Genomic DNA, 56,354 nt, shown 5'->3' with positions numbered 1-56,354 from the left:
CGTCGCCGGCGTGCCGTTCCGCGACGCCTACCGCGCTGCCGCGGAAACCGCCGCCTCGGCCGGTGAAGGTCGTTCGCCGGAATCCAGCCTCGCGGCACGCACCTCCCCAGGCGCCGGGCACGACCTGATGCTCGACACCCTCCGCGCGAGGCTCAACAAGATGTAAAACCCGCTCTTGTAGGAGCGCGCTTGCGCGCGATAGGTGCTCGCCGCAGCCCCGAATCGCGCGCAAGCGCGCTCCTACAAAGGCACAGCAGGAGGCACGATGGCGTCCGGCTTCACCGAACAAGCCTTACCGCACTGGCACCGCGCCGTTCTCAAGGTGGGCAGCAGCCTGCTGACCACGCCCGAGGGTGCGCTCACCGGCCAGCATGCCGAAGCACTCGCTGCCTTCGTCAGCGCCAGCCGCGCAGCGGGCAGGGAAGTGGTCATCGTCTCCTCAGGCGCCGTCGCCGCTGGCCGTGGTCTCGCCCCGGCACCGACTCGCAGCACGGGCCTCAGCGGCCGCCAGGCGCTCGCCGCGCTCGGCCAGACCCGCCTTGTGAGCATGTGGCAGACCTTCTTCGAAGCGCCGGTCGCTCAGGTGCTCCTCACCCATGACGACCTGCGCAACCGCCGTCGTTACCTTAATGCGCGCACGACCCTACGCGAGTTGCTGGCCCTCGGTGCCATCCCGGTTATCAACGAGAACGACACGGTGGCGGTCGATGAGCTGAAGCTCGGCGATAACGACAACCTTGCGGCCATCGTCGCAGCGCTGGTCGATGCCGATGTGCTCTTCATCGCTTCCGACATCGCCGGGCTGTATACGGCGAACCCACGTATCGACCCTTCCGCGGAACCCGTGCCCGAGGTGCTGGAACTCACGCCAGCACATCTGGATAGCGCTGGCGGGGCAGGGACGGCTGCTGGCACCGGCGGCATGCGGACGAAGCTGGAAGCCGCCATGAAGGCCGCAGCGGCCGGTATCGAGACCGTGCTGTTCGATGGGCGCGACGCGCGCTGCATCGTTCGGCTCACCGAAGGCACCCTCACCGGGACACGCCTGCGCGCACCGCAATCTCGCCTCGCCGCGCGTAAGTACTGGCTGCGCCATGCACCGGCCATGGGTCGGATCAGCGTGGATAGCGGCGCGCTGGATGCGCTGCGCAGACGCGGTGCCTCGTTGTTGCCGGGCGGCGTGGGCGACGCGACCGGCGAGTTCGCCCGGGGTGACGTGATCGAGATCGCGGCGGACGGTGTGCCCTTCGCCCGCGGGATTGCCCAATACGCCGCGACCGATGTACGCCGCATCGCGCGGCGCCACACGCGTGACATCGAAGCCGTGCTCGGCTACAGCTATGGGGAAACCATCGTCCACCGCGACGATCTTGTCGTCCTGCCCGAACCCGCGAGAACGCCATGACGCACCTGCGAGACCAGGCCCTGGCCTGCCGCGACGCCGCCCCTGCCATCGCAGGGCTCGATACGGCCGCGAAACAGCGCCTCCTGAACCGCATGGCCGATGCGCTGGCCGCCGATACCCATGCGGTGCTCGAAGCCAACGCACGCGACATGGAGGCCGCCCGCCACAACGGCACCAGCGCCGCCATGCTCGACCGCCTGCGCCTCGATGAAGGCCGCGTCGCTGGTGTCGTCACGGCGATCCGCCAGGTGGCTGAACTCCCCGATCCGGTGGGGCTCGTTACCCGCCGCGACGTGCGCCCAAATGGCATCTCCGTAGAACGTGTCCGCATTCCGCTGGGCGTCATCGCCATGATCTACGAGGCGCGCCCCAACGTCACCGCCGATGCCGCCGCGCTCTGCCTCATGGCCGGGAATGCAGCGATCCTGCGCGGCGGTTCCGATGCCATGCATTCGAACCTCGCTATCGCGGGCGCCTTGCGTCGTGCGTTACGCGAAGAGGGCCTGCCCGAAGCGGCCATCACGGTCATCGATGACCCCAGCCGCGATGCCATGGTCGAGCTGCTCCAGCTCACGGACATCGTGGACCTTGCGATCCCGCGCGGCGGGGAAGGCCTGATTCGCTTTGTCGCCGAGCACGCCCGCGTGCCAGTGATCAAGCACTACAAAGGCGTATGTCATCTGTACGTCGACAAAGACGCTGACGAGGCCCTTGCCATCGATCTCCTCATCGACGGTAAGACGAGCCGCCCGGGCGTGTGCAACTCGCTGGAGACGCTGTTGGTGCACCACGATGCGGCCGCCTCGTTCTTGCCGAAGGCGGTGGCAGCGTTGCACGCCCGTGGCGTCGAGGTGCGCGGCGACGAGATCACACGCATCCTGGCTCCCGAGGTTGGTATCGCCATCGACGAAGACTACGCCGCCGAGTTCCTCGACCTCGTGATCGCGGTGCGCGTTGTCGCCGATATCGACGACGCCATTGCACACATCCGCCGCTTTGGTTCCGACCATACCGAAGTCATCGCTACGCGCGACCTCGTCGCCGCCGATCGCTTCGTGAAGGCGCTGCGCTCGGCGGTGGTCATGGTGAATGCCTCTTCGCGCTTCAGCGATGGCGGCGAACTCGGTCTTGGGACGGAAATCGGTATCTCGACCACCCGACTGCATGCGTATGGGCCGATGGGTGCTGAATCACTCACGGTCGAGCGCTTTGTCGTCAGGGGGGAGGGCCAGACGCGCCATCCGGTTTGATCCTGCCGAACCGCCGCAAAGCCCCGCGGCGTTCGGGGGGCACAGTGTAGGCAGAGCCTTACGCCGATCAGCGGCGTAGGCTGATTCCCGAGATCCACGGTCGTCCTGATCATGCCGCCAGTGATCAAGGACGGAATGGATGACGGACATGCGAACGGGAACACTCGCGATAGCCATGGCGTGGGCCATCGTGCCGCGCCTGGCGTACGGCTACGACGCGTCAGGTGACCGCGCGTCCTACGCTTTGGATGATCCGGTTTTCGCTCAGGCTGTGCACGAACAGGCGGCGGCGAGGGAGGAGGTAGGGCAAGCGCTTGCGCAGCGTTTTCCGCGGGTGGACGCGCGCGTGTCGTTCACTCATAAGACGTCTGTGGTTGGCGCCGGGCTCCATCGCTGGGCTACCACCGATGTGTCCCGGGATGCGCAGAGCTTCGATCCCGGATTTACCCGGAAGCGGTCGCTGGCGTTGTCGCTCACGTTGCCTGTGATCGACATGCCCGCGCACTACGAGATCCAGGCGGCCAGGGCCAATGCACGGGTCGCCGAAGCGAGGATGGCAGCTGCACGTCGCGATCTCTTGTTCCGCCGGATGCTCGCGGAGGTCATGGTGTATCGAGATCGTGAGCGGCTTATGCTGGCAGAGGAGAGCGCGCGCGCGTGGTTGGCGCTAACTGATCTCGCTCGCCTTCGGCTCGAGGTAGGCCTCTCTCCTGTCACTGACGTGGCGGAAGCGATCTCCCAAAGCGCCGCCGCCACCACGGCCGTGATTGAGGCGAAGCGCCAATGGGAGGACTCTCTCGTCCAGTACCGCTTGCTGAGCGGTGGCCCGTCACCTCCCGACAAGTCGCACCCGTCGCTCATGACCGCACTGGTCAGGCCGCACCACCGGCCGGCGGCCGCGCTCATCGAGGATGCCCTGCGCCATCCGTTGTTGGTCGGTGCAGGGCATGAAGTACTCGCCTCTGGGTATCGCTTCTCCGCGGCGCGGGCAGCACACCTGCCTACCCTTCGGTTCGAGGCGAGTTACGGCGTGGCGACCGTATGGACGGATCGGGCAGGGCGTAGCGGCGCTGGTATTCGGCACAACGGCCGGCCCATTGTCTCGATGATGTTGACGTTGAACGTGCCCTTGATCGCAGGTACCGCCGTCATGTCACGCGTTCAGCAAGAGGCAGCGCGCCGCAGTGCGAAGGAAGACGCTCTGGAGACGGCGCGCCGTGACATGGTTCGAAAGGTTCGGACGGCTTCCCGAAAGGCGAATGATGGTTCCAGGCTGCTCGAATCCGCGCGGAGTGCCGTCCTTGCCGCCGAGGCCGCACGGGACGCGGTGGTGAGGGGCTTCTCCGCCGGAACACGTAGTTGGGCGGATCGCCTTGGCGCCGAGCGCCGGCTGATTGACGCACGCCTCGCTGATGCTCGTTCGCGCGCTGACTTGGCTGAGAACAATCTTAGGCTCGGAGCGATGGTGGGTGATCTGGACACCATCGCCATGGGTGAGATTTAGCTCAATGGGGCAGGGCCCGCAGGCGTTTTGCAGGGCTTTCTGCACTATCGCTTCGGAGCAAGCAGTCGTCAGGAGAGCCCAAAACCCGGAGTCGTGTAAGGTCCGAGTTCGATCCTCCGTTCCGGGCTCCGCCGCATGTCCTCCGCACGTACTTCTTCAGCGTCTTCCACCGACGCAAGCCTCTCCACCCGCCACCGCCTTAAGTCCATCATTGGCGGTTCTACCGGCAACCTGGTGGAATGGTTCGACTGGTACGTATATGCGGCTTTCACGCTTTACTTCGCGCCGCACTTCTTTCCCAAGGGCAACCAGACCGCACAGTTGCTGAGCGCCGCGGCCGTCTTCGCGGTGGGCTTCGTCATGCGGCCCATCGGGGCGTGGATCATGGGTGTCTACGCCGACCGGCGCGGGCGGAAGGCTGGCCTGACCTTGTCGGTGACCCTGATGTGTGCCGGCTCGCTGATCATCGCCTGCACGCCAGGCTACGAGAGTATCGGCATCGCCGCACCGGCTTTGCTCGTTATCGCCCGCATGATGCAGGGCCTTTCGGTGGGCGGCGAATATGGTGCAAGCGCCACGTACCTGTCTGAGATGGCAGGCAAAGACCGTCGTGGGTTCTATTCCGCCTTCCAGTACGTCACGCTGATTTCTGGCCAGTTGCTCGCGATCCTGCTGCTCCTCGTGCTGCAGTCCTTCATGGCGAAGGATACGCTGGATGCCTGGGGCTGGCGCATTCCGTTCGCTATCGGCGCGGTACTGGCTATCGTGGTCTTTCGCATCCGCCGCGGGCTGGCGGAGACCGAGAGCTTCAAGAACGTGAAGGCAAGCGATGCGCCGAGATCCGGCTTCCTTGCCCTGTTCAAGCACCACCCGAAGGAAACGCTTCTGGTCATGCTGCTGACCGCCGGTGGCACCCTTGCGTTTTACGCCTACTCGATCTACATGCAGAAGTTCCTGGTGAACACCAGTGGTTTCACCCGCGAGGCCGCCAGCCAGATCAACGCGGTGACACTGTTCGTCTTCATGCTGCTCCAGCCGGTGGCCGGCGCGCTAAGCGACCGTACCGGCCGCAAGCCGCTCATGGTGGCGTTTGGTGTACTCGGCGTGGTCTTCACCTACCCGATCTTCAGCACGCTGGAGACGACACGCGATCCGGTCATCGCAGGGCTTCTCGTGATGGCCGCGCTGGTCATCGTTACGGGCTACACCTCGATCAATGCCGTGGTGAAAGCGGAACTATTCCCCGCACACATCCGCGCACTTGGCGTGGCGTTGCCGTACGCCCTGGCAAACACCGTCTTCGGCGGCACCGCCGAGTATGTCGCGCTTAGCCTCAAGGGCGCGGGATGGGAACAGGGGTTCTACTGGTACGTGACCGCCATGATCGGCCTGTCGCTGGTGGTGTACCTGCGGATGCGGGATACGCGGCGGGATAGCCTCATTCTTGAGGACTGAAGTCCGCACTCACAGCCTCCATGATCGGGCTGGGGCGCTCGACGCGCCGCAGCCCGATGCGGTCGGAGAGAATTAAGTCGTCTGTGCTCGGCACGTGCCGTAGGCGGTTGCGCGGAACATGCTCCCCGTTCGGGCGACGTCCACTCGAGGTTGGCCGACAAGGTCGCCACGGTATCGGTCTCTGCAAGTTCCGCGTACCTGAGCTACCGCGAAACTGCGCGCGAGGCTCGCGGAAGCAGCGATGGCGGAACCATGAACGCCGACAGTATGGCCCTGGTGTACGGCGTTCATATGCGGGGTAGAAATCAGAAGTGCAGCAAGCGAGAAGCTCGACGCTAGGCTCATAGATACTCCTTTAAAAGGGGGGTAAGCGCTCCCCGTTTTCAGGCGAACGACGACATGCCGCCGACCAGTGCCTATCCTGGCGGAGCGAAGAACTCGATCCTGTAGGCTGTGGAGGAGATCGACGCAGCACCAAGTCGCGTCGTTTCGTAGGGATTCGCTGACAACGTCGTTCTTTGAATGGGCCCTGGTCACACGTCGAATCGCGTGAGCGTTCAAAGACGCAAAGGTGACCGCTAGCTCCCAATTGAGGCCGGCTCAAGTGCGGTGTGCGTGGCTTCTCTTTGTATGCCTTCGGACCACAACAAAGTGTGTGGCTGGGCAACGCAACGCCTTTGACGGATTGCGCCTACAAAGATCTCGTCCATCGCCCACGTGGCGTAGGGGCAACGTCCGGCGTCTTTAAAAAGGGCGACGACGTAGCATTTCTCGTGCGCCATCCCGGCGCCCATCGAGAGAAACAACATGAACGACGAAGTGTGCATCCCTGATCTGCCGTACCAAGCGTCAATCGTCGGCCAGATCGCAGAATTTGGTGTCGATAAGCCTCCGCTGTGGATTGAGATCGTCCAGGAAGTTCAGCGCTGGTCCTGATAGGGACGATGGCGGGGCCTCAAGTGTGAGGCTCCGCACTTATGGAAGAGGTTTCCGTGATTAATCACATGAGTTACGCAGTCGCGCGTGTGCCCGAGTTGGTGAATTTCCTGCGCACGGTGGACGAGAGGCTGGTCAAGCACAACGAGTCGTCGTTCTGGCCGGCAGTGGAAGGATTCGAGAGCATCATACAAAGGGATATATGGGACCAGGTGTTCTCCCGTGCCGCGGGTAAGCTGGTATCTGATCCGCTATACAACGGTGGACGAGACTGGGGGGTTCAGGGATTCCTCCTGTGCGAGTCTGATGCCTTCCACTTCTCTGTCAGATCGACAAAGCGAAAGGAACTTGGGAGAAATGTCGTGGATCCAGTCGACGAGCGAATGACGGCCATTTCGTCCACGATGGCGGCACCTTCCGTCATCTTTGCTGTTGGCCCGGAGAAGGTCGGCTTCCATGTCTTTTCAATGCCATCTTCGGCAGACCTGGATGTATTCGATCCGACGGCTCGGATCGAAAGCCGAGGCGGTAGAGAATTTCTACCATGGACACGAATCGACATTGACGCGCCGCGAGAGACGCTCGAACTGAACAGTGATTCGGCGGAGCATTGCTGCATCGTCGAGCTGGCTATGAAGCCATCGCGTTCACAAAGGTGGGAATTTGATCGTAACACTGGCGCGCCTCTCGGCGCCGTTATGCTTTCCCGTGAAAGTGTCGTAATTAAGTCCATGCTTGGCGAGATCGAGAGATTCAGGTACGTGCCTGCAATTTCGCAGGTGGCCGACCTTATCGATCACCCTGATTTCAATGTTCGGTGGGCGTGCATGAAGTGCGCTTTTTCTCTTGATTCCACAGTTGGCCGGAAACTGTTGGACCGTCTCACCACGGACTCGAATCCATACGTTAGGAATTCGGCGCTAGGGATAATCAAGTCAATGCGAGGGAGTGCTAACCATGCCTGTTGAAGTGAGTGCATTCACGGATGAAATCATTGGTCTGAGCGAATTCCGGAGGCGGGTTGTCGCTAAGGTCGATCCGCAGGATGAGGCGACGCTAAGAAATATCAGCCTCGATCTTGTGGCGCTCGCCAATAATGAAGAAATTCTTCTTTCGCAGATGGCCAAAGACATAGGTCTCTGGAGAGAGCCTGATTTCGCGATGTATTCGGCACAAAGCTGCATCCTTGATCGGTTTGGTCCATTTACAGTGCGCGCCAACATTTGGCCTTCGGTCGCCGTGACTCGTGGTGAGAAATCTGCGCTCTCATACAATGCATACCACGATCATAATTTTTCATTCGCGACGACAAATATCTACGGTCCTGGCTACGTCACCGACCTATTCGAGGTGCCGGCAAGCGAGAGGCAATTGAATGTGGCGGATACTGTCGATATCAGGTCTGTCGGGGAGTGGCAGCTTCGTAAAGGGCGTGTAGTCATCTATTCAAAAGGATCTGACGTGCATGCACAGCTGCCTCCATTGGAGCCGTCTGCATCGCTGAATCTCATCGTTAGTGGGGAAGACGTGCTTTACGGGGATCAGTTCTATTTTGATCCGAAGAGAAAGATGATCATAGGAATGGTCGAGAACGTGGTTGCGAAGCGCATGTCCTTGCTTGAGCTTGGTCGCTACCTGGCGGGTCCTCGCTCAGTTGCCTGTTTGCGTGAGATCTCGGAGTCTTGTAAATGCGTCAGGTCTGCAGCGATCGCGGCCGAGCTCCTTCAAGGGGTGGGTCGTGGCTAGAAGGCAGGTATTTGAGCAGCGTTCTGGTGCGAGTGATGGCGAAGATCGGGGGATCTCGGACTACCGATGGATCTTAAGTTATGCATCGCCATATTGGTTCCACTGCGTCGTCGCGATTGTGTTCATGCTTGTCGATGCAGGTGCGGCAGCCGGGTTTGCGAGATTGGTGCAACCCATGATCGACGATACCTTCTCCGCATCGCCTTCCGTGTCCGTGTGGCGCGTAGCATCCATGGTGGTATGCGTTCTTGCCTTGCGGAGTGTTGCCGGCTTCGTGGGTGATGTAGGTATGGCCTACGTTGGTAGACTCACGGTGCGTGATGTGAGAGATGAGGTCTTTTCTGCGCAACTTACATCGTCGGAAGCGACCGAGTCTTCAGACACGGTTGGCGATAGGGTGGCGAGCGTGGCGTATGCTGTCGAGCAGCTTGCTTTCTCGGTGACGGACGCCCTGAAGATTGCAATTCTCGATGGGTTTACCTCGGTCTTTTGTCTTTGTGTGATGTTCTATCTCAGTCCGGTCTTGGCCGCGACGATGATTGGAATGATCCCGGTATTGGTGCTTGTTGCGATTTGTTCCGGGAGGTTCATAAGGAGCCTCAGCTCCGCTTATCAACAAAAGGTTTCGGAGGCAAATACGGTTGTCGTCGAAGCGTGGTCGAGCTCAAGGTATATAAGGATTTTTGGTGCATTTTCCGTTGTTCGATCGAGGTTTTCGACCTGCTCGTCGTCGCTTGCAGAAGTCGGAATGCGCCTTTCCCGGGTGTCGTCCGCGGCGAGCGCTCTAACGCAGTTGGCCGGAGGGATTTCGTTAGCGCTTGTCATCGTTGTGGCCTCGGGCGCGGAGGTTCCTGGCGGTGCTCGCGTCAGCGCGGGAACTTTCTTTTCTGTCATCACTGCTATGGGGATTGCACTACCATCCATGCGGAGGCTGTCGGGGGTGTATGCCAGCCTCCAGCGCGCTTTTGTCTCAGCGGGTATGATTCGCGATGCGCTTGCTCGGTCTGGTGGTGATTCCTCTCAGGGTGCTCACCTGAATGCGGGGCGTGTTGACATTGAGTTCGATAGCGTGTCGTTGCGATATGAGGGCGCAGAGGCGTTGGCCGATGTTTCATTTCGATGTTCTGCGGGCACCTTGACGCTATTGGTCGGAGAGTCCGGTAGTGGAAAGTCGTCGCTGCTGTCCCTTATTTCTGGCTTCCGGTCTCCTTCAGAGGGCGTCGTACGCCTCAATGGCTTGCCATTTTCTGATTACTCGACTGAGTCCGTCTTCGGCGCGACGACATGGGTCGGATCAGATACGGTCCTGATGAGCGGTACAGTTCGCGAGAACATCGCATTCGGCGAACTTAGCGACGCTTGCCTGGACGACGTGATCTTGTCGGCGCGAATGGCGTCCGCATGGGATTTCATCTCATGCCTTCCTGACGGGATTGACACCGCGCTCGGTGCCGGAGGGCGTGAGTTGTCGGAAGGACAGAAGCAGCGAATCTTGATAGCCAGAGCAATGATGAAGACGACGGCCAGCATCGTGCTGTTGGATGAAGCAACTAGTGCGCTGGATAGACCCACTGAACGGGCCGTTGGTCAGGGGCTTCTGAGTGTTTTTCGGGGCAGGACGATTCTCATGGCTAGCCATCGCCTTGACCTTGCTGAGCAGGCGGATCAAATTCTGGTGATGGAGCGCGGTCGAATCGTGGAAGCCGGCAAGCATCACGAGCTGCTTGCGCGACGTTCCTCATATTGGAAGCTCGTAGAACAAGCACCGCGAGGTGCTACAGCCTCGGCACACAGTTAGCGCTCATCGCGGCTCCGTGAGCTCGTGGAGGCCGTGGCGCAGCTTCTCGGCGACCCGAGTCATTGCCTTCCAGCATCGCTCCAGTGCTCCCAGTAGCTCGCCACGATCCACCGCGATCGTCTCCTGCCTCCCACCTTCCTCCGGCGCAAACTCCACCAGTAACCGCTCCCCATCAATCCACGACTGCGCACCAGCGAAGAAATCCGGCGTGTCGTACTTCGACGAACCCACGCCGCGCGGCATGGCGAAGGCCGTGCGGCCCTGGCGGGGGGCGTGGGTGAGGAGGTCGCGGGCGACTTCGTAGGAGCCATCGTCGGTGTCGAGTTCCAGCGGAACGCGGTCGAATTCGGGGCCGAGGAAGAGCTCGATGCTGCCGTTCACGGCGGCGTGTTTCGCGAAGCCTTCCAGGCGCGCTGCCTTGCTGCCGACGATGGGCCGCAGGTTGGCGAGGTAGCGGTCGGTGGCCTCGGGATGCTCGCTTAGCCAGTGGCTGCTCACATCGAGCAGGGCGAAGCGGTGGCCGTTGTCGACCGCTTCGATGCCGTAGTGGCGTACGCCATCGGGCAGGTCGGGGATTTCCACGCGGAGGCCGCCGGCTTTCAGGCCGAACAGCGTCCGGCCCGGCACCATGCGCAGCCAGTGGGTCGTGGCCTGCATGGCGAAGCCGTTGCCGCGCTCCACATGGGGGGCGGCATAAAGATCACCGAGGCTCATGCGTGGCTCGCGCGCCAGGCCTCGATGGCCTCGACCGCGCCGAGGCAATCGGCGAAACGGTTGTACAACGGCGTCGGCGAGAGGCGGATCACATCCGGCTCGCGCCAGTCGCCGATGACGCCGTGCTTTTCCAGGTATTCGAACAAGGCGCGGCCAGCGTCGCGTCCGGCGCGTACGCGGATCGAGAGCTGTGCACCGCGGTGGGCCGGATCGTTGGGCGTGACAATACCCAGCGTGTCGTCGAGGCGCGTGCGGATCAGCCAGTCGAGGTACGCGGTAAGCCGGCGGCTCTTTTCCACCAGCCGCGGCATGCCCGCGCGCGTGAAAACATCCAGCGACGCGCGCAGCGGTGCCAGCGCGAGGATCGGCGGGTTGGAGAGCTGCCAGCCATCGGCGCCCGGCGTCGGGACGAACTGTGGGCCCATCTGGAAGCGCGTGCTCTTGTCGTGACCCCACCAGCCTGCGAAGCGGGGCACATCGGCATGCGCATGGCGTTCGTGCACGAACGCGGCGGCGACCGCGCCCGGGCCAGCGTTCATGTACTTGTAGGTGCACCACACGGCGAAGTCGGGGCCGGTCTCGTGCAGGGTCAGTGGCAGGTTGCCCGCGGCGTGGGCCAGATCGAAGCCGACCATGCAGCCGGCGGCGTGGCCCAGCGCCACGATCCGGTTCAGGTCGAACACCTGGCCGGTACGGTACTGGATACCGGGTAGCAGGATCAGCGCGAGGCGGTGGCCGTGTTCGGCGATCGCAGCCTCGATGGCATCCATGGACAGCGTGCCGCCGGCGCCATCGGCCTTGAGTTCGATCAGGTCCGTGGCGGGGTCGAAGCCATGGAAGCGCACCTGCGATTCCAGCGCATAACGATCGGTCGGGAACGCGCCGGCTTCCATCAGGATGGCCGGGCGCTCCGGCGTGGGCCGGTAGAAGCTCACCATCATCAGGTGAAGGTTCACGCCGAGCGTGTTCATCGCGACGACTTCGTGCGGCTTCGCGCCAACCACGTCGGCCATCGCGTCGCGCACATACTCGTGATAGTGCATCCACGGCGAGCGGCCACGGAAATGGGCCTCTACCGCGAGCTCGGACCAATCGTGCAGTTCGGCTTCGAGGGCGGCACGCACGCCTTTCGGCTGGAGCCCGAGTGAATTGCCGCAGAAGTAGAGCGTATCGCCGCCATCGTGCGGCGGGATGTGGAACTCGTCGCGGAAGCGGCGCAGTGGGTCGGCGGCGTCCTGGGCGTCGGCCCAGGCACGCGTGGCTTCAAAACCGTTCATGGCGGAAAAACCTGGAGCATTTAATGGGGCAGCGAGTTGGCGACGTCCGTGCAGCCCTTGTCGAACATGGCGCTGAATTTCGCGTCGCCATCCGGGCGTACGCAACGGAGCTGGATCGCGAAGCCATTGGCGAAGAAGTAACGCTCGACGTAGTCGAGCTTGGTCGTGCCTTCCTTCGCCGAATACACGTTTTCTGTCGGGGCCTTGGGCGTACCCGGCGCATAGTCCTTCAGGTTGGTGGCGCGGCTGCGCATTTCGCCGGAAAACACCTGGAACGCGCGGAGGTCGGATGCCTTCTTCAGCGTGATCGTCACGCGCGAGAGGGTGGCATCGGCATGGCTGGAGCCCGGCACCTGGAACACCTGCGTTTCGGTCTCGCCGCTGGACTGCATGATCATCGACCAGCTATCCGGCACATTGAAGTGGATAACCCCATCGCCCATGGCCACGTCAGCGGCGGAGACAGCCGGCACGCCCAGTACGAGGGCGAGCGGAAGGGCGCGCAGCAATTTGCGAAGCATTGGTCGATTTCCCCCTGGAAGTGCTGCCATTTTGGCATATCGATCGCAGGAGGACCGGCAAAGCGATGTGCGCCGCGTCACGCCACGGCGGCTACGGGCTGGAACCGGGCCAGGGGGACGCCCAGCCATTCCAGCGCGGTGCCGTGGAAGAGGCGGGCGCGGTCGGCGTCGTCGAGGCCGAGCGCCTCGATGCCGCTGCCGGGTTCCTGTTCGCCCAGGGGGAAGGGGTAGTCGGTGCCCAGCATGACGCGGTTCGTGCCGACGGTGCCTAACAGGTAGCGCAGCGCGGCGTCATCGTGCACGCAGGAGTCGAAGAACAGCCGCTGGAAATATTCGCGCGGGTTGCGGGCATTGTCGGTCGCCACGAGGTCCGGGCGCATGCGGAAGCCGTGCTCGATGCGGCCAATGGTGTAGGGGAAGCTGCCGCCCCCGTGGGCCAGCATGATTTTCAGGTCGGGCAGGCGCTCGAGCACGCCGCCAAAAATCAGGGCGCATGCGGCGCGCGTTTGCTCGGCCGGCATGCCGACGAGCCAGGGCATCCAGTACTTGGGCATGGTGTCCGTGCCCATCATGTCCCACGGGTGCACGAGCACGGCCGCGCCGAGGTCGGCAGCCGCTTCGAAGAAAGGAAACAGCTCGGGCGCGTCGAGATTCCAGTCGTTGCAATGCGAGCCGATCTGCACGCCCTGCAGCCCGAGTTCACCGATGCAGCGCTCCATTTCGCGGATGGCGAGGTCGGGCGATTGCAACGGCACGGTGCCGATGCCTGCGTAGTGGCGCGGGCGCGCCTCGCACACGGCGGCCATGCTGTCGTTGAGGTGTGTGTGCAGCTCCAGGGCCTGGTGGCCCTTTGCCCAGTACGAGAACATCACGGGCACCGTGGACACCACCTGCACGCCGACGCCGAAGCGGGCGTAATCCTGGATGCGGTGGTCCATGTCAAAGGCGGATTCCCACACCTCGCGGAAGAATTTGCCGCACCGGTAGATCCGGTGGTGGCCACCGCTATGGGTCATCACCGGGAACCGGTCATCGCCGAAACGGCTCGCCAGATCGGGCCAGTCCCGGGGCAGGATGTGCGCGTGGGTGTCGATCTTGAGCATGGCCCGAGTGTAGGCCTGTGCCGGGGCGGGCGCCTCTGGCGGTGCAACATGGGCGCTTGCCGCGCGATCAGGCCGGAGCGCTGCTCCGCCGGTTAACAACGTGCGCAATCGTGTCCACGTTATCGGTAAGCCGATCAGTAAGCCGCCCAATGGCCTCGGCCAAGGCCCGATCCGGCGTGCGCGACAACGCCTCCACCAGCGTGCGCTGGTGCTCGCGCAAGCCAGGAGGAATGTCGACCGGGTCGGCACGGACCAGCGCCAGGCCAAACCGGCGCAGTTCGCTTGAGGCTTCCTTGATGAAGGGCCCCACGTGTTCCCATTCGGCGGGTACCTCGCCGGCTTCGATCAGCGCTTCCAGCGTCATGCCGGTACGCGCGACGCGGTTGCCGTTGGCGTAGAGCGTCTCGGCCAGCTCCTGGAGCAGGGCGGGCGTGCCGGGTTCGGCGCGCATGCGGTCGACCGAGGCCTGTGCGTTGGTACGTGCGGTGCGAGTGGCGCTGCGTACTTCGTGGCGCTTGCGCGCGTCGGCAGGCACGACCAGCGCGTCAAGATAATCGGCGTACGCGCAAAGCATTTCCGATAGCGCCGTGCGTGCGCGGTTGCGCTCCCACGAGGGCCACAGCACGTACGCAAGCAGCGCCAGTGCGCTACCTAGTGCGGTGTTGAGCACGCGATCGGACATGGCGTTGAATGGATCCACGCCTTCAAACGAAAGCAGCACCACGACGGTACCGGTCAGTGCCGCGACGGCAATGCCGTAATGCGCACCGGCCAGGTAACGGAACGCCACGCAGAGGGCGGCCATCACGGTGATGTGCGCCCACGGATCATCCGGGGTCAGGCGAAGGAGGAAGGTCGTGAGCAGCAGGCCCAGGATGGTGCCGACCACGCGCAGCAAGCCAAAATTGAGCGTGGCGGCGAAATCGGGGCGCAGGACGATGGCGGCGGTCATCGGCAGCCAATAGCCATGCGGCAGGGCGAAGTAGCGCGAGAGCACGAAGGCCAGCGTGAGCACCACGGCGCAGCGCACGGCGTGGCGGAACGCGACCGAATGAGGGGTCAGGTTGGCGCGGATCGTGGCCCAGGGCGAGGTACTGCGCAGGGTTTCCGGCAACGTGGTTTCCTCACGTTGGGCGCGTTCTTCACCGCGGCTGCCCGCCCAGTTGGTGTTACGCACCACGGCGGCCAGCTGGCCGGACAGCGCCTGGATATGGGCCGTGAGGCCCATGCCCGTGGCGCCGGCCGAGAGCAGGGCCCGCTCGCTGGCCTGCAGCGTGGCGAGCGCGCGCTGCGCGCGTTCGGGGGGCTCGGCGGCATCGAGTGCCGCCGCGGTCGCGCTGAGCACGCGCGCGGCGTCGGTGCGGAACATTTCGCCCATGCCATCGCGGCGCGTTTCCAGCTCCGCCATGGCCACGAGTTCCAGGCGGATACGTTCGGCCAGTTCAAGCAAGACGCGGAAGGCTTCCATGGCACGGCCTCGCGCGTGGTGCCGGCCGAGCAGGGTGGTTTGCAGGTCGTTCATTGCCTCGGTGAGGCCTGGCGCATCGCCATCGCGCAAGGGCTGGCGGGCCAGGTCGGCAAGTCCGCGGAAGACGCCCGCCAGCGCACGGCGCTCGGGCAGGTAACGCTGCAGCGGCCACGCGGCCACCGAAAAAGCGGCGAGCAGCATGCCGCCCGCAAAGATGAGGCTGCCGCCCGCCAGGCCGCCGCGCCAATCGGTAGGTACCGCGGCGCAGATCACCAACAGCAGCATGCTGGTCATGCCCACGCGCGCGAGGTCGGGGCCAAACACGACGAGCATGCCGCCAAAGAACCCGCAGACGATGCAGGCCAGCGCCATGGGCAGCACGTGGCTGCCGATGAGGAAGCCGACCAGCCCCGCGGCGCCCGCAGAGAGCGCCGCCAGGAACAAGCGGCTGAGGCGCTGCTGGTAGGGGCCTGGCTGGTCCGAGAACATCGTATCGAGCGCGCCGGCGGCGATACCGATGCCGACCTGCGGAAAGCCGAAATAGATGCCGAGCGCCAGCGGCAGCACGACCGCCGCCGTATTGCGCAGCGCGACGCGCATGGGGACATCGGGACGCTTCGTCCGGATCAGCGTATCGATGACGCTGGCGCGAAGCGAGTAACCGTGGCTCATGGTGGCGAAATAGGGCCCTTCCTGTGGGCCTGTGATTGTGCCGCAACCATCCTGACTGGAGTGCAAGCAAAACCGCGGGACGGAAGCGTGGAAGCATTCCGTCCCGCGCGGTTCATCAGGCGCGGCCCGAGAACTCGCCGGTGAGGGTGTTCACCGTCACCTTTTCGCCATTGGTGATGTACTCCGGCACCTGGATTTCGATACCGGTGCTGAGCTTGGCGGGCTTGTTGCGCTTGGTGGCGCTCGAGCCCTTCAGTTCGGGCGCGGTATCCACCACGGTGAGTACGACGCTGCTGGGTACCTGCAGGCCCACGGGGGCGTCGTCGATGACCTGGACGTAGTAGCCCTCGGCGTCTTCGACGATGTACCCGGCGTTGTCACCCACCACGGCTGCATCGAGCGTGTACTGGGTGTAGTCCTCGTCGTCCATGAAGACGAAAGCCTCGCCATCCATGTAGGAGAACTTGGCCTGGCGGCGGGCGAGGTCGACTTCCTTCAGGTCGTCTTCCGAACGCACGCTCAGGTCGAACTTGCGGCTGCCCGGGATGGAATACAGGGTGAAGCGGTAGGTGATGTTGCCGCCGCGCGCGCTGGGCGAGCTGCGTTCGATATCACGGACCTGGTACACGGTGCCGTCGTGTTCGACGACATTACCCTTCTTAACGTCAGATGCTTTCATGGCTTCGATGCCGGTGCTGTGTGTGGAATGGGATTACTTCGGGGCGAGGCGCACGGCGCCATCGAGGCGGATGGTTTCGCCGTTGACGTAGCGGGCACCGATAAGGAACGCGACGAGGTCGGCGAACTCTTCCGGCTTGCCCAGGCGTGACGGGAACGGAATGGAAGCAGAGAGCGATTCCTGTACCTGCGGCGGCATGCCGTCGACCATCGGGGTCCAGAAAATGCCCGGGGCGATGGTGTTGACGCGGATGCCAAAACGCGACAGTTCACGCGCCATCGGCAGCGTCATGCCGACCACGCCACCCTTCGAGGCCGAGTAGGCGGCCTGGCCAATCTGGCCTTCGTAGGCGGCGACGGACGCGGTGTTGACGATGAGGCCACGCTCGCCGTCTTCGCCAGCTGCATTGCCCTGCATCAACTGCGCCGCGGCCTTGGCCACGTTGAAGCTGCCGACAAGATTCACCATGACCGTGGTGGCGAAGGTGGAAAGCGGCATCGGGCCTTCCTTGCCGAGCACGCGGCCGGCACCGAGGATGCCCGCGCAGTTCACGACGAGATTCAGGCCACCCATGGCCTGCGCCGCGGCAGCCACGTTCGCGGCGACACCGTCTTCGGAGGTGACGTCGGTGCGCTGGAAGCTGGCGTGCTTGCCGAGTGCGGCGGCGGCCGCCTGGCCCTTCTCTTCGTTCACGTCGAAGAGGGCGACCGAGGCACCGGCGGCGACGAGGCGCTGGGCCACGGCGTGGCCGAGGCCGGAGGCGCCGCCGGTAATGACGGCCTTGACCTGATCAAGCTGCATGGAAACTCCGGGGATGCGGGGTGAAAACGCCGAGTTTAGCCGAGGCGGCGTGGCAACCGCTGCCGCGCCGCCGCATAAATGCCGTAGGAGCCCACCCTGTGGGCGACGCCGTTCGCCTTATCGCCGCAGGGCTTGAGCCGTGACGCGAAAGATGTCGCCCACAGGGTGGGCTCCTACATAGGGAGGGGTTAGCCCAGGAGGTCGTCCAGGCCGCCCTGGGCGGCCAGCTGGGCGAACGGCACGACGGGGACCGGCGGCACCGCCGGTTCGCTCATGAACTTGCTCCACACGCCCACATCCCACCACTGGCCGAGCTTGTAGCCGGCCTTCGGCCACACACCGGCGGGGGCGAAACCCATGGCCTCGTGCATGGCGACGCTGGTATCGCCGGGCAGGGTGATGACGCCCACGGCCTGGTTGATGCCCTGGCGTTGCATGGCATCGAGCAGCACGCCGTAGAGCTTGCGTGCGATGCCGCGGCGGCGCGCCTTCTCGTGCACGTAGATCGAGGTCTCGGCGATCCAGTCGTACGCCGCGCGTTCGCGGAATCGGCCGGCGTACGCATAAGCGATGACTTCGCCGTTTTCTTCCCACACCAGCCAGGGGTGGTTCTGCAGGCGCGTGCGGATGCGCTCGCGCATCGCGGCTTCACCGGGAAGCTCTGTCTCGAACGTGATGGCGCTGGTTTCGACGATCGGCGCGTAGATGGCGTGGCACGCGGCGGCGTCGGCTTCGGTGGCGATACGGATCACAGGGGCTTTTCCATGAAGATGCTGGCGGAACTGGCGCGATGATCGCCGAAGGGCGGGCAACGGCGATAGCCGGAGCGTTCGTAGAGTTCGATCGATTCCAGCTGGCCCGTGCCCGTTTCGAGGCGGACCAGCTTGCCGCCCATGTGACGCACCTGCGTTTCAAGCGCTTCGAGCATCTGCTTGCCGAGGCCCATGCCGCGGCAGGCGGGCAGCACGTACATGTATTTCAGTTCGGTGTAGTCACCGAGATCGAGGCCTGCGCCGCAGGCGAGCGGGGTGCCGTCCACGCGTGCCGTCATGAAGGTGACGTGCGGGCGCTGGAGGCTTTCCACGGTGACCGCGGGCGATGCCGGCTGGTGGCCTAGGTCAGAGAGGTACACATGCAACTGCTCAATGAGTGGCAGGACATCCTTCTGCGCCGGATCGTCGATCGCGAAGGCCAGTGAAGGCGGCTTCGGCGCCACGATGAGATCGCCATCGTTGAGAGCCCGCAGGTAGAAGCGGTCGCAGCTGAAGTGGCCGGTACCGCCCATGGGCGCGTCGATGCGGGTGAAGCCGTGGCGCAGGTAAACGGCTTGCGCCGCGTCCATGCCGGTAAGCGTTTCGAGGTAGCAGCGCGTGAAGCCTTCGCGCCGCGCCGCATCCAGGCACAGCCGCATCAGCCGGGAGGCCGCGCCGGTGCCGCGAGCGGCGGGCAGGAAATACATTTTGCGCAGTTCGCAGGTTTCCGCATCCCCGCCGTCGAGCGGGGCGATGCCGGCACCGCCGACGACCTTGCCGTCGATCTCCACGATGAAGTACGCCTTCCGTCCACCGGCGTAGGCGGCGGACATGTGGTCCACCTCGGGGTCATGGATGGCGAAGCCAGGGCCGTCCGCGCCGAACTCGGGCATGACGGCGCGGATGACCGCGGCGACCTGGGGGTCGTCGCGGGGCTCAATGGGGCGGAGAAGGGGGTCTGGGGAGGCCATGCTCCGATGCTGCCATGCGAGAGGGCACGGCGTCACCGCCCGACGCACGATCGCATCGTAGGAGCCCACCCTGTGGGCGACATCTTTCGCGTCGGGGCTCAGGCCCTGCGGCGGTGACGCGAACGGCGTCGCCCACAGGGTGGGCTCCTACGGTGATCGCCGGTTGCCTCAGGCCGCCGTGCGAGCCCGGGTAACCCGGCTCGCGGTTTCCTTGCCCAACTGCGCGGCAAGCCATGCGCCGGTCTGCACCAGCTTGTCGAGGTCCACGCCGGTCGTCATGCCCATGCCATGCAGCATGTACACCACGTCCTCGCTGGCGACGTTGCCCGTGGCACCCTTCGCATAGGGGCAGCCGCCGGTGCCGGAGACGGCACTGTCGACCACGCGCACGCCTTCTTCGAGGCAGGCGAGGATGTTGGCCAGGGCCTGTCCGTAGGTATCGTGGAAATGCACCGCCAGCGCGGCCATGGGCACCTCGCCAGCGACGGCGCGCAGCATGGCGCGCGCCCTGGCCGGCGTACCGACGCCAATGGTGTCGCCCAGCGAAATCTCGTGGCAACCCAGCTCGTGCAGGCGCTTCGCCACCCGGACCACGTCGGCCACCGGTACCTCGCCCTGGTAAGGGCAGCCGAGCACGGTGGAGACGTAACCGCGCACGGCGACGCCATCGGCGCGCGCACGTTCCAGTACCGGCATGAACCGGTCGATCGATTCATCGATGGTGGCGTTGATGTTCTTCTGGTTGAACGCTTCGGAGGCCGCGGTGAACACGGCCACTTCCGTGGCACCAACCTCGCGTGCGCGCTCGTAACCCTGCAGGTTTGGCACCAGCACGGGATACACCACGCCCGGCGCCTTGCGAATCGCGGTAAACACCTCGGCGGCATCGGCCAGCTGCGGCACCCACTTCGGGCTGACGAAGCTGGTGGCTTCGATGGTCAGGAGGCCCGTTTCCGACAGGCGATCGATTAGTTCGATCTTGACCGCGGCGGGTAGCATGGCTTTTTCGTTCTGCAGGCCATCGCGCGGGCCGACTTCGACGATACGTACGTGGTTCGAGGCGTTCATGCGGGCTCCAGTCAGGCCGATTCGGCGAAGCGGACGAGGACACTGTCGGCGTCCACGAAATCGCCTTGCGCGGCCGAGATGGCTTCGATGCGGCCGGCACGCGGTGCCTTCAAGGCCAGCTCCATTTTCATCGCTTCCATGACCAGCAGTTCCTGGCCTTCTTCGACCGTATCGCCGACGGCTGCCCGCACCAGCACGATGCGTCCGGGCATCGGCGCGACCACCTGGCGGGCGGTGTCGGCGGAGGCGCCGGCCCACGCAAAGGCAGGTGCGCGCTCAAACGCCCAGCGGCGGCCCTGTTCGTCGTGCACGCGGACGCGCGGGCCCGCGACAGCGAGCGGGACGCGCCGGGCGTGTTCGTTGAAGCGCGCGGAAAGCGCGCCATCGCCAAGGCGTGCGCCAGCCACGGTGGCTTCAGCCTCGCCCTGGCGCAGCACATAGTGGCCTGCGTGGCCGTGCGCGTCGATCTCGTGGCGCGTATCGCCCTCCATGAGCGCGACGACGCGCTTGCCCGGGTGGCCGAGGCGCCAGGCATCCGCGCCACCCCAGGGGGAGTGCGGATCCTGCTCACCATTGCGCTGTTCGGCTTCATCCGCCATCAGCATGGCGACCGCGGCGGCGAACCGTTCGGTATCGGCCGCTTTCGTCTCACCCGCGAGGAATTCGTTGAGATGGCGATCGAGGTAGCCGGTATCGATCCGGCCTTCGACCACCACCGGATGACGGATGAGCCGCTCCAGGAAAGCGATGTTGGATTTGGGGCCGACGATTTCCGTATGCGCGAGGGCGGCGCGCAGGCGTTCGAGTGCATCGGCGCGATCCTCGCCGTACACGATGAGCTTGGCGATCATCGGGTCGTAGAAGATCGTCACGGTATCGCCGGCGATCACGCCACCGTCGAGGCGGACATGGCGCGACGGCGTCGGCAACGTCAGGGCAAGCAGCTTGCCCGAGCCCGGCAGGAAATTCGCTTCCGGGTCTTCGGCATAGAGGCGGACTTCGATCGCGTGGCCGTGGGCTTTCACCTCGGCCTGGGCGAGCGGGAGCGGCTCGCCGGACGCCACGAGCAATTGCCATTCCACGAGGTCGAGACCCAGCGTTTCCTCAGTGACAGGGTGTTCCACCTGGAGGCGGGTGTTCATCTCCATGAAGAAGAACTCGCCATCCTGGCCCACGATGAACTCGACGGTGCCGGCACCGACGTAATCGACCGCGCGTGCGGCGGCCACGGCGGCCTCGCCCATGCGGGCGCGGCGGGCGGTATCGAGGAACGGCGACGGGGTTTCTTCCAGCACCTTCTGGTAACGGCGCTGGGCGGAGCATTCGCGCTCGTTGAGGTGGATGATGTTGCCGTGCGTATCGCCGAACACCTGGAATTCGATGTGGCGGGGATGCTCGACGTATCGTTCGAGAATGACCCGCGTGTCGCCGAAGGCATTGGCAGCCTCGCGCTGGGCCGAGGCCAGGGCTTCGGTGAAGCCGGCGGCGTCGCGCACGATACGCATGCCCTTGCCACCACCGCCCGAGGCGGCCTTGATCATCAGCGGGAAGCCCGTGCGCTGCGCTTCGGCGGCGAGGTGCGCAGGGTCCTGGTTTTCGCCGTGGTAACCGGGCACGAGCGGGACGGCGTGCTTTTCCATCAGCGCCTTGGCGGCGGCCTTGGAACCCATCGCGTCGATGCTCTCCGGCCGCGGGCCGATGAAAGCGATGCCCGCGGCGGCACAGGCGCGGGCGAAATCCGTGTTTTCCGAGAGGAAGCCGTAACCCGGGTGGATCGCCTGCGCCCCGGTTTTTCTTGCTACCTCGATGATCGCCTCGCCGCGCAGGTACGACTCCGCGGGGCGTGGACCACCGATCGGCCAGGCCTCGTCGGCCAGCCGGACGTGCTGCGCATCGGCATCGGCCGAGGAGTACACCGCCACGGTCCGGATGCCCAGGCGGCGGCAGGTCCGGATCACGCGGCAAGCGATTTCGCCGCGATTGGCGATCAGAATGCAGTCGAACATGGGGCTCCCTGTGGCGCGCCGTGGGGGTAGGGGAAAGCCCGTGAAATTAGCAGATTGTGCCGATCTGGCGGGTTGCGCCGCAGCATCCGGGGAGGCCGCCGATTTGCACCCGGAAGGCCGGTCCCCTAGCCTTAACGGGCACGAAGGCCCATTCACGCCTTCCTTCCCCCCTCCCAGAGCGAGAAATTCATGCAGATCGGCAATCGCAACGTCGTTTCCTTCCATTACACGCTGACCGACGACCAGGGCACTGTCATCGACAGCTCGGAAGGTCGCGAGCCGCTCGCCTACATCCACGGCGAAGGCCATATCGTCCCGGGCCTGGAGAAGGCACTGGAAGGTCGCCAGGCCGGTGACCAGTTCAAGGTCGACGTGGTGCCGGAGGAGGGCTACGGCCCGCGCCACCCGGAACTGATCCAGGTCGTGCCGAAGGCGGCGTTCCAGGGCGTCGACAACCTCGAAGTGGGTATGCAGTTCCAGGGCCGCAACGACCAGGGCTCGATCAACGTCACCGTCTCGAAGATCGAAGGCGATAACGTCACCGTCGACGGCAACCACCCGCTCGCCGGCCAGACCCTGCACTTCGCCGTCGAAGTCACCAACGTGCGTGAAGCCAGCGAAGAAGAGATCTCGCACGGCCACGTTCACGGCGAAGGTGGTCACCACCACTAAGGTGGCCCGATCCCCGTAGGAGCCCACCCTGTGGGCGACATCTTTCGCGATAACACACAGATTCTGTGGCTCTTCCGCGAACGGCGTCGCCCACAGGGTGGGCTCCTACGGAGAATGGCGAGGCTTTAATACCAATCGAGCAGTGACACACCTACGCCCAGGTACGTGGCCCGGTGGTTGTAATCGATCAGGCTTTCGCCATACCCATTGAACACCTCGAGATAACCGCGCAGGTTGTTCACCACCGGGAAGCTCCAGGTGCCGCGCAGCGAACCGTGTGAACGATCGCCGGTACGGAACGAGTGGCGCGCCGTCAGTGCGAACTCGTTGCGGCCCACCTCGTGGACCACCTGGATCTCGCCGCGGCCCATGTAATCCTCGATATCCGGGTTGTCGTCATCCTTGCGTGCTTCCGGGATGCGCCACCACGGGCGCAGCATCACCGTCCAGCCTTCGCGCTCGAAACCGACATCGGCGACCACGCGGTTCCAGCTGCGCGACAGCGGATCCGCGCGTCCATTCGACTGGTGGTTGATGCCGATACTCGCCAGGCGCCCGTTCCAGCCAAGAATGCTGTAGTTCGTGCTGAACACGAGCAGGGCCTCGGGCTCGTAGTTCGTTTCGCGGAACGGCCGCGAATTGTCCTTGTTGTAGACCTGCCAGCGGGACGACTGGGTGTATCCCACCCAGAGGTCGCCGTTATCGCCGAACAGATTCTCGACGGCCTTGGTCTTCAGGCTGATCTGGAACTTCGCCTCGACGTTATCCAGCTCTTGTGGGGTGCTAACCGTATGGTCTGGCGAAGGGCTGTGCGGCGTGTCGTTCTGGTTGGTCGTACCGAAGAAAGGCAAGACGTAGGTCGGCTTGTAACCGCGCAGGTTCAGGGTGCCCAGCTTCGATTCCGGGGAGAGCTCCCAGCGGCTGTCGAGAAGTGAGAGGGGGCGTGCCACATCGCCTGAATCCCGCGTGGCGAGATCGACGCTGACGGATTGGCCCTTGGCATCTTCTTTTTTCACCGCCTGCGGCATCTGCGTGCGGCCCACCGCCTTGTCGTAGCAGAGCAGCCGCTGCGAATCGGTTTCGATGGCCGAGCATGCCCGGATATCCATCGGGCTCGGATTCTGTGCATACGCTTGCGCGACGTGCAGGCAGGCGATAGCGCCCAGGGCGCCGGCGGCGCGGAATCGGTTCATGCGGTGGTTCTCCCTGGGGTGCTGCCTGTGCGGCGAGCCGGGAGTGTATCCGCCGTGCATGTGTGAAGAACGTGCAAACACACGCACGTTCAGCAAAAAAATGCGGGGGCGACACCGCCGCCCCCGCGTGGCCTCATTTACTGCCCGGCGCCCGAATGGGCGACCCACTTCTTGTATTCAGCTGCGCTGATCTTTCCATCGCGGTTGCTATCGGCGTACTGGAAATCATTGGCTAGCAACGGATAGGCCGAGGCCTGTTCCGGCGTGATCGACGCCTTGCCACCCGAGAGCGTCTTGAAGTCAGGAGCTGGGCCTGCCGGTTTCGGGGCGGCCGGCCCGCTGTTGACCTGGACCTGACCCTGCGCGGTGTTCATGGACGTGCCGCTGGTCATGCCGGTGGTGCCGGTGTCGCCGCCCGGGGGCGGAAGCGGGGGCGGGGGCGGCGGCGCGGCAGCTGCCGGCGGCGGCATGCCCGGGTTATCCGCAGGCGGGGGCGGCGGCGTGGCCTCGCCCGGGGGCGGCGGAGGCAGCGGCGCCTGGTTCGTGGGGAGCGGCTGGGCCGACGGCGGAGGCGGCGGTGTCGTCTGGTCGGCGGGGGCGGTCTGGGCGAACGCCGCGCCTGCCAGCAGCAGCGAGGCGCCGAGGGTGACGGCGCGTACATGCATCTTCATCGAAAGGCCTCCTTTCGTTAGCGTGGTTGGGCATCGGGGCACAGGGCGCCCGACTCATTGCCGACGCTAGCAAGGGACGATTTAATGGTGGCCCAACTGCGATAAGGCCTCCACCGTGGCGTCACGCGTATCCGACGGGACCTCGACAGGCAACGTGATCCGGCTTACGCCGCGTGCTGCCCAGTTGCTCCACCTCGCGGCCCAGGGCCTGCTGCGCCGAGGCACCCGCAAGGCACGCAAGGCGGACGTTACGGCGACCATCGCGCGCATGGGCCTGCTACAGATCGACACCATCAACGTGGTCGCGCGCAGCCCTTACATGGTGCTCTTCTCGCGGCTCGGTACCTACCCGCAAGCGTGGCTGGACGATGCCCTCGCCGACGGACATCTTGCCGAAACCTGGGCGCACGAGGCCTCGTTCATCCCGTCGGACGAGTTCCATTATCACCGCGATTACCGGCTGGGCCGGGCAGGGCATTGGGCGCAACGGATGGCTGAGCGCACGCATGCCGAAGCGCGTGTGGACATGGATGCGCTGCTCGAGCGTATTCGCGTCGAGGGCCCGCTGCGCGCTGCTGATTTCGAACGGGAAACGCCGGGGAGCAAAGGCTGGTGGGGCTGGAAACCTGAGAAGAAATGGCTTGAGGCATGGTTTGCTCTCGGCCAGTTGATGGTGCTGCGGCGAGAACGCTTCCAGCGGGTTTACGACCTCGCCGAGCGCGTCACCTCACGCTGGCCCGTGCCACCACAGGGTGCGCTTGAAGAATCGACCGTGCGCGCATGGTTCATCGCCCGTAGCGTGCGTGCATTGGGCATCACGCGTTCGCGCTGGATCGCGGATTACTTCCGGCTCAAGCCGCGCGTCACCGATGCGGAGCTGCAGCCGCTGGTAAGTGAGGGCACGTTGTTGCGCGTCGACGTCGAGGGCTGGAGTGAGCCGGCCTACGTCCATGCCGATCATGCGGACCTGCTTGCGAAGGCCACGCTGAATGCCCTACGTGCGACGCGCACCGCGTTGCTCTCACCCTTCGATCCGGTCGTATGGGACCGCGCCCGGGCGCAGGATCTGTTCGGTTTCGAGTACACGATGGAAAGCTATACGCCGGGGCCGCGGCGCCAGTTCGGCTATTACGTGCTTCCCATACTGCATCGGGGGCGCCTGATCGGGCGTCTCGACGCGAAAGCGCACCGGAACGATGGCCTGTTCCAGGTGCTGGGCGTCTGGCTGGAAGATGGCGTGGCAATCACGCCCGCGCTCGTTGAGGATGTGGCGCAGGCCATCGTCGAATGCGCGGCGTGGCATGGCACGCCGCGGGTCGCGATCGAGGCTACGCAACCCAAGGGGCTGCGTAGCCAGCTAAAGCTCGCCTGCGCGTGCTGATCAGCGGGTGGAGGCGGGCGCCGGGGTATCCGCGCACGACTTGCCGTGCAGGGCGTCCTTGAGCTGGCTGGCCAGGGAGGTGCAGCGGTTCTGCAACTGGTCGCGCATGTCCGGGTCCTGGGACTGGCGCAGCAGGCTCTCGCGCATCATTTCATAGCGAGGCTCGATCTGGTCACGGGCAAAGATGCCGGCTGCAAGGTGGCAGCTCTTGTAGCTGGCGAGGTACTCGTCACAGGCGGCGATGCCGGTGCTGTTCGGCAGCGGGCCGCCCTTGGTCGCCGCGGTGCCGCTGGAGGCCTTCGTACCAGGCACGTTGGTCACGCTGGTCGTGGCGGTCTTCGTTTTCGATGAGGTGGCGGGGGTGGCCGTTACCGTCTGGGTGGTCGCGGGCTTGGGCTTATTGTCCGAGCAGGCAGCGAGGGCCAGGGCGCAGAAGGCCAGCGGGGCGAGTCGGTTGAGGATGGTTGCCATGGTGTCAGTCCCCCTTTGCGGAGCGATGGTTCAGCGGTGGTCGGAAATCGCACCGGGGGGTGCGACGCGACCAACGATTTGCCCGATCACGGGTGAACGTAACGTTATTGCGTTAGCAGAAACGGGAATGAAGACAAGTGCTCCATCGCTATTTTGCGCTGGGACGGGTATGATCCGCCCGCTGTGTTTGCCGGGGTCATAGAGTTCCGTTGACCCGATGCCGCTGATCACGGATCTGCCACATCGCTTCGCTCCTCGCGTTTCCTTGCACACCAGTAAGCGGCAATTTAATCAAAATTGCTGGTTATTCAATTAGTTATTCCGTTTGGAGTGTTACATATGTCGGATCGTGAAATCGGCACCGTGAAGTGGTTCAACGACGCGAAGGGCTTCGGCTTCATCTCGCGTGAGAACGGCCCGGACGTTTTCGTCCACTTCCGCGCCATCCAGGGCAACGGCTTCAAGTCGCTGGCCGAAGGCGAGAAGGTCTCCTTCAAGGTCGTGAACGGCCAGAAGGGCCTGCAGGCTGAGGAAGTCAACAAGGCGTAAGCCTTTTTGACACCAGGCTGTACGAAGAGCCCGGCGCAAGCCGGGCTCTTTTTTTGTGCCGTCGAAAGCCGGGCGCCGGGAAGAAAGTCGTCGATTTCGCGTTTCTTTCACGTCTATGTGCGTGATCGGCGTCAAAAAAACGTTCCGTGTAGGCATTCCCCTACAGAATCCTTGAAGAATGTGGTTATGATCGGTCGTACTGTGTTTGCGCGGTCACGAGAGTGGCCCGATGTGCGCGCGTTCGATGATCACGCTCCATCGCCTCACCCGGTCCTGCATGCCCAGTAAGTCGCCGGCTTTTTCGAGCCGGGTTTTCGAGTGCGAGTCTAGAGGTGTGTGTGATGGCAACAGGTACGGTGAAGTGGTTCAACGATGCTAAGGGCTTCGGCTTCATTACCCAGGACGGTGGTGGCCCCGACGTTTTCGTGCATTTCCGTTCCATCCAGGGCAACGGCTTCAAGTCGCTGCAGGAAGGCCAGAAGGTCGAGTACGAAGTAACCCAGGGCCAGAAGGGCCCGCAGGCCGACAACGTCGTGCCGAAGTAAGGCCTTTCGCGGCTGGCTTGCCCAGCCCGCCTTGTAAGAACCTTGGCTCCTCCAGCCCCCTGTCGCTGGAGGAGCCTTTTCCTTAGCCCGGCCCCGGGAAACGCATGACTGATCCTGTCGCGGACGGGGTGCGCGCGGTGCTGCCGCTGCGCATGGCCGATGGCGCGCGCGCCGACCTTCTGTTGTTTCGCCCCGCTGGGGTGCCGCGAGCCGCGCTGCTCTGGGTGCCGGCGCTGGGTGTCTCCGCCCGCCACTACGAGCCGCTCGCCCAGGCCCTGGCAAGTCTCGGCATCGCCGTAGCCGTCCATGAATGGCGGGGCCATGGTTCCAGTGACCGCCGGGCTGGCCGTCGGCACAACTGGGGCTACCAGACCCTCCTGACCGACGACCTGCCAGTGAGCCTGGCCGCATTGACGGCGACGTTTCCCGATACCCCGGTGCTCCTGGGTGGCCATAGCCTGGGTGGGCAACTGTCGACCCTGCTGGCCTCGATCACCGAGGTGCCGTTGCGCGGCATCGTCCTGGTGGCGAGCGGCGCACCTTATTGGCGCCGCTTCCGCCCCTGGGTAGGTCTTGCGTACGTGGCGGCCCCCCTCTTGGCTCATCTCGTCGGCCGGCTTCCGGGGCGGCAGATTGGTTTTGGCGGCAACGAAGCGCGCGGTGTGATCGCTGACTGGGCGCGCAGCGGGCGAACCGGGCGCTATGCCGCACGCGGCATGTCCGTGGATCTGGAAGCGGCGCTGCGTGGCCAGCGCGCCCCGGTGCTGGCGCTTCGCCTTGGCGATGACTGGCTGGGCCCCGAGTCTTCACTTCTCTTCCTGCTCGACAAGATGCCGGGTGCCCGGCGTACCGTCGGTGTCATCGGTAGCGACGACCTTGCGGGGGCGAAGGCCGATCACTTCGCGTGGATGAAGATGCCCGCGCGCATCGCGATCCGCATCGGCGAGTGGCTGGACTGAGCGGGCCGCCGAAGATGCAAGGCGTGCTGGTGCGTATGCGTTACGCTGCGTGCCTGTTCAACGGAGCACCGCCATGACCACTGATTTCATCGACGGCAAGCAGCGCGATCTCGGCGATGGTTTCAAGGTGAGGCGCATGTTGCCTCACCTTAAAGCGCGCCATGTCGGCCCCTTTGTGTTTTTCGACCAGATGGGGCCCGCGGACTTCCGCGAAGACAGCGGCATGGATGTGCGCCCGCATCCGCATATCGGGTTGGCCACGGTGACCTGGTTGTTCGCCGGCGCGATTCGCCACCGCGACAGCCTCGGCAGCCTGGTCGATATCCACCCGGGCGACGTGAACTGGATGACCGCCGGGCGCGGCATCGTCCATTCCGAGCGGACGCCGCCGGACGAGCGCCACCACGGCCAGACCCTCCATGGCATCCAGGTGTGGGTGGCATTGCCGAAGACTCACGAGCAGATGGATCCGGAGTTCCATCACCATGCATCCGCCGAGCTGCCGAAGGTGGAGGTCGAGGGCGGTCGCCTCGTGGTAATCGCGGGAGACGCGTTCGGTGTGGAATCGCCCGTGCGCGTGTTCGCCCCCATGTTTTTTGTCGAGGCGCGGCTGGACAAGGGCGCTCGCCTGCCGATGCCGCCGCAGCATGCGGAGTGGGGCGCTTATGTCGTAGAAGGCGCCGCGCGTTTTGGCGGGCTTGCATTGAGCGCCCTCGATATGGCCGTCGCCCACGATGGCGAGCCACCCGTACTTGAGGCCATGGAAGATTCGCTCATCATGCTGTTTGGCGGTGCGCCCCTCGATGGCGAGCGCCATCTGTGGTGGAATTTCGTCGCCAGTTCGAACGAGCTGATCGAAGCGGCCAAGGCGGATTGGTCAGCCAAAGCAGGGCGCTTCCCGGTCGTGCCCGGCGATGAGCACGAAAGGATTCCCCTGCCCACGTACTGACGCGGAGCCCGCCATGGCCACCTTTGCCTCGTTTCGTGAGTTCTATCCGTTTTACCTCGGTGAACATGCCGATGTGCGCTGCCGTCGGCTGCATTTCGCAGGGAGCCTGCTAGTGCTCCTTGCCATCCTCCTTGCCATGTCGACCGGCGCCCTGGCGTGGCTATGGCTGGCGCCGGTCGGTGGGTATGGTTTTGCGTGGATCGGCCATTTCGTCTTCGAGAAGAATCGCCCGGCGACATTCAAGCACCCCCTGTATAGCTTGATGGGTGACTGGGTGATGTTCTGGGACATCCTGCGTGGGCGCGTCACGCTGCGCTAGGCAACGGACGCGCACCACGCACGATCACGCCACCTCGGCCGCGGCGCGTGCTTCTTCCTTGCGCAGGCGCCGGGTGGCACTCCATGCCGGCAGGTCCATATCGTCACGTGCGTCGCGGCAGGCATCAAGCAGGTGCTGTACGGCGCCATCGTCCATGCCGGCATTCAGCGTGAGCCGCAGCAGTGAACGGTTCACCGTCGTCGCTGGCGCACTGAACACCGAACCGAAGACGCCGTGCGTCTCCATCACGTCGCGTACATGGCCGGTGAGTATCTCCTGGCCGGCTTCGAAGGCGATGATCTGTTCGGTCCCGTCGCCGATGGGATAACCCATGGCGGTGAGTTCGCGCCGCACGTGGCGGGTCACGTCACGCAGGCGCTGGCGCCGCCAGCCTTCGCCCTGGATGACGCGATGCGACGCCGACAGCCCGGCGAGTTCGTGCGGCAACAGGGATGAACTGAAGATCGCCGGCAGTGCCTCGCAACCGAAATAATCCTTGAAACGTGTGGTGCAGGCGATGAACCCTGCGCGCGAGCAGTAGGCCTTGGCGAGGCTGGCGGTGATGAAGTGCACGCGATCGTTCAGGCCGAGGCTGGCAACGAGGCCTTCGCCACGCACGCCGTGTGTCCCGAGCGAATGGGATTCGTCGACGACAAACACGCACCCGTGCGCGGCGGAGAGGTCCGCAATGTCGCGCAAGGGGGCCAGGCTGCCGTTAGTGCTGTACACGCTATCGACCACAATCACGCCGGGGCCGTTGCGCAGCAGTTGCCGTTCCAGGTGTTGCACGTCGTTGTGCAGGATGGAAACAGCCTTGGCCCCCGCACTTCGAATGCCTTCCCACAACGACGCATGGGCTAGCATGTCGACGTAGACGGGCACGCGCTCACCTGCGATGGACTGGATGAGGCCCACGTTGGCGGCGAAGCCCGATTGCGCGAGGATGCCATCCTCACTACCCACGGCGCGCGCAAGCTCACTCTCGGTGCGATGCAGCGGCTCATCCGCATCCTGCTGGAACAGCGCGGACATCATCATGCCCAGGCCGCCTGTGGCGAGCGCTTCGCGCTGAGCCTCCACGATGGCCGGATGGCCGGCGATGCTGAGATAGTCATTGCTCTGCAGCATGAGGTCGCCGCGGCCCGGCTTGCGACCGCGCAAAATGTGACGACCACCCCAGTCGATCGCGACACGTTCGCGGTGAAATCGTTCTACGCGACGCTGGACGAAATCAGGCAGCTGCGGAGCGCGCGCAATAGGGTGCAGGACGGAAACGTTTTCCATGATGGGCTCTCTCGTTGGTTTTAAGGACAGGCGATATCCACGGCGCCGTCTGACGACGACACGCGCGCGCCGGCCTCGCCTGGGGCAGGCGCGTAAAACGAGAGAGGCAATCCGCGCCGGCCAGGGGGCCTGGGCGCGAGCCCTGCCAGGTTGAAGAAGATCGCGCGGGCAGAGCCAGCCGCCGCAGCGATCACGCCACGAGCATATAGGCACGCGCACCCGTTGGGGCCGGTGGATCCGGCACCACGGGTGTCAGCGACGCGTCGTTAGGGTCTGGGTCAGATAAAGCGCGGGCGGCTGTCGGCGGACAGGCTCAGGTCCTGTTCGCGAAGCCAGCTGCGGTACGACTTGACGTGCTGGAGGCGGAAGCGCTCCACGTCGTCGATGAGGGCGTAGTAGTACCACTGCTCGCCGGAGACGGCCGTGGCGGGGTACAGGTGCGACTCGGGATTTTCGACGCCCTTGTGGTAGAAGCCGTCCCGGGAGTTGAACCAGGGCAGGGCCTCGCCACTGCGCAGGGCCTCGAGCACGGTCGAGGGGGCGCCCAGGTCGGATGCGATCTCGTAGTGCGTGCGGAGATCCTCATCCGTCTGCACCAGCAGGAAACGCCCGATACCCCACGCATCGACCAGCAGCAGGCCCGTGGGGTTGCAGTGCACGTAGCACTCCACCGGTTGGAACGTTGCGGTCACGCTTTGCAGGACATCGCGGAACGCCGGGTCGCGCAGGAAACGGAAGTTGCCCAGCGCCAGGGTCTCCGCCACGAACGCGCTGGCGCGTTCGAAGTACCGCCGCTGCAGCTCGACGATGGCGGTCTGCAGCTTTTCGATGGCCAGGGGATCGTTCTTGCGGATGAAGCGGTCGATCACGCCCGAGTTGAACGCATCGATGGCGGTGGCGTCATCGGCGCGGCCGGTCAGCAAGATCTTGCCGATATGCGGATTCGGCAGGCGTTTGCAGAAGGTAATGCCATCCATTTCCGGCATGGCCTGGTCGACCACGACCACGGAAATTTCCGCGAAGCGCTCCGGGTCGTAGACGACGCGGTGGATCGAGTCGATATCCAGCGCGACCAGTTCCTGGGTCTCCGAGGGGCGATCCTTCCACCGGTAGAGCCAGCCGCCGCCAGGCACCGGGCGGCTGCCGTTATTGCCCAGGGTGGCCAGGGCGCTGCGCGGCGAGCTGAACGTGCGTACCCGGACCATGGGGTCGAGCAGCAACGGGACGACGTCGAGGTATTCCTCGTGGTCATCCACCAGGACGGTGGTCGTCGGGAAATGGAAGGGCTGGATATCGCCCTGCGAGTTCAGAGTCATCACTGCCGGGCCCCGGCCTCCGTAATCGGGAAAGTGAGGGTGAACTCAGTGAACTCACCCAGATTGGTACGGCAAACGATGCCTCCGCCCATATGCTCCATCGCCGCGCGACAAAAAGCGAGACCTATCCCGAGGCCCGTAATGTTTCCTGTACCGGCGCTATCGCTGGAGTACGAATAGAAACGATTGAAAATACGGGGAAGTACGTCTGGCGGGATGCCTGGGCCGGTGTCGTGGACCCTGACGTGATTGCCGTTTTCGCCTGCTTCTATATATACCTTGATCTCGCCCTTGCCCGCACGGTCGGTATGAAACAGGGCGTTACGCAGCAGGTTGAAGAGCACATGGACCACCAGGGTCTCCTCCCCGAGCAGGGGGAAGTCTCCGGTCGGGGAGAGGGTGATCCGTTCCCGTTCGGCCCGGGAGCCGTAGGGAAAACGACGCAGGGCCTGCTCCACGCACTCGCGGGCGGCCAGCGGGGTCAGGGGGACCTCGCCGATGGGCCGGGCCGAAAGCAGCAGCATGTCGATGATGGTGTTGGCGTAGGTGACCTCGCGCTCCATCACGCCGATGCTGCGCTCCAGGGCATGCAGGTTCTGGGCGCGCATCTCGGGGACGGCCAGCCCCTCGCCCTCGGCCAGCCGGTGGCTGCGGATCAGGTCGGGCATATAGCGGGCCACCGCGCGCGCGGCGATGCGCAGGGAGCCCAGCGGCGTCCGGAGTTCGTGGGCGATATTGTTGGACGTGGCGGTCAGCGCATCGATGCGGCTCTGATCCGCCATCGTGGAAGAAACCGTGCAGGTCGCGCCGCCCACGATGCCAAAGAGCAGCAGTGGGACGTATTCGAGCATGGTCTGTGCGTGGAGCTGCGCGCCGGGCGATAGGGCGAAAGCCACGCCGGCCAGGATGCTGCCCACGCTGAACACCAGTGCGAAGCTCGCGATATCGAACAGCATCATCAGCAGCATCACGCAGGCCATGTGGGTCATGAGCCAGGGGGGTGTGGCATTGCGCAGCGTCATATAGCCCACGAAGAAGGGCATCGCCACGGTCATGGCGAAGTACCAGTACGTCGGCAGGTAGGAGCGCAGGCGCCGCGGCCACCAGGGCAGCAGGGCCAGCGGAATGAACGTGGCGCTGCATGCCAGCCGCATGGGCAGGTTTTCGTAGGGCTGCGGGAACAGGTAGGCCCACACCGGGTAGTAGACGGCCAGCGAGAAACTGCCGACCACCCCGATGGCCACCATCTTTGGCTGCGAATACCGGGTGCGCAGCCACATGGTGGTCTCGAACCGGGCCAGCGCGCGAAGCAGCAGCCACAGCTGCAGTTTCAGGTACGGCTGGCGCGGCGGCGGCTGTTCGTCCGGCTTGGGCATCGACATGGGACGGCGGGCCTAGCGGTAATGCTGGTGGCAGGCGGAGCAGGCTTCGCCCACCGGTTTCAGGGCGGCCGTGAGGGCCTCGCAGGTGCCTGGGCCGGCCGCCACGGCGTCGTCCAGGGCAGTGGCCAGCGTGCGGGCCGCGGTACTGAAGCCGGCATCCATGCCCGGAAAGGCCTCGCCGATATCCCCGGCCTCCTGGCGCATCCGCCCCAGGCGGGTGGCCGAGACCTTGGCATCGCACTGGTTCGCCCGCACGTTGGCCCGGAGCGCGCCCATATGGTGCTGCATGACCGCCATCACGCCATCGTGGAACGGCGTGCCCTGGCGCAGGGCCGAGATCGCGAACGTGGCGCCCATCGCGCCAATGGCGAGGCCCAGCACGACAAGGAGCAGCGTGCGCATCGAATTTCCATGGCTTAGCGTGGCCGCCAGCATAGCGGACAGGCCTGTTGTTTCAATATGAGATAATGCACACCCAACCCCACCCCGAGATTCACGTGAGCACGGCCCAGGCCGAACGATTCGCTGGTATCGAGCGGCTGTACGGCCGCGGCACCCTGGACCGCCTCGCCAACGCACACGTTTGCGTCATCGGCATTGGCGGCGTTGGCTCGTGGGCCGCCGAGGCCCTGGCTCGCAGTGGCATTGGGCGGCTGACGCTCATCGATGGCGACGACATCTGCCTGTCGAACACGAACCGCCAGCTCCATGCGCTCGATGGCCAATACGGCAAGCCCAAGGTCGGTGTCATCGCGGAGCGGGCGCACGCCATCAATCCCACGATCCGCCTTGAAGCGATGGAGCGGTTCCTCACGCCGTCGTCGCTGGAAGAGCTGCTCGACCGCAATTACGACGTGGTGATCGATGCCTGCGACGCCATGAAGGTCAAGCTCGAGACCATCGTCTGGTGCCGTCGGCGCAAGCTGCCGCTCGTCACCGTGGGCTCCGCAGGCGGCCGCACCGATCCGACGGCCATCCGGGTGCGCGACCTCTCGCGTACCGAGCACGACGCCATGCTCAGCATGATCCGCAAGCGGCTGCGCCAGGAGTACAACTTCCCGCGCAACCCCGATCGCTTCTTCGGTGTGTCGGCGGTCTACTCCATGCAGAACGTGCAGTACCCGCAAGCCGACGGCAGCGTTTGCGGCGTGCGCCCGCCCGGCAGCGACGCGCTCAAGCTCGATTGCGGTGGCGGCCTTGGCGCGGCTACCCACGTGACGGGTGCGTTCGCGTTTGCCGCCGTGGGCAAGGCGCTGGAAAAGCTCACCGCGGTAAAGAAGGGTTAGAGCACCGCTGCCAGCGCCGCGAGGCCCTGTTCGAGCCGTCCGGGCCCTTCCTCGGCGCCAAGGCATACGCGCAAGCCACGGCCTGCGCCGCCACCCGCATTGAACGGCACCGGCGGGGTCACCAGCACGCCGGCGTTCCGCGCGCGCTCGTAAACCGCATCGGCATCCTCGCGGGGTAGCCACGTATGCATGCCACCGTTCGTGCGCAACGAGGCACCGAGGATTTCGCGCGCCAGGACATTGCGGTCGCGCATGGAGGCGGCGAGGGTGTCGAGCAACCCGTCGGCCGTGCCGTCGGCCATCCAGCCGGCCACGATCGCGGGGAGAAAAGGGGCCAGGCCATCCGTCGACAACTGGAGGGATTCCGTCAGGCGGCGGTGCGCCGCATCGTCGGGTGCCAGCAACCAGCCGATACGCAGGCCCGGCCCGAGCACCTTGCCCATGCCACCGGCATGCAGGACGCGTTCGGGTGCGAGTTCGCCCAGGGCAGATAGCGCTTCGCTACCCTGCCAGCCGAGCGCGGCGTAGACGTCGCCTTCGATCAGGGTCAGGTCGTGCTGGCGTGCCACGGCCACGATGGCCTCGCGGCGGGCCAGCGACATCGTGGCCGTGGTGGGATTGTGCAGGGTGGGCTGCACGTAGACCGCGCGCGCGCCGGTCCGGTGCACGGCTTCCTCGAGGGCGTCCGGCCGCATGCCTTCATCATCCATGGCCACGGGGGCGGGGACGACGCCGTGTGCCAGTACGCCAAGGCGAAAGCCATGGAAGGTCAGGTCTTCCATCAGAAGGGTGTCGCCCGGCGAGCAGGCCTCCTCCAGCGCAAGCACCAGCCCATGGCGGGCGCCGATGGTGAGCAACAGGCGGCGCGGGTCCACGGCGGCGAACCCGCTATGCCGGCGCATCCACCCGGCGATGGCCTCGCGGACGGCCAGACCGCCCTCGGGCGCCGGGTAGCCCAGCAGGGCATCATCAAGCGGGAAGTGGGCCAGCGCCTCGCGCAGCCGGGCGGTGGGCGCGGCGCGCAGTGGGAGATTCACGGCAAGGTCGTAGCTCATCGGGGCATTATGCTGTGGCCATGTGGTACGTCTATCTCATCGAATGCCGAAACGGAAGCTGGTACGCCGGCATCACAAACGACCTCGACGCGCGCTACGCGGCGCACGTGGCCGGCAAGGGCGCGCGTTACACCCGCGCCAACCCGCCCGTGAAGCTGCTGGGTGCCCGCCCGTTCCCGGACCGGTCCGCGGCATCCCGCGCTGAATACGAAATCAAACGCCTCCCCAGAGCCAAAAAGCTCGCCTGGCTCACGGAGCCGCTCCTGTAGGAGCGCGCTTGCGCGCGATTGCCCCCTGCACGGTCCCACGCCCGCCAAGGCACAATGTTCCCCATGCAAACACGCCGACACACCAAGGTCACCCCCGATTGGCATCGCTGGATCGGCGAAGCACTCGCCGGCGGCAACGCCCCGGCCGATCTGCTCGCCACCATGAAGGAGCATCAGTTCGACGAGCGCGTCGCACGCGACGCCATCGCCGATGCCATGTTTGGTGGCGTAGCCCCGCCCGTGGCGGCAGAAGCGCAGGCGCAGGCGTTCACTAGCCGGCTGGCCGAGGGCCATGTCATCCGCACGCCTGACCGCGATATCCGCGTCGTCGTGCGCGTGGCACGGCCCGTGATCGCCGTGCTCGACAACGTGCTCGATCCGGCCGAGTGCGATGGCCTGATGGCCATGGCACGCTCACGCCTGGCACGCTCGGCCGTGGTATCGCCCGATTCCGGGACCAATACGGTGATGGATATCCGCACCAGCGAGGGGGCTTACTTCCATCGGGCCGAGAACGAGCTGGTCCAGCGTATCGACGCGCGTACGGCGGCGATCATGCAGCTCAGCGAGGAGCATGGCGAAGGCCTCCAGGTGATGCGCTACGGCGTGGGTGGCGAGTACATGCCGCACTTCGACTACTTCGCCCCCGACCAGAAGGGCAGCGCGCCGCATATCGCCAGCGGCGGCCAGCGCGTCTCCACGCTCATCATGTACCTGGATGATGTGGTTGCCGGCGGCGAAACCATCTTTCCCCGGATCGACTTCAGCTACGTGCCGCGCAAGGGCCAGGGTCTGTACTTCGAGTATGCCGCCGCGGATGGTTCCCTCGATCCGCTTTCGCTGCACGGCGGCGCGCCGGTGGTGGCGGGGGAGAAATGGATCGTGACGAAGTGGATGCGCGAACGCGCCTTTGCAGGTTAGAGGCTTGACGGCAACCCGTGACCTCTGGCCTATATCGGGCCTGTGATACGTCCAGCAATCTCGCTGGATTCTAGGGGAGGGTCAACGCATGCGCCGCGAGGCAGTCAGGGTCGTACGTCTTGTCATTGCGGGTGCGTTATCGTGCGCCACCGCCGCATGGGCCCAAAGCCCCCCGCCCTCGACGCCGCCCGCCCCGGCCCCGGCCGCCGCCAGCACTGCTGGCGCGCCGGTAGCGCCCGCGGTGCCGGTGGATATTCCGTTTGCATCGCCGCACGCGGCATTCGTTCGCACGCCCAGCGCACCTACGGCCTGGGGCGGCCCGCGAACGGGTAGTGAAGCGACGCTCTCCGACCGGGTGGTGTCCTACCGCATCCAGGCCAAGCTGGATCCGGACAAGCACGCCGTCGATGGCCAGCAGCAGATGACCTGGCGTAACCGCAGCGATCGCCCGGTATCGGCCGTATTCCTGCACCTCTACCTCAACGCGTTCGAAAACGAAGGCAGCACCTTTTTCACCGAACGCGAGGTGCTGGCGCCGGGCGGCGATACGCGTGGCGTGGGCAAGGTAAAGAAGGGCGAGTGGGGTTACATCGACCTGCAACACGTCGAGCAGGATGGCGCGACGCTCAAGTGGCGGTTCGTGCATCCCGACAACGGCCCCGCCACCGACCACACGGTGGTCCGTGTCGACCTGGCGCAGCCGGTCCCGGCCGGCGGTAGCGTCACCCTCGACATGGCCTTCCATAGCCAGCTGCCGCGAGTGATTGAGCGCACCGGCTACGTCGGCAACTTCAACCTGGTCGCGCAGTGGTTCCCGAAGATCGGCGTGCTGGAACTGCCGGGTGAACGTGGCGCCACCGAGCCGCGCTGGAACGTTCACGAGTTCCACTTCAACAGCGAGTTCTTCGCCGACTTCGGCGAGTTCGATGTGCGCATGACCGCGCCCAAGGCGTATACCGTGGCTGCGGTAGGTGAACAGCAGGGTGATCCGGTGCCGGAAGGCAATGACCTCACCTGGCACTTCATCCAGGGCGATGTGCACGATTTCGCGTGGATGGCCGCACCGGGCTTCAAGAGCATCGAAACCACCTGGAACGGCCCGGGCAGCCCGGCCGTCAAGGTGAAGGTGGTGTACCCGCCTGAGTACGAGGTGGACGCGAAGCCGGTGCTCAAGGCCACCACCGATTCGCTCACCTATTTTTCAAACACGCTGGGTCCGTACCCGTACAAGACGGTCACCGCCGTTGTCCCGCCGTTCAATGCGAGCGAGGCGGGCGGCATGGAATACCCGACCTTCTTCACCGCCGATTACGACAAGGGCTACAAGCCGGGTGTGCTGTCGGAATGGCTGATCGATTTCGTCACCATCCATGAGTTCGGCCACGGCTATTTCTACGGTCTGCTCGCGTCCAATGAATTCGAAGAGCCGATGCTGGACGAGGGCCTGAACGAGTATTGGGACGACCGCATGCTGCGCGAGCGCAAGCAGCAGGTGTGGCTCACCAAGCCCATCTGGCAGTTTTTCGGCGTGCAGCCGCCGATCGGTGTCTTCGAGCTAGAGCGCATGATCGCGACGCTCTCGCACCCAGGCGATCCGCTTGGCCAGAACTCGTGGGACCGGCTCTCGAGCCAGCAATACAACACCGTCTACTCGCGTACGGCCACGGCCATGCACGACCTGGAGGAGCGGCTCGGCAAGGATGTCACCGAGAAGGCGTTCCGCCAGTACTACGCGACCTGGCATTTCCGCCACCCTGGCATCGCTGATCTGCAGGCGTCGCTTGCCGAGGTGTCCGGCAAGCCCGATGTAGTGGCTCAGGTGTTCGACCAGTACGTCTACGGCACCGATCGCATCGACGATCAGGTCAAGTCGATCACGAGCGAAGAAGTGTTGCCGCTGGCCGGGGTTTCGACGAAGGACGGCAAACGCGTCGAGCTGTCCAGCGAGGACAACGACGAGGCGATCGAAAAACAGCGCGATGCGTGGGAAAAGGCCCACCCGGATGCAAAGAAGGGCACGGGCCCGTTCCCCTACCGCACCATCGTGACGGTATGGCGCGACGGCGCGCCGGTACCGCAGGTGTTGAAGGTCACCTTCGCCGATGACTCGGTGGAAACCGTGCACTGGAACGACCAGCGCCGCTGGGCGCGCTTCGAATTCACCAAGCCGGTGAAGGCGACGTCGGCCGAGCTCGATCCCGAACAGAAGATCTTCCTCGACAGTAACAAGCTCAACGACAGCCGCACGGTGGAAGCCAATCATGCCGCCACGCGTCGCTGGACATCGGATTTCGCCGCCCTGTTCCAGGGCATCTACAGCCTGCTGGTGACCCTATGAACGGCCAAGTGAAACGCTCTGCTTTTGCCGCGCTGGGCGGCGGTGCCCTGGGTGGCCTGCAGTGGCGGATCCTGCTGTTGTGGATCCTGGTGACACTGTTGCCAACCCTGGTGGTGGCGCTGCCGCTTTGGGCGACGCTCGATAAGCTGCTCGGATACAACGTGCATGCGGAGAGCTACGCCGCGCACTTCAATGGCCTGATGTTCGGCGACGTGTTTGGCAGCCTGCAGCGGGATAACCCGTGGACGGGCATGGCGTTCATCGCAGGCGTCCTGTTGACCCTGGCGGTGTCGCCGTTCCTCACCGGCATGGTGGTGGCGGGTGGCCGCGCGGGCAGGGCGTTGAGTTTCGGCGCGTTGCTGCAGGGCGGTGCCACGGAATACGGACGTATGCTTCGGCTGCTGCTCTTGTCGCTGGTGCCGTATGCGTTGTTTGCGATGGCGATGCACGGCTTCCAGTCGTTCGCGGATGACAAGGCGGATGCGGCGGTGCTGGAGAGCAGTGCGGATACGTGGGCGCATCTTGCGCTGGCCTTTACGTTGCTGGTGTTCGTGATCGTGCAGTGCGTGGTGGAGTCGGCGCGCGCGGCGTATATCGCGGATATCACGTTGCGTTCGGCGTTCCGTGCACTGGGTCGCGGCTTTATGCAGTTCGTGCGTCGTCCGTTTGCGACGTTGCTGGTGTATCTGGTGATTACGCTGGTGGGTGCGGTCCTGGCGGTGTTGATTGCGTCGTGGCGTGGTCATACGACGGCGGTGGGGACGGGTACCTGGGTGGCGTTTGCGATCGTGCAGTTGGGTGTGGTGGTGGTGGCGTGGATGCGGACGGCGCGTTTGCTGGCGCTGTCGCGCCTGGCGAACGTGAATGCCCATCGCCGCCGGCGCACCGATTTCGCCCCGGCGCTTTAAGCGAAAAGGCCGCGAGCAATCGCGGCCTTTTTTGTTTGCCCGCTCGATACGGCTCGCCTTCGGCTTCGCGTTGGGCTGGCTCGGCTTTCGCCATCGCGCTAGCGCTCGGACGTGGTCGCAGGAGAGCCCTCGGCGCCCACCCTCGCTGCTCAGACAGGTCCTCGTCGTTCGAAAAGGAGTGCCGCTGACGCGGCAAATGTACTTATTGCCCTACGGGCGCGAACCGGTCGCCGGGCGGGGGTTTGAAACTCGCCATCCTGGCTCGGTTTCAAACGAGCGGCCATCCATGGCCGCTCCCGCCTACGGCGGCTGTTCCCGCCCGTCGCCCTCGCCTGCGAAACTCGCCTCGAGGGTGGGCGCCGAGGACTCTCCGAGGCACTGAGGGCGTGTGATGGGAGAGCCGGCACCACGGTCGTGGCGGCCGGCCTTATCGCCCGAGGTACAAACCCACCGACGTGCCCGCGACGTTCCCGTAGGAGCCCACCCTGTGGGCGACGCCGTTCGCGGCACATTCCGGATCTTGCGGCGCTTGGCTCTTGATCGATCGTGCCGTACGACAGGGCCTGAGCGTTGCGGCGAAAGATGTCGCCCACAGGGTGGGCTCCTACGATTGCGGTTGCGGTGTCAGGCGGTGGCTTTCCGACCGATCAACCTCAGTGTGTCCGAGAGCCCACGGCGCAATCCTCGCCCGTAGGAGCCCACCCTGTGGGCGACGCCGTTCGCGGCAGACCGCGGGTCTTGCGGCGTCTGGCCCTTGATCGATCATGCCGTACGACAGGGCCTGGGCGCTGAGGCGAAAGATGTCGCCCACAGGGTGGGCTCCTACGGCCGTTTGGCAGGTGTGGGGCGCCGCGAGGTCGGCCGTGTTGCCGGCGGTGGCTTTCCCATCGATCAGCCTCAGTGTGTCCGAGAGGCCTTGGCGCCCACCCTCGAGGCGAGTTGTCGGAGACGAGGCGGGCGGACGGGAACAGCCGCCACAGGCGGGGCCGGCCATGGATGGCCGGTCGTTTGAAACCGAGCCATGGATGGCGAGTTTCAAACCCCCGTCCGCACGCCGGTTCGCGCCCGTAGGGCAATAAGTACATGGCCCCGGAGGGGCATCCTTTTCGAACGTTGGAGACTTGTCTGAGCAGCGAGGGTGGGCGCCAAGGGCTCTTTCCGGAGACGTCCGAGCACTAACGCGATGGCCAAAGGCCGAGCAACGCGAAGCCGAAGGCGAGCCCTGTCGACAGCGCACAAAAAACCCGGCACATAGCCGGGTTCATTGATGAAGCGTGCCGAGCAGGAGCGCTTAGCTCGCGCGGCGGACTTCGCGGTGGGGCGGGTAGTAGGCGAACAGGTGCGTCGCGCCGCCCAGGAAATCGATATTGTCGATGTGCTCGCCGCCCAGGCGTTCAGCCACATGATCCGACGCCTCGTTACCGATGCGCACCAGGCTGATCACGCGCTGCGCGTGCATCTCGTTCCACGCAAAATCCAGGATCGCCGTACCCGCCTCGGTCGCATAGCCATGGTGGCGGTGCTCCGGCTTCAGCATCCAGCCCAGTTCCAGATCGGGCCAGCCCTCCGGCTTCATCAAGCCAGCACGGCCGATGAACTCGCCTGACTCTTTCAGTTCGATCGCCCACATGCCACAGCCACGAAGCGCCCAGTGGCCAAGCAGCATGGCCATCGAACGCCACGCATTCATGCGGTCCAAAGGCTGGCCGTCACCGATCCAGCGCGTACTTTCGGCGTCCGCCAGCATGTTGGCGTAATCGTCGAAATGGCGTTCGGTGAGTGCGGTGAGCCGCAAGCGCGGCGTTTCCAGAACGGGGATATCTGCAGTTGCCATCGAGGTGACCAGAAGTTTCAACCGAGCAGCGTAGCCAACGCGTGAGTGCTCTCACGGAGGCTTTCCTGCCAGGACAAGCCGGTTATTTTCTCACCAGTTTCGCCATCGGCAAAGTCCTCAACCTGCCCTGGCGCAAGGAGGTGGCGATAATCCACTGTAATTTCAGTGCCTTGAGGGAGATCCTTCGCAGCAAAGATAAAGCCCAGATGCCACAGTCCGGTGGGGCTGAAACTGTGGTTTACGTAGCATTCGTCCGGCCAGTCGGGGGAAAGCGTGTAGCGATCCTCGAACCAGCGGGCGGCGGCGTAGAGATCCGGCGAGGCCTGGATGTCGGCCCACGGGTAGGTGCGGTCGATGGTGTCGGGCGCGGTGACGATGCGGCCTGCGGCCACGAATTCGTCGACAAAAAGGCCCTTGCCGGCCCCTTGGATGGTCGACGCGGCGATACGGTAACGCGGAAGGATCATTGGATCTTCTTCGCCCCAGTTCCGTGCCACGGCCCCCCGGCCAGGCATGGGGCGCGAGTGTAGCGCGTTGGGCGCAGAGTGGAAGGGCCGCCTTGCGGGCGGCCCCTGCTGATTAGCCTTCGTCGTCGGCCGCGGCTGCCTTCCTGGCCTTGGTGGCCTTGGCGGTGCGGGCTTTCGGGGCGGCCTTGCCGTCATCCACCTGGATGGCATCGCGGTTGCGTTCGATCAGCGAGGCGCCGATGCCCTTCACCTCGGTGAGCTGGTCGGCGGAGGTGAACGGGCCGTTTGCCTCGCGCCAGGCAACGATGGCCTGCGCTTTGGCAAGGCCCACGCCGTCAAGTGACTGGGCGAGGACGGTGGCGTCGGCGGTGTTTACGTTGACCGGGGTGGCGGCGAAGGCGGGCGCTGCGATGAGCGCGGCGGCGAGGAACAGGTGGCGAGGTGACATGTGCAGCTCCTTGGGTTGGGGCGCCAGATGGCGCGTGGACACTGTGCGTCGCGCTGCGTTCCGCGCTTAGCAGTGCCCGGCGCCAGCCTCTGTGCGGGTTGGCGGTCTCCCCGTGTAGGCGCAGGCCCACAGGTCCGAGCCTCGGGGCGCGCGCTGTTACAATCGGCCTTTGCCCCACCGAACAAGGCGCGCCATGGATACCTCCCGCATTACCTCCTTCGTCAGCGGCCTGTGGGATACGGAAATCGTCCCGCAGCTCATGGACTACATCCGCATCCCCAACAAGTCCCCGATGTTCGATGCGCAGTGGCGCGAGCACGGCTACATGGACCAGGCGGTGAAGCTCATGGAGGACTGGGCGCGTTCGAAGCTCCCGGCACTGGAAGGCGCGAGCCTTGAGGTAGTGCGCCTGGAAGGCCGCACGCCGTTGATCTACATCGACGTGCCCGCCCAGGGCGTCACGGGCAACGGCACCGACGAGACGGTTGTGCTGTACGGGCATCTCGACAAGCAGCCGGAAATGACGGGTTGGGCCGACGACCTCGGTCCGTGGACCCCGGTGCTGAAGGGCGACAAGCTCTACGGTCGTGGTGGCGCGGATGATGGCTATGCGATCTTCGGTTCGCTGGCCGCGCTGCTCGCGCTGCGCGACCAGGGCGTGCCGCATGCGCGCTGCGTGATCATGATCGAGGCCTGTGAAGAATCGGGCAGCTACGACCTGCCGTACTACGTCGACCACCTGGCCGACCGCATCGGCAACCCCGCCCTCGTGGTGTGCCTGGATTCCGGCTGCGGTAACTATGACCAGCTCTGGCTGACCACCTCGTTGCGTGGCATGACGGGCGGCAACCTGACCGTGCAGGTGCTGGAAGAGGGCGTGCACTCGGGCGATGCCTCGGGCGTGGTGCCGTCCAGCTTCCGCATCCTGCGTGACCTGCTTAGCCGCCTGGAAGACCAGGAGACCGGCAAGATCATCCCGAAGGAGCTCTACGTCGAGATCCCGGAGCAGCGCAAGGATCAGGCGCGCAAGTCGGCCGACGTGCTCGGCACGGCGATCTACGACAAGTTCCCGTTCGTCGAGGGCATGAAGCCGACCACCGATGACCTGACCGAGCTGGTGCTCAACCGCACGTGGCGTCCGCAGCTGTCGGTGACGGGCGTGGGCGGCATGCCGCCGCTCGAGAGCGCCGGCAACGTGCTCCGCCCGAAGACCTCGGTGAAGCTCAGCCTGCGTGTGCCGCCCACGCTCAACGGCGCCGAGGCGGGCAAGTTCCTCAAGCAGCTGCTCGAGAAGGATCCGCCGTACGGTGCAAAGGTGAGCTTCGCCCTGGAGAAGGATGGCAGCGGCTGGAATGCGCCGGCCCTGTCGCCGTGGCTCGAGGAGACCGTGGCCCAGGCGTCGCAGGACTACTACGGTCAGCCGGCGGCTTACATGGGCGAGGGTGGCAGCATCCCGTTCATGGGCATGCTGGGCGAGAAGTTCCCGCAGGCGCAGTTCCTGATCACCGGCGTGCTGGGCCCGCACTCCAACGCGCATGGCCCCAACGAGTTCCTGCACATCCCGACGGGTAAGCGCGTGAGCATGGTGGTGGCCAACGTGGTCGCTCGCCACTTCCAGGAAGCTTCGAAGGCATGACGGCCGACCTGACCACGCTCGCCGGCCGCCTGGCAGCCGTGCGGGCGGGGATCGACGCGGCCTGCCATGCGGCAGGCCGTGATCCGGCCGAGGTGACCCTGCTGCCGGTCAGCAAGACCTTCGGCGCGGACGTGGTGGCGGAAGCGGCGGGGCTTGGCCTGCGCCGCTTCGGCGAGAACAAAGTGCAGGAGATCCAGGCCAAGGCCACCGAACTGGCCTCGCTGGGCCTCGACTGGGTCGTGATCGGCCACCTGCAGACGAACAAGGCCAAGGTCGTGGCGGCCCTGGCCAGTGAGGTCCAGTCGCTGGACCGGCTCGACCTCGCCGTGGCGCTGGACAAGGCGCTGCAGGCCCAGGGCAGGGGCATCGATGTGCTCGTCCAGCTGAAGACCTCCGCCGAGGACAGCAAGACGGGCCTGCCCCCGGGCGAGCTCCTGGGCTTCCTCGATCAGCTCAAAGCGTTCCATTCACTTCGGGTGCGCGGCCTGATGACCATCGCCGAACACAGCGACGACGAGGCCGTGGTCAGGGCTAATTTCCGTGCGCTGTATCAGTGCCGGAACAGCGCGCAAGATGCGGGCCATCCGTTGGTGCGCCTGTCGATGGGGATGAGTGGCGACTACGCCCTGGCGATCGCCGAAGGCAGTACCGAAGTGCGTATTGGCAGCTCGATATTCGGTGCACGTAATTACAAAACTGACTCGGTCAGTTAATCGAATGTGACCTGCGACACTAAAGTTAGCTGAATTGCGGACGATCACTTATGTGAAGCAAGTGCTTCAATCCGTTCAGGATTGTCGTAAAGGATCCGTAATATTTTGGCGAATCGTCACAATATTTCCTAGGAATGGCGATTTTTAACTTTATGCCAACAACCGGGCTAATCGGGTTTGCTAACTTCACCACTCGTTCACGGTCGTCTCACCTAAACGGCGGCTTAACTCCACGATGAACAGGCCTTCTCGCTCATGCAATTCAAGCGACTGACCGCTCTCGCGTTAGCTACCTGCTGTATCGCCGCCGTTACACCCGCCATCGCCGACACCGTTCAGGCCCCGCAGGGTCTTGACCAGTCCGCGACGCTGCTCCTCACCGATCTTCCGGTCTTCGCCCCGGCCAATGGCCTGGCGCAGTCCATCGTCCCGGATGCCTCGACCTTCGCGCCCAAGCCGGCTGCCACGGTCGCTTCGGCCCAGGACACGCAGGAAGCCGATGCGGTCGATTCGGACGATGACGACGACAGCCTCGTCGCCGCCGCCACCGCCAAGCTCGCCGGCCACGTCGATGGCCACGCCCGCGAAGCGCTCCTGTCGTTCGCGATGAAGCTCCGCGATATCCGTTACCACCGCGGTGGCCGTACCCCGACCGCCGGCTTCGATTGCAGCGGCTTCGTCCGCTATGTGTTCGCCAAGAGCATTGGCCTCGACCTGCCGACCAACTCCGCCAGCCAGTTCCTGGCCGGCCTGTCGGTCAAGCGCACCGAAATGAAGACGGGCGACCTGGTGTTCTTCCGCACCCGCGGCAAGGCCATCTCGCATGTCGGCATCTACATCGACAACGGCCAGTTCATCCACTCCCCGTCGGCTGGCAAGACGGTTCGAGTGGATAGCCTCAACGAGGCCTACTGGTCCAAGCACTTCGCGGGCGCCAAGCGTCCCGAAGGTATCGCCAAGATCTGACGGGTCCCTTCAACGACTTTTCCGAAACGGCATGCCACGGCATGCCGTTTTTTTTAGCGCGGCAGAAAACCGCCGGCGATGAGCCACTGCTCCAGCAATGCGGGCCACAAGCGTAGCGACGGTTGCCTGCCACCGAGTCCCGTTCCATGCACGCCTTTCTCGAAGACATGTAGCTCCGCCGGCACACCGGCGCGCTTCAGCGCGAGGAAGTATTCCACGCTGCCTTCGACCGGAATCGAGGTGTCATCGGCCGTGTGGTAGATGAAGGTCGGCGGCGTCGCCGCGGTGATATGCAGGGCGGGCGTGTAGCGTTTCAGGTAGGCAGGCGTGCACGTAGAGGCGGGGATGCCAAGTGAAGGGCAGTACGCCAGGCCACCTTGCTGCGCCTTGTCGAACATCGAGAACGCGGGATACCCGAGGATCACGAAGTCGGGGCGAGGACTTTGCCGCGCGATCGCATCGTCGGGGCCGCCGGGAACAACGGCCGCCTCGGTTTCGAGCACGGCACCGAGATGACCGCCGGCGGAGAATCCGATGAACCCGATCTTGCGGGGCTCGACCTTGTAGCTGGCCGCGTTGGCGCGGATGTACTGCACGGCCCGCTGCGCGTCCATGAGCGGCACCGGGAGCGGGTACTTGCCGCCTAACCGGTAACGCAGCACGAAGACCGTGACACCACGGGTGGCGAACCAGTCCGCGACTTCGCGGCCTTCCAGGTCGCCCGCCAGCCCGCGGTACGCCCCGCCGGGCGCCACGATCACGGCCGTGCCATTGGGTTCGCCGAACGGCGGGAAGACGGTGAGGGTCGGGATGTCCTCGAGACCGCTGCCTTTGGCGCCCGGTGGCGTCTGGTACAGCCGCACCGTGGAGAGATGCAGCATGGGGTCGCCCACGGGTGTCGCGGTCTGTGCGGCCGCCGTGGCGCCATAGAACAGGGCGCAGGCGGCGATGAGGCGGGCTTTCACGTAAGGTGATCCTTGCAGTGGTCAGCCTGACCGACCTTAGCCAAACGCCTGTAAAATGGCGACCCCATGCGCAAATCCCCATCGACACCCAGCTTCGGCCTCGCCCGGACACTCTCCAAACGCGGCATCTGTTCGCGAAGCCAGGCCGAAAAGCTGGCGCGCGAGGGTAGGGTGCGCGTGGACGGAAAGGTCGTACGCGATCCTGAATTCCGTATCCGCGGCCCTGAGCGCATCGATATTGAAGGTGCGGGTGCAGCGGAAGCGGCGGCACCGGTCTATCTGGTGATGAACAAGCCGCGTGGCATCGTCGTATCCGCATCCGACGAGCGAGGGCGGGATACCGTCTACTCGTTGCTGGAGGGCGCCGGGCTGCCTTGGCTGGGTCCCGTGGGGCGGCTGGACAAGGCCAGCGAGGGTTTGCTGCTGCTATCCAATGACACCGTGTGGGCGGCCGGCATTACGGATCCGGCGACGCATGTGCCGAAGACTTACCACGTTCAGGTCGCCGGCCATCCTGATGAGAACACCATCGAGGCGATGCTGAAGGGCGTGGTTGATGAAGGCGAGCCGCTGCGTGCCGGCGCCGCTGCGCTGCTGCGCCAGGGCGAGAAGAACGCGTGGCTTGAGGTCACGCTGGATGAGGGCCGTAACCGGCACATTCGCCGCCTGATGCAGGTGCTTGGCTTCGATGTGCAGCGCCTGGTGCGCGTCGCTATCGGCGAACTGCCGCTGGGCGAGCTGCCGAAGGGGCAGTGGCGCCACCTCACCGATAGCGAAGTCGCCGCACTACGCCGCCGCTAACCCGGTAGGAGCCCACCCTGTGGGCGACATCTTTCGCCAAAGCGCTACAGGCCCTGCAGCTCTTCCGCGAACGGCGTCGCCCACAGGGTGGGCTCCTACCATGGGCAGGGCATCAGCCCTTGAGAACGCCCAGCTTCTTGCCGACCTTGGTGAACGCGGCGATCGCCTTGTCGAGGTGCTCACGCGTGTGCGCGGCGCTCATCTGCGTGCGGATGCGCGCCTTGTCCTTCGGCACCACCGGGAAGAAGAAGCCGGTGACGTAGATGCCTTCCTCAAGCAGTTCAGCCGCCATGGCCTGGGCCTGCTTCGCGTCGTAGATCATCACCGGGACGATCGGGTGCACGCCCGGGCGGATGTCAAAACCGGCTTCGGCCATCTTCTCGCGGAAATACGCGGTGTTGGCCTTGACCTTGTCACGAAGGTCGCCTGCGGCGGCGAGCATGTCGAACACCTTGCTACCTGCAGCGACGACGTGTGGGGGCAGCGAGTTCGAGAACAGGTACGGGCGCGAACGCTGGCGCAGCATCTCGATCACTTCCTTGCGGCCGGTGGTGAAGCCACCGAGCGCACCGCCCAGGGCCTTGCCCAGGGTGCCGGTGAAGATATCGATCTTGTCGAGCACGCCATGGTATTCAGCCGAACCGCGGCCGGTATCGCCGAGGAAGCCGGTGCAATGGCACTCATCGATATGGACGAGGGCGTTGTACTTCTTCGCCAGCGCGGTGATTTCATCGAGCGGGGCGATGAAGCCGTCCATCGAGAACGCGCCATCGGTGGTGATCAGCTTCGTGCGTGCACCGGCGGCATCGGCGGCCTGCAGCTGGGCTTCCAGGTCGGCCATGTCGCAGTTGTTATAGCGGAAGCGCTTGGCCTTGCACAGGCGGATGCCGTCGATGATCGACGCGTGGTTCAGCGCATCGGAAATGATGGCGTCTTCCTCGCCCAGCAACGGCTCGAACAGGCCACCGTTGGCATCGAAGCAGGCGGCGTAAAGGATCGTATCCTCAGTGCCGAAGAAGCTGGCGATCTTGGCCTCGAGCTCCTTGTGCAGGTCCTGCGTACCGCAGATGAAGCGCACGCTGGCCATGCCGAAGCCGTGGGTGTCCAGCGCGTCCTTGGCGGCGGCGATCACCTCGGGGTGGTCGGCCAGGCCCAGGTAGTTGTTCGCGCAGAAGTTGAGCACCTTGCGGCCGCCCTCGAGCTCGATCTCGGCGGACTGCGGCGACACGATGATGCGCTCGGCCTTGAACAGGCCCTGCTCACGGATGGCGTCGAGCTCGGCGGCGAGGCGTTCCTGGGCGGGATAGGACATGGGACGGGTACCGGGACGGGGGAAATCCCGATTCTACCCCGTGTGGCCGTTGTAGGAGCGCGCTTGCGCGCGATCAAGTTGCGAAGCGGTGTGGCAAGCACCCATCGCGCGCAAGCGCGCTCTTACAGGGGCGCTTTTAGTGCAGGCCGAAGTCCACCCGGGTGGTCTTTCCGCCGTCGTCGATGCCTTTGGGGTCGAGCTTGGGTGCCACGACGAAGACGCGCTTGTCATCCACCTTGCCCTGTAGCCACTGGCGCACCGCGTTGGCCCGGCGTTCGGCCAGGTGGCGCAGCGCGTCGGCATCCACCGGCATGTTGGTCTCCATCAGCGTGCGCATTTCCTCGGGCGGCTGCGATTTGGTCAGGCCGATGATGTTCTTCGGCTTGGGGAAATCCGCGTGGCGGTAGGCCCGTTCGAGGTACTTGTCCTGCTGCTCCTGGGTGGGCGGCGTGGTGTCGTCGCCCTTATCGTTCACCTGTTCCTGATGGATGAGGTCATCGACCATGACCTTGCGCAGGCCGCTTTCATCCTTGCTCGTATCGATGCGCCCCACGATATCCAGGCTGATCGAGGGCTTGTTGTTGAGTACCTTCACCAGCTCGCCAAGCTTGGTTTCCGACGCCGGATCTAGCACGGCAGAGCCAGGGGCGAACTCTACGTAACCGAGATCTTCGCGGCCGCCGCCTGCTGACGCGAGCAGGCGGAAGGGCGAGGTCACGGCCTTCACGATGAGGTTGCCGATGGCGCGCCAGATGAGGCCGCCCACGCTGAAATGCGGATCGTCGAGCGAGCCGGTCACCGGCACATGGACGTCGATACGGCCTTCGCTATCGCGCAGCAATGCCACCGCGAGCTTCACCGGAAGGTGGCTGATCCCCGGCCCTTCGATGCGGTCGCCGAAGGTGAGCTGGTCGATGAAGATGTGGTTATCGGCATTGAGCTTGCGCTGGTCGAGCGTGTAGTGGACATCGACGTTTAGCCGTCCGCGCGTGATCGGATAGCCCGCGTAGTGTCCGGAGTACGGCGAGAGGTTGGTGAGCTGGATGCCCTCGGCCTTGGCGGTGATATCGAGGAAGGCGACAGGCGCGAGCGGGTTGATCGTGCCGTCGATATTCACCGGCGCGTTGCCATCGAGCTGGCCTTCGAGGGTGAGCGCCGCCGGTGGCTCACCGCCGGCCGTGCCGAACGCGCCGATCTTGCCAGTGAGGTCCATGACATCGGCCGTGTAGTTCGGCTTGATGAAGTTATCGGTGTAGTTGAGGTGGCCCTTGGTCAGCGTGATCTGGCCGATGCGGATGTCGGCGGCGGGGCCTTCGGCGGCAGGTACGGGTACCGGCTCGTCCGCCTTCTTCGGCGCGGGATTGGCCTGGGCCTGGGTCACCGATACGGCGCCAGGCTGTTCCGGGCTCGCGACAACATCCTGCACGTTCAGGCGCCCGGTGGCGTTGATGATCACGCGGGCATAGAAGTCATCGAGCGCGAGGCCGCCGATGGCGATGCGCGGCGTGCCTTCGCCCATGGCGACCGTCATGTTCGTGGCGCTGAGCGAATTCCAGCGCAGGAAATCGTCGTTGGTGAGCTTGTCCTGGATACGCACCCGGCCGAGCGTGGCTCGTCCGCGGTAACCCACGCGCGGGCTGTCCTTGCCGCGGTCGGCGTAGCGTACGTCACCGTCGAGGCTGAGCAGGCCGCTCGCCACGGTCACGTTGAGCGGTACGGTGACGAGGTTCTGCAACGGGGCGACGTTGAGACGGGTGCTCGTCACCTTGAGTTCCGCCTCGAGCGGCTGCGGCTTCACCGTGCCGGCCACGGCGAACGTGCCATCGCCAAGCCCACCCTTCAGGTCCAGGCGGATCGGCTTGCGCATATCGTCGGAAAGGCCGTCGATGTTGAATGCCGTAGCGGTCAGGCTGATCGCGTTGCGCTTGCCCGGAGCCTTCACATCGCGCAGGGCGACCTTGCCGTCACTCAGCCCCAGGTGGGCCACGCTCCACTGCCAGCCCTTGCCTGCCGGGTGGGCGGCGCTCGCGTTGGCCGGGAGCAGGTTGAGAATGTCGAAATTGCCGTTGGCCAGCTTCTGCACATCAAGGGACAGGCCGTCGAGGAGCAGCGCATCGACACGCGCTTCGCTGGTCGCCATATCGACATACGCGATCGTGGCGGTGAGCGACTTCCACGTGATCGGCGAGGCTCGGCCGTTATGGGGTACGAGGTTGAAGCCATCCAGCCGCGCTTTGGCCTGCTCAAGGCGTACCGTGGCGGTGTCGTGCCAATCGGCCTTCAGCGTGCCGTCCGCAGTGAAGCTTCCGCCCGTGATATCCGCGGGGAGCAGGGGAGGCGTGAGCGGCATCAACGGCGCGAGCGATACGTCCTTGAACGCGACGTGGCCGTTATAACGGCTGCCGGCCAGATCAAAACTCCCCTTCGTCGCCAGCGAGCCACCCGCAAGACCGGCGGAGACGTCGAGCGCCGCAGGCGGTGCCTTCACCGTACTGAGCCCGCGCAGGCTGCCGTTGAGCTTGTCCAGGGTGAGGTGGGCGGGCGCGGGGGCCGCAAGGTCGGCGTAGTCGACCTTCGCGTTGACCAGGGTTAGCGCGTCGATGCGCACATCCATGGGGGCCGCTTTCGGGTCGGGCTTGGCGTTGCCGCTGGTGAGGGCATCGAAGTTGCTCTTGCCACCGGGCAGGCGGGCGTAGCGGAGTGCCGCATCCTTCAGCGTGATCGCGCCCAACCGGTAACGCGAGGTCATGGGGTCGAGGACACCGAGGTCGGCATCAGCGCGGCCGATCTCAAGCAGGGCGCCACCATCCTTCCCCGTGACCTTGAGCCCGTCGAGGGCCAGCTGCCCCTTCACCCGAATGGACGGCTGTTTCTCGCCCATCACGAAGTTGACGGTGGCAACGCCCGACAGTTTGCCGCCTGGTACGGCGACCGGGAGCGGGGTGGGTGCGAAGCCGACGTACCGCGGCAGCTCGAGTTGGTCGAGATGGAAGGTGATATCCGATTCGCGACTGTTGGCGAAGGGTTTGGTCTGGCCTTGCACCTTCAGGGGGCTACCGTCGACGTTCATGGCCAGCAGCGGCTGCACGAAGATGTCGGTATCGCTGGGCAGGCTGGCGATGAAGGGGATGCCGAGTTCGAGGTGGTCCACCCGGTGCGTCGCGTCGGTAACCCGGTCGTCGAAATCGATCTGCCCGTCGTGGATCGCGATGTTGGAGAGGGCGAAACGCGCGGGGCCGCTATCGGGTGCGGCAGGCTGCGCGGCGAAGCGTTCGATGATGTCGGTGAAGTTGAAGCGCTGCGGCGCGCTGCGCTGGATATGCACGCGTGGGCTATCGATCCGCACTTCGTCGAGGATCGGTGCCAGGCGGAAGACGGATGCCCATGACGCGTCGGCGGTGACTTGGCCGATATCGACGAAGGCCGTCTTTCCGTCCGCTTCGGCGATATGCAGGCGCTCGAGCCGGAGGCGCAGGGAGAAGGGGTTGAGGTGGACATCGCCCACGGTCACCTGGCGGCCAAGGGCCGCGCTGGCGCGGGAGGCGATCTGGGAGCGGATCAGCGAAGGCGCGGCGAGGAAGCCGAGCAGGCCGAAGAGGACGAGGAAGATCACCAGGCCCAGGGCGATGCGCCGGGCCCGGCGGGAGCGGTAGGTGGAGACGGCGCGGTCGCGCACGTCCCTCCACGGCAGGCTCCGCCAGCTTCTGCGAGTGTCCATACCATCACCCCTTTTCGCGCGTTACCCCCGGCGTGAAGTGTACTCGGGGATAAGCGCGGGAGGAGGCTTTTGTAGGAGCGCGCTTGCGCGCTCCTACAGGGGCGGGCCCGGCTAAATCAGGTCCAGCTGCAGACGACCTTGCCGCAGACGCCGGCGTCCATCAGGTCGAAGCCCTTCTGGAAGTCGTCGATGGCGATCTGGTGGGTGAGCACCTTCTGCAGCGGGAAGCCGGTGAGCACCATCTGGGTCATCTTGTACCAGGTCTCGTACATCTTGCGGCCGTAGATACCCTGCAGGGTGAGGCCCTTGAAGATGACCTTGTCCCAGTCGATGCCCGCACCGCGCGGCATGATGCCGAGCATGGCCACCTTGCCGCCGTGGTACATGCACTCGAGCATGTCGTTGAAGGCGCGCGGGTTGCCGCTCATCTCCAGGCCCACGTCGAAGCCTTCGATATGCAGGTCCTTGACCACGTCCTTCAGCGACTGGTTGGCCACGTTCACCACGCGGGTGGCGCCCATGTCGGCGGCCAGCTTCAGGCGGTAATCGTTGACGTCGGTGACCACCACGTTGCGGGCGCCCACGTGCTTGGCGATACCCGCGGCGATGATGCCGATCGGGCCGGCGCCGGTGATCAGCACGTCTTCACCGATCAGGTCGAATTCGAGCGCGCAGTGCGCCGCGTTGCCGTACGGGTCGAAGAAGGCGGCCAGCTCGGAAGGGATCTGGTCGGGGATCGGCCACAGGTTCGAGGCCGGCATGGTCATGTATTCAGCGAACGCGCCATTGCGGTTCACGCCGATGCCCACGGTGTTCGGGCACAGGTGCTGGCGGCCGGCACGGCAGTTACGGCAGTGGCCGCACACGATGTGGCCCTCCGCCGAGACACGGTCGCCGATCTTGTAGCCGGTGACGCCCGGGCCAATCTCCGCGATGCGGCCGACGAACTCGTGGCCGATGGTCAGGCCCGGCTTGATCGTGCGCTGGGACCACTCGTCCCACTTATAGATGTGCAGATCGGTACCGCAGATCGCGGTTTTCTCGATCTTGATCAGCACCTCGTTCGGACCCGGGGTCGGGACCGGCACTTCTTCCATCCAGATGCCCTGTTCGGGGTTGCGCTTCACCAGCGCCTTCATCGTCTGCTGCATGGGATCTCGGCTTTCGTGGGGAGGGGCCGCGGGGGCGGACCAAACCACCATTATAGGCCGCGGCAGGTAGCTTGGCTTGTGCGCCGCGGCATTGCCACGGGCCGTTCCCGGCCTCTAGGGTGGGCCAGCTTTGGAAACCTCAGGGGCAAGTGAGACGATGCGAATCCGTACGGTAATGCTGGGAGCCGCCATGGCATTGGCGCTGGAAGCGAAGGCTGACGAGGGGATGTGGATGCCCTCGCAGCTGCCTTCGATTGCGAAAAACCTCAAGGCTGCGGGCTATCGCGGGGACGCGGCGGACCTCGCCGACCTGACGAAGGCGCCCCTGAACGCGGTGGTCCGCGTCGGCGGTGGCACCGGCTCGTTCGTCTCACCGGACGGCTTGCTGGTCACCAACCACCACGTGGCTTTCGGCGTCATCCAGTACAACTCGAAGCCGGATCGCGACCTGATCACCAACGGCTACGTCGCCCCGGACCGCGCGGGCGAGCTGCCAGCCAACCCGGACTACCGGGCGCGGGTCACTGTCGGGTTCGACAAGGTTACCGACCGGATCCTGGCGGGCGCGAAGGGCAAGACGGGCAGGGCGTACTACGACGCGATCGATGCCGCCTCCAAGGCGCTCGTGGCAGAGTGCGAGAAGGAGGCCGGGACGAAATGTAGCGTGGCCACCATGTTCTACGGCCGCGACTTCTACCTGGTGAAGCAGCTGGAACTGCGCGACATCCGCCTGGTCTATGCGCCGCCGCGCGCCATCGGCAATTACGGCGACGAAACCGACAACTTCATGTGGCCGCGCCACGCCGGTGATTTCACCATCCTGCGCGCTTATGTGGGCCCGGATGGCAAGCCGGCCGATTACTCCCCGGACAACAAGCCCTACCACCCGCCGTCCCACCTGCAGATCGCGAGCGAAGGCGTGGCGGAAGGGGATTTCGTGATGCTGGCGGGTTACCCGGGCATCACCTACCGCCACCGCACCGCCGCCGAATTCGCGGATCAGGTGCAGTGGCGCCTGCCGACCTCGGTGGCCGTGCTCAAGGGCCTGCAGGACGTGATCGAGACCCAGGGCAAGGCCGATAAGGACGCGGCTATCCGCTATGCCTCGCAGTTGCAGTCGCTGAAGAACGGCATCAAGCGCTTCAGTGGCGAGCTCGAGGGCCTGGAGCGCAGCGATGCCGTTGCCACCCGTCGGGACGACGAGGCCGCCATGCTGGCCTGGCTGGCGACCCAGTCCGATGCGAAGACGCTGAGGCCGCAGATCGACCAGGTCATGGCGCTGATCGCGCAGGGCAAGGACGTGCGCGAGCGCGACCTGCTGACCGGCCTGCTTTCATCGCAGACCCAGCTCATGCGCGGCGCGCTCAACGTCGACCGCCTGGCGGTCGAGCGGCCAAAGGACGATGCCGCCCGGGAAAGCGGCTACCAGAAGCGCGACGAGGAACTGATCCAGAGCCAGCTCAAGCAGATCCAGCGCCGCTATGACGCGACGGTGGAGAAGGCGCTCGTCACGTCGCTGCTTACCCGCTACCAGGCGTTGCCGGAGGCCCAGCACGTGGCCGAAGTGGACAAGGTGTTCGGCACCACGCCTGCGGCCTTGGCCAAGGCGCTGGATGCGATCTACGGCGCTACGAAGTTCAGCGATGAAGCCGAACGTAACCGGCTGTTCGCAGCATCGCCTGCCGAAGTGGAGAAAAGCACGGATGCCCTGATGGTCGCGGCGCGTACGTTACGCCCGGGCCTGCTGCG

52 protein-coding genes and 1 pseudogene (2 of these 53 only partly in view) are annotated in these 56,354 nt (G+C 65.0%); 26 read left to right on the top strand and 27 right to left on the bottom strand.

Features of this window, described 5'->3' with window-relative positions; translation table 11 throughout:
* The 9 genes from L2Y96_RS15255 to L2Y96_RS15220 all read left to right on the top strand — a co-directional run.
* Window positions 1–166 carry the final stretch of an argininosuccinate lyase gene (locus L2Y96_RS15255; RefSeq protein ID WP_247327955.1) on the top strand. It extends 1,124 nt beyond the left edge of the window, so the window shows 166 of its 1,290 coding nt (coding positions 1,125–1,290); its start codon lies off the left edge, out of view; its stop codon occupies window positions 164–166.
* A gap of 99 nt (window positions 167–265) precedes the next feature.
* The gene (proB, locus tag L2Y96_RS15250) at window positions 266–1,405 is read left to right on the top strand and encodes a glutamate 5-kinase (protein WP_247327954.1); all 1,140 of its coding nucleotides are present in this window, start codon (window positions 266–268) and stop codon (window positions 1,403–1,405) included.
* A complete protein-coding gene (locus tag L2Y96_RS15245; RefSeq protein ID WP_247327953.1) occupies window positions 1,402–2,655 on the top strand; it encodes a glutamate-5-semialdehyde dehydrogenase in 1,254 nt (417 codons plus the stop codon). The genes proB and L2Y96_RS15245 overlap by 4 nt, the downstream gene beginning before the upstream one ends.
* A gap of 139 nt (window positions 2,656–2,794) precedes the next feature.
* On the top strand, window positions 2,795–4,159 hold the full coding sequence (locus tag L2Y96_RS15240) for a TolC family protein (protein ID WP_247327952.1): 1,365 nt from the start codon (window positions 2,795–2,797) through the stop codon (window positions 4,157–4,159).
* A 135-nt stretch (window positions 4,160–4,294) separates the two neighbouring features.
* Window positions 4,295–5,614 (top strand): MFS transporter, encoded by a 1,320-nt coding sequence (locus tag L2Y96_RS15235; protein WP_247327951.1) that lies wholly within the window; start codon window positions 4,295–4,297, stop codon window positions 5,612–5,614.
* Between the two features lie 807 nt (window positions 5,615–6,421).
* Window positions 6,422–6,550 carry a hypothetical protein gene (locus tag L2Y96_RS22920; RefSeq protein ID WP_256452190.1) on the top strand — a complete coding sequence of 43 codons (129 nt, stop codon included), beginning with the start codon at window positions 6,422–6,424 and terminating at the stop codon, window positions 6,548–6,550.
* A 41-nt stretch (window positions 6,551–6,591) separates the two neighbouring features.
* On the top strand, window positions 6,592–7,518 hold the full coding sequence (locus L2Y96_RS15230) for a HEAT repeat domain-containing protein (RefSeq protein WP_247327950.1): 927 nt from the start codon (window positions 6,592–6,594) through the stop codon (window positions 7,516–7,518).
* Complete coding sequence (locus L2Y96_RS15225; protein WP_247327949.1) at window positions 7,508–8,296, top strand: hypothetical protein; 789 nt, start codon at window positions 7,508–7,510, stop codon at window positions 8,294–8,296. Before L2Y96_RS15230 ends, L2Y96_RS15225 begins: the two co-directional genes overlap by 11 nt.
* A gap of 124 nt (window positions 8,297–8,420) precedes the next feature.
* Window positions 8,421–10,094, top strand: a complete 1,674-nt coding sequence (locus L2Y96_RS15220) for an ABC transporter ATP-binding protein (RefSeq protein WP_247337062.1) — start codon at window positions 8,421–8,423, stop codon at window positions 10,092–10,094.
* A gap of 3 nt (window positions 10,095–10,097) precedes the next feature.
* Here L2Y96_RS15220 and L2Y96_RS15215 read toward each other — a convergent pair whose 3' ends face one another.
* The 12 genes and pseudogenes from L2Y96_RS15215 to L2Y96_RS15160 all read right to left on the bottom strand — a co-directional run bounded on the left by L2Y96_RS15215 (window position 10,098) and on the right by L2Y96_RS15160 (window position 22,126).
* A complete protein-coding gene (locus L2Y96_RS15215) occupies window positions 10,098–10,808 on the bottom strand; it encodes a hypothetical protein (RefSeq protein ID WP_247327948.1) in 711 nt (236 codons plus the stop codon).
* A complete protein-coding gene (gene kynU / locus L2Y96_RS15210) occupies window positions 10,805–12,085 on the bottom strand; it encodes a kynureninase (protein WP_247327947.1) in 1,281 nt (426 codons plus the stop codon). The genes L2Y96_RS15215 and kynU overlap by 4 nt, the downstream gene beginning before the upstream one ends.
* 20 nt (window positions 12,086–12,105) lie before the next feature.
* On the bottom strand, window positions 12,106–12,606 hold the full coding sequence (locus L2Y96_RS15205; protein WP_247327946.1) for a hypothetical protein: 501 nt from the start codon (window positions 12,604–12,606) through the stop codon (window positions 12,106–12,108).
* A 77-nt stretch (window positions 12,607–12,683) separates the two neighbouring features.
* A complete protein-coding gene (locus L2Y96_RS15200) occupies window positions 12,684–13,709 on the bottom strand; it encodes an amidohydrolase family protein (protein WP_247327945.1) in 1,026 nt (341 codons plus the stop codon).
* Between the two features lie 67 nt (window positions 13,710–13,776).
* Window positions 13,777–15,849 (bottom strand): FUSC family protein, encoded by a 2,073-nt coding sequence (locus tag L2Y96_RS15195; RefSeq protein WP_247327944.1) that lies wholly within the window; start codon window positions 15,847–15,849, stop codon window positions 13,777–13,779.
* A 115-nt stretch (window positions 15,850–15,964) separates the two neighbouring features.
* Complete coding sequence (gene efpL, locus L2Y96_RS15190) at window positions 15,965–16,528, bottom strand: elongation factor P-like protein EfpL (RefSeq protein WP_247327943.1); 564 nt, start codon at window positions 16,526–16,528, stop codon at window positions 15,965–15,967.
* Window positions 16,529–16,561: 33 nt separating this feature from the next.
* Window positions 16,562–17,329, bottom strand: a complete 768-nt coding sequence (locus L2Y96_RS15185) for an SDR family oxidoreductase (protein WP_247327942.1) — start codon at window positions 17,327–17,329, stop codon at window positions 16,562–16,564.
* A 188-nt stretch (window positions 17,330–17,517) separates the two neighbouring features.
* Window positions 17,518–18,081 carry a GNAT family N-acetyltransferase gene (locus L2Y96_RS15180; protein ID WP_247327941.1) on the bottom strand — a complete coding sequence of 188 codons (564 nt, stop codon included), beginning with the start codon at window positions 18,079–18,081 and terminating at the stop codon, window positions 17,518–17,520.
* Complete coding sequence (locus tag L2Y96_RS15175) at window positions 18,078–18,380, bottom strand: GNAT family N-acetyltransferase (protein ID WP_247337060.1); 303 nt, start codon at window positions 18,378–18,380, stop codon at window positions 18,078–18,080. Before L2Y96_RS15175 ends, L2Y96_RS15180 begins: the two co-directional genes overlap by 4 nt.
* Before the next feature lie 183 nt (window positions 18,381–18,563).
* A pseudogene (locus tag L2Y96_RS15170) lies at window positions 18,564–19,052 on the bottom strand (GNAT family N-acetyltransferase); the annotation flags it as partial.
* Between the two features lie 168 nt (window positions 19,053–19,220).
* Window positions 19,221–20,120, bottom strand: a complete 900-nt coding sequence (locus tag L2Y96_RS15165) for a hydroxymethylglutaryl-CoA lyase (RefSeq protein WP_247327940.1) — start codon at window positions 20,118–20,120, stop codon at window positions 19,221–19,223.
* Window positions 20,121–20,131: 11 nt separating this feature from the next.
* Window positions 20,132–22,126 (bottom strand): acetyl/propionyl/methylcrotonyl-CoA carboxylase subunit alpha, encoded by a 1,995-nt coding sequence (locus L2Y96_RS15160; protein WP_247327939.1) that lies wholly within the window; start codon window positions 22,124–22,126, stop codon window positions 20,132–20,134.
* A 189-nt stretch (window positions 22,127–22,315) separates the two neighbouring features.
* Between L2Y96_RS15160 and L2Y96_RS15155 the strand changes: the two genes are divergently transcribed.
* Window positions 22,316–22,798, top strand: a complete 483-nt coding sequence (locus L2Y96_RS15155; RefSeq protein ID WP_247327938.1) for an FKBP-type peptidyl-prolyl cis-trans isomerase — start codon at window positions 22,316–22,318, stop codon at window positions 22,796–22,798.
* 125 nt (window positions 22,799–22,923) lie between these two features.
* Here L2Y96_RS15155 and L2Y96_RS15150 read toward each other — a convergent pair whose 3' ends face one another.
* Window positions 22,924–23,991, bottom strand: coding sequence for a phospholipase A (locus tag L2Y96_RS15150; protein WP_425492429.1), 1,068 nt, complete (start codon window positions 23,989–23,991; stop codon window positions 22,924–22,926).
* 137 nt (window positions 23,992–24,128) lie between these two features.
* A complete protein-coding gene (locus L2Y96_RS15145; protein WP_247327937.1) occupies window positions 24,129–24,662 on the bottom strand; it encodes an EF-hand domain-containing protein in 534 nt (177 codons plus the stop codon).
* A 115-nt stretch (window positions 24,663–24,777) separates the two neighbouring features.
* Between L2Y96_RS15145 and L2Y96_RS15140 the strand changes: the two genes are divergently transcribed.
* Window positions 24,778–26,043, top strand: a complete 1,266-nt coding sequence (locus tag L2Y96_RS15140; RefSeq protein ID WP_247327936.1) for a winged helix-turn-helix domain-containing protein — start codon at window positions 24,778–24,780, stop codon at window positions 26,041–26,043.
* Here the strand turns inward: L2Y96_RS15140 and L2Y96_RS15135 are convergent, their stop codons facing one another.
* Window positions 26,044–26,514: a hypothetical protein gene (locus L2Y96_RS15135; RefSeq protein WP_247327933.1), complete on the bottom strand. Its 471-nt coding sequence runs from the start codon at window positions 26,512–26,514 to the stop codon at window positions 26,044–26,046.
* A 339-nt stretch (window positions 26,515–26,853) separates the two neighbouring features.
* Here L2Y96_RS15135 and L2Y96_RS15130 point away from each other — a divergent pair, with 339 nt between their 5' ends.
* The 5 genes from L2Y96_RS15130 (at window position 26,854) to L2Y96_RS15110 (ending at window position 29,835) form a co-directional block, all read left to right on the top strand.
* The gene (locus tag L2Y96_RS15130; RefSeq protein WP_046967385.1) at window positions 26,854–27,063 is read left to right on the top strand and encodes a cold-shock protein; all 210 of its coding nucleotides are present in this window, start codon (window positions 26,854–26,856) and stop codon (window positions 27,061–27,063) included.
* A 341-nt stretch (window positions 27,064–27,404) separates the two neighbouring features.
* Window positions 27,405–27,608: a transcription antiterminator/RNA stability regulator CspE gene (gene cspE, locus L2Y96_RS15125; RefSeq protein WP_216161052.1), complete on the top strand. Its 204-nt coding sequence runs from the start codon at window positions 27,405–27,407 to the stop codon at window positions 27,606–27,608.
* 104 nt (window positions 27,609–27,712) lie between these two features.
* Entirely contained in the window at window positions 27,713–28,567 is an 855-nt protein-coding gene (locus tag L2Y96_RS15120; RefSeq protein ID WP_247327931.1) for an alpha/beta hydrolase family protein, read from the top strand.
* Between the two features lie 73 nt (window positions 28,568–28,640).
* Window positions 28,641–29,516: a pirin family protein gene (locus L2Y96_RS15115; RefSeq protein ID WP_247327928.1), complete on the top strand. Its 876-nt coding sequence runs from the start codon at window positions 28,641–28,643 to the stop codon at window positions 29,514–29,516.
* A 13-nt stretch (window positions 29,517–29,529) separates the two neighbouring features.
* A complete protein-coding gene (locus L2Y96_RS15110) occupies window positions 29,530–29,835 on the top strand; it encodes an Mpo1-like protein (protein WP_247327925.1) in 306 nt (101 codons plus the stop codon).
* A 24-nt stretch (window positions 29,836–29,859) separates the two neighbouring features.
* Here L2Y96_RS15110 and cqsA read toward each other — a convergent pair whose 3' ends face one another.
* The 4 genes from cqsA to L2Y96_RS15090 form a co-directional block, all read right to left on the bottom strand.
* Entirely contained in the window at window positions 29,860–31,119 is a 1,260-nt protein-coding gene (gene cqsA, locus L2Y96_RS15105) for an alpha-hydroxyketone-type quorum-sensing autoinducer synthase (RefSeq protein ID WP_247327922.1), read from the bottom strand.
* Window positions 31,120–31,397: 278 nt separating this feature from the next.
* A complete protein-coding gene (locus tag L2Y96_RS15100; protein ID WP_247327920.1) occupies window positions 31,398–32,435 on the bottom strand; it encodes a response regulator in 1,038 nt (345 codons plus the stop codon).
* The gene (locus tag L2Y96_RS15095) at window positions 32,435–33,817 is read right to left on the bottom strand and encodes a sensor histidine kinase (protein WP_247327919.1); all 1,383 of its coding nucleotides are present in this window, start codon (window positions 33,815–33,817) and stop codon (window positions 32,435–32,437) included. Before L2Y96_RS15095 ends, L2Y96_RS15100 begins: the two co-directional genes overlap by 1 nt.
* 12 nt (window positions 33,818–33,829) lie before the next feature.
* Window positions 33,830–34,219 (bottom strand): cytochrome c, encoded by a 390-nt coding sequence (locus L2Y96_RS15090; RefSeq protein WP_247327918.1) that lies wholly within the window; start codon window positions 34,217–34,219, stop codon window positions 33,830–33,832.
* Between the two features lie 65 nt (window positions 34,220–34,284).
* Here L2Y96_RS15090 and tcdA point away from each other — a divergent pair, with 65 nt between their 5' ends.
* Window positions 34,285–35,103 carry a tRNA cyclic N6-threonylcarbamoyladenosine(37) synthase TcdA gene (tcdA, locus tag L2Y96_RS15085; RefSeq protein ID WP_425492428.1) on the top strand — a complete coding sequence of 273 codons (819 nt, stop codon included), beginning with the start codon at window positions 34,285–34,287 and terminating at the stop codon, window positions 35,101–35,103.
* Here the strand turns inward: tcdA and L2Y96_RS15080 are convergent.
* Window positions 35,100–36,158 carry an aminotransferase-like domain-containing protein gene (locus L2Y96_RS15080; protein ID WP_247327914.1) on the bottom strand — a complete coding sequence of 353 codons (1,059 nt, stop codon included), beginning with the start codon at window positions 36,156–36,158 and terminating at the stop codon, window positions 35,100–35,102. The genes tcdA and L2Y96_RS15080 overlap by 4 nt on opposite strands.
* Before the next feature lie 20 nt (window positions 36,159–36,178).
* Here L2Y96_RS15080 and L2Y96_RS15075 point away from each other — a divergent pair, with 20 nt between their 5' ends.
* The 4 genes from L2Y96_RS15075 (at window position 36,179) to L2Y96_RS15060 (ending at window position 40,594) form a co-directional block, all read left to right on the top strand.
* Window positions 36,179–36,427: a GIY-YIG nuclease family protein gene (locus L2Y96_RS15075; RefSeq protein ID WP_247327912.1), complete on the top strand. Its 249-nt coding sequence runs from the start codon at window positions 36,179–36,181 to the stop codon at window positions 36,425–36,427.
* Window positions 36,428–36,490: 63 nt separating this feature from the next.
* The gene (locus L2Y96_RS15070) at window positions 36,491–37,348 is read left to right on the top strand and encodes a 2OG-Fe(II) oxygenase (protein ID WP_247327910.1); all 858 of its coding nucleotides are present in this window, start codon (window positions 36,491–36,493) and stop codon (window positions 37,346–37,348) included.
* 88 nt (window positions 37,349–37,436) lie between these two features.
* Window positions 37,437–39,686 (top strand): M1 family metallopeptidase, encoded by a 2,250-nt coding sequence (locus tag L2Y96_RS15065; protein ID WP_247327908.1) that lies wholly within the window; start codon window positions 37,437–37,439, stop codon window positions 39,684–39,686.
* An 8-nt stretch (window positions 39,687–39,694) separates the two neighbouring features.
* Window positions 39,695–40,594 (top strand): hypothetical protein, encoded by a 900-nt coding sequence (locus L2Y96_RS15060; RefSeq protein ID WP_247327904.1) that lies wholly within the window; start codon window positions 39,695–39,697, stop codon window positions 40,592–40,594.
* Between the two features lie 1,291 nt (window positions 40,595–41,885).
* Here L2Y96_RS15060 and L2Y96_RS15055 read toward each other — a convergent pair.
* The 3 genes from L2Y96_RS15055 to L2Y96_RS15045 all read right to left on the bottom strand — a co-directional run bounded on the left by L2Y96_RS15055 (window position 41,886) and on the right by L2Y96_RS15045 (window position 43,343).
* Entirely contained in the window at window positions 41,886–42,428 is a 543-nt protein-coding gene (locus L2Y96_RS15055) for a GNAT family N-acetyltransferase (RefSeq protein ID WP_247327902.1), read from the bottom strand.
* Window positions 42,429–42,445: 17 nt separating this feature from the next.
* Window positions 42,446–42,895, bottom strand: a complete 450-nt coding sequence (locus L2Y96_RS15050) for an SET domain-containing protein (RefSeq protein ID WP_247327899.1) — start codon at window positions 42,893–42,895, stop codon at window positions 42,446–42,448.
* A 112-nt stretch (window positions 42,896–43,007) separates the two neighbouring features.
* Window positions 43,008–43,343, bottom strand: a complete 336-nt coding sequence (locus L2Y96_RS15045) for a ComEA family DNA-binding protein (protein WP_247327897.1) — start codon at window positions 43,341–43,343, stop codon at window positions 43,008–43,010.
* 193 nt (window positions 43,344–43,536) lie between these two features.
* Here L2Y96_RS15045 and L2Y96_RS15040 point away from each other — a divergent pair, with 193 nt between their 5' ends.
* The 3 genes from L2Y96_RS15040 to L2Y96_RS15030 all read left to right on the top strand — a co-directional run bounded on the left by L2Y96_RS15040 (window position 43,537) and on the right by L2Y96_RS15030 (window position 46,658).
* Window positions 43,537–44,979, top strand: coding sequence for a M20 family metallopeptidase (locus tag L2Y96_RS15040; protein WP_247327895.1), 1,443 nt, complete (start codon window positions 43,537–43,539; stop codon window positions 44,977–44,979).
* Window positions 44,976–45,692 carry a YggS family pyridoxal phosphate-dependent enzyme gene (locus L2Y96_RS15035; protein WP_247327893.1) on the top strand — a complete coding sequence of 239 codons (717 nt, stop codon included), beginning with the start codon at window positions 44,976–44,978 and terminating at the stop codon, window positions 45,690–45,692. The genes L2Y96_RS15040 and L2Y96_RS15035 overlap by 4 nt, the downstream gene beginning before the upstream one ends.
* 255 nt (window positions 45,693–45,947) lie before the next feature.
* Window positions 45,948–46,658, top strand: coding sequence for a C40 family peptidase (locus L2Y96_RS15030; RefSeq protein WP_247327891.1), 711 nt, complete (start codon window positions 45,948–45,950; stop codon window positions 46,656–46,658).
* 53 nt (window positions 46,659–46,711) lie between these two features.
* On the opposite strand, the gene L2Y96_RS15025 is transcribed toward L2Y96_RS15030, so the two are convergent.
* A complete protein-coding gene (locus L2Y96_RS15025; RefSeq protein WP_247327889.1) occupies window positions 46,712–47,623 on the bottom strand; it encodes an alpha/beta hydrolase in 912 nt (303 codons plus the stop codon).
* 66 nt (window positions 47,624–47,689) lie between these two features.
* On the opposite strand from L2Y96_RS15025, the gene L2Y96_RS15020 reads away from it, so the two are divergent.
* Window positions 47,690–48,424, top strand: coding sequence for a pseudouridine synthase (locus tag L2Y96_RS15020; RefSeq protein WP_247327887.1), 735 nt, complete (start codon window positions 47,690–47,692; stop codon window positions 48,422–48,424).
* A gap of 112 nt (window positions 48,425–48,536) precedes the next feature.
* On the opposite strand, the gene kbl is transcribed toward L2Y96_RS15020, so the two are convergent.
* From kbl to tdh, 3 genes are all read right to left on the bottom strand, one after another.
* On the bottom strand, window positions 48,537–49,736 hold the full coding sequence (gene kbl / locus L2Y96_RS15015) for a glycine C-acetyltransferase (protein WP_247327885.1): 1,200 nt from the start codon (window positions 49,734–49,736) through the stop codon (window positions 48,537–48,539).
* A gap of 136 nt (window positions 49,737–49,872) precedes the next feature.
* The gene (locus L2Y96_RS15010; protein WP_247327883.1) at window positions 49,873–53,412 is read right to left on the bottom strand and encodes a DUF748 domain-containing protein; all 3,540 of its coding nucleotides are present in this window, start codon (window positions 53,410–53,412) and stop codon (window positions 49,873–49,875) included.
* Window positions 53,413–53,570: 158 nt separating this feature from the next.
* Complete coding sequence (tdh, locus tag L2Y96_RS15005; RefSeq protein WP_247327881.1) at window positions 53,571–54,605, bottom strand: L-threonine 3-dehydrogenase; 1,035 nt, start codon at window positions 54,603–54,605, stop codon at window positions 53,571–53,573.
* A gap of 190 nt (window positions 54,606–54,795) precedes the next feature.
* Between tdh and L2Y96_RS15000 the strand changes: the two genes are divergently transcribed.
* Window positions 54,796–56,354: the 5' portion of a S46 family peptidase gene (locus L2Y96_RS15000; RefSeq protein ID WP_247327879.1), read on the top strand. It continues 562 nt past the right edge of the window; the window shows 1,559 of its 2,121 coding nt (coding positions 1–1,559); it begins with the start codon at window positions 54,796–54,798; the stop codon falls past the right edge of the window.

This window comes from Luteibacter aegosomaticola (genome assembly GCF_023078475.1).
Taxonomy (GTDB): Bacteria; Pseudomonadota; Gammaproteobacteria; order Xanthomonadales; family Rhodanobacteraceae; genus Luteibacter; species Luteibacter aegosomaticola.
This window is presented reverse-complemented; position numbering and strand designations above follow the sequence as displayed.

Bases quoted from the DNA above. Each gene is read 5' to 3' on its own strand.
- proB (WP_247327954.1), top strand. From the start codon at position 266: ATGGCGTCCGGCTTCACCGAACAAGCCTTACCGCACTGGCACCGCGCC.
- L2Y96_RS15245 (WP_247327953.1), top strand. From the start codon at position 1,402: ATGACGCACCTGCGAGACCAGGCCCTGGCCTGCCGCGACGCCGCCCCT.
- L2Y96_RS15240 (WP_247327952.1), top strand. From the start codon at position 2,795: ATGACGGACATGCGAACGGGAACACTCGCGATAGCCATGGCGTGGGCC.
- L2Y96_RS15235 (WP_247327951.1), top strand. From the start codon at position 4,295: ATGTCCTCCGCACGTACTTCTTCAGCGTCTTCCACCGACGCAAGCCTC.
- L2Y96_RS22920 (WP_256452190.1), top strand. From the start codon at position 6,422: ATGAACGACGAAGTGTGCATCCCTGATCTGCCGTACCAAGCGTCAATC.
- L2Y96_RS15230 (WP_247327950.1), top strand. From the start codon at position 6,592: ATGGAAGAGGTTTCCGTGATTAATCACATGAGTTACGCAGTCGCGCGT.
- L2Y96_RS15225 (WP_247327949.1), top strand. From the start codon at position 7,508: ATGCCTGTTGAAGTGAGTGCATTCACGGATGAAATCATTGGTCTGAGC.
- L2Y96_RS15220 (WP_247337062.1), top strand. From the start codon at position 8,421: ATGCTTGTCGATGCAGGTGCGGCAGCCGGGTTTGCGAGATTGGTGCAA.
- L2Y96_RS15215 (WP_247327948.1), bottom strand. From the start codon at position 10,808: ATGAGCCTCGGTGATCTTTATGCCGCCCCCCATGTGGAGCGCGGCAAC.
- kynU (WP_247327947.1), bottom strand. From the start codon at position 12,085: ATGAACGGTTTTGAAGCCACGCGTGCCTGGGCCGACGCCCAGGACGCC.
- L2Y96_RS15205 (WP_247327946.1), bottom strand. From the start codon at position 12,606: ATGCTTCGCAAATTGCTGCGCGCCCTTCCGCTCGCCCTCGTACTGGGC.
- L2Y96_RS15200 (WP_247327945.1), bottom strand. From the start codon at position 13,709: ATGCTCAAGATCGACACCCACGCGCACATCCTGCCCCGGGACTGGCCC.
- L2Y96_RS15195 (WP_247327944.1), bottom strand. From the start codon at position 15,849: ATGAGCCACGGTTACTCGCTTCGCGCCAGCGTCATCGATACGCTGATC.
- efpL (WP_247327943.1), bottom strand. From the start codon at position 16,528: ATGAAAGCATCTGACGTTAAGAAGGGTAATGTCGTCGAACACGACGGC.
- L2Y96_RS15185 (WP_247327942.1), bottom strand. From the start codon at position 17,329: ATGCAGCTTGATCAGGTCAAGGCCGTCATTACCGGCGGCGCCTCCGGC.
- L2Y96_RS15175 (WP_247337060.1), bottom strand. From the start codon at position 18,380: ATGACGGCACGCGTGGACGGCACCCCGCTCGCCTGCGGCGCAGGCCTC.
- L2Y96_RS15165 (WP_247327940.1), bottom strand. From the start codon at position 20,120: ATGAACGCCTCGAACCACGTACGTATCGTCGAAGTCGGCCCGCGCGAT.
- L2Y96_RS15160 (WP_247327939.1), bottom strand. From the start codon at position 22,126: ATGTTCGACTGCATTCTGATCGCCAATCGCGGCGAAATCGCTTGCCGC.
- L2Y96_RS15155 (WP_247327938.1), top strand. From the start codon at position 22,316: ATGCAGATCGGCAATCGCAACGTCGTTTCCTTCCATTACACGCTGACC.
- L2Y96_RS15150 (WP_425492429.1), bottom strand. From the start codon at position 23,991: ATGAACCGATTCCGCGCCGCCGGCGCCCTGGGCGCTATCGCCTGCCTG.
- L2Y96_RS15145 (WP_247327937.1), bottom strand. From the start codon at position 24,662: ATGAAGATGCATGTACGCGCCGTCACCCTCGGCGCCTCGCTGCTGCTG.
- L2Y96_RS15135 (WP_247327933.1), bottom strand. From the start codon at position 26,514: ATGGCAACCATCCTCAACCGACTCGCCCCGCTGGCCTTCTGCGCCCTG.
- L2Y96_RS15130 (WP_046967385.1), top strand. From the start codon at position 26,854: ATGTCGGATCGTGAAATCGGCACCGTGAAGTGGTTCAACGACGCGAAG.
- cspE (WP_216161052.1), top strand. From the start codon at position 27,405: ATGGCAACAGGTACGGTGAAGTGGTTCAACGATGCTAAGGGCTTCGGC.
- L2Y96_RS15120 (WP_247327931.1), top strand. From the start codon at position 27,713: ATGACTGATCCTGTCGCGGACGGGGTGCGCGCGGTGCTGCCGCTGCGC.
- L2Y96_RS15115 (WP_247327928.1), top strand. From the start codon at position 28,641: ATGACCACTGATTTCATCGACGGCAAGCAGCGCGATCTCGGCGATGGT.
- L2Y96_RS15110 (WP_247327925.1), top strand. From the start codon at position 29,530: ATGGCCACCTTTGCCTCGTTTCGTGAGTTCTATCCGTTTTACCTCGGT.
- cqsA (WP_247327922.1), bottom strand. From the start codon at position 31,119: ATGGAAAACGTTTCCGTCCTGCACCCTATTGCGCGCGCTCCGCAGCTG.
- L2Y96_RS15100 (WP_247327920.1), bottom strand. From the start codon at position 32,435: ATGACTCTGAACTCGCAGGGCGATATCCAGCCCTTCCATTTCCCGACG.
- L2Y96_RS15095 (WP_247327919.1), bottom strand. From the start codon at position 33,817: ATGTCGATGCCCAAGCCGGACGAACAGCCGCCGCCGCGCCAGCCGTAC.
- L2Y96_RS15090 (WP_247327918.1), bottom strand. From the start codon at position 34,219: ATGCGCACGCTGCTCCTTGTCGTGCTGGGCCTCGCCATTGGCGCGATG.
- tcdA (WP_425492428.1), top strand. From the start codon at position 34,285: ATGCACACCCAACCCCACCCCGAGATTCACGTGAGCACGGCCCAGGCC.
- L2Y96_RS15080 (WP_247327914.1), bottom strand. From the start codon at position 36,158: ATGAGCTACGACCTTGCCGTGAATCTCCCACTGCGCGCCGCGCCCACC.
- L2Y96_RS15075 (WP_247327912.1), top strand. From the start codon at position 36,179: ATGTGGTACGTCTATCTCATCGAATGCCGAAACGGAAGCTGGTACGCC.
- L2Y96_RS15070 (WP_247327910.1), top strand. From the start codon at position 36,491: ATGCAAACACGCCGACACACCAAGGTCACCCCCGATTGGCATCGCTGG.
- L2Y96_RS15065 (WP_247327908.1), top strand. From the start codon at position 37,437: ATGCGCCGCGAGGCAGTCAGGGTCGTACGTCTTGTCATTGCGGGTGCG.
- L2Y96_RS15055 (WP_247327902.1), bottom strand. From the start codon at position 42,428: ATGGCAACTGCAGATATCCCCGTTCTGGAAACGCCGCGCTTGCGGCTC.
- L2Y96_RS15050 (WP_247327899.1), bottom strand. From the start codon at position 42,895: ATGATCCTTCCGCGTTACCGTATCGCCGCGTCGACCATCCAAGGGGCC.
- L2Y96_RS15045 (WP_247327897.1), bottom strand. From the start codon at position 43,343: ATGTCACCTCGCCACCTGTTCCTCGCCGCCGCGCTCATCGCAGCGCCC.
- L2Y96_RS15040 (WP_247327895.1), top strand. From the start codon at position 43,537: ATGGATACCTCCCGCATTACCTCCTTCGTCAGCGGCCTGTGGGATACG.
- L2Y96_RS15035 (WP_247327893.1), top strand. From the start codon at position 44,976: ATGACGGCCGACCTGACCACGCTCGCCGGCCGCCTGGCAGCCGTGCGG.
- L2Y96_RS15030 (WP_247327891.1), top strand. From the start codon at position 45,948: ATGCAATTCAAGCGACTGACCGCTCTCGCGTTAGCTACCTGCTGTATC.
- L2Y96_RS15020 (WP_247327887.1), top strand. From the start codon at position 47,690: ATGCGCAAATCCCCATCGACACCCAGCTTCGGCCTCGCCCGGACACTC.
- kbl (WP_247327885.1), bottom strand. From the start codon at position 49,736: ATGTCCTATCCCGCCCAGGAACGCCTCGCCGCCGAGCTCGACGCCATC.
- tdh (WP_247327881.1), bottom strand. From the start codon at position 54,605: ATGCAGCAGACGATGAAGGCGCTGGTGAAGCGCAACCCCGAACAGGGC.